The sequence below is a fragment of the Thalassobacillus sp. B23F22_16 genome, from assembly GCF_043496955.1.
Classification (GTDB): Bacteria; Bacillota; Bacilli; order Bacillales; family Halobacillaceae; genus Thalassobacillus; species Thalassobacillus devorans_A.
In genome coordinates this window covers 56931-114601 of record NZ_JBIEKD010000012.1, presented here as the reverse complement: position 1 = coordinate 114601, position 57671 = coordinate 56931, and the positions used below count along the sequence as shown (strand labels likewise).

Below are 57671 nucleotides of genomic sequence, written 5' to 3'. Positions count from 1 at the left end.
ATGGGAGATTATGTGGAAACCGGAATCAATATCGAAGGCCGGTTGACGAGCGAGTTGCTGACAAATATCTTCATTCCCAATACCCCTTTACACGATGGCGCAGTAATCATACGTGGCGATGAAATTGTCGCTGCTGCATGCTACCTGCCATTGTCGGAAAGTCCATTCATCTCCAAGGAATTGGGTACACGGCATCGGGCAGCTATGGGAATCAGTGAAGTAACTGATGCGCTGACGATCATTGTATCTGAAGAAACAGGAAACATATCATGCACTAAAAATGGAGAGTTACATCGAGAATTGAGTCAGGAAAAGCTGAGTGAAATCCTTCATAAAGAATTGAATGTACCGACCAAAGCTCCTGTGAAGACATGGAACTGGAGGGGGAAGAAAGATGGATAAATGGTTTAACAGCCCCTGGTTTATTCGTGTCATTTCGTTATTGCTTGCTGTCTTGTTGTGGACGACTGTCAACCTGGATGATAACTCTCAAAGCGATGCATTATTGATTAATGATGGGTCGAGTGAATTTGAAGTGTTGAATAACATTCCATTGGACTTGGTCTATGATGATGATAAGTATACAGTCAGTGGAGCGCCTCAAAATGTTTCGATGACATTGGAGGGCCCGAACAGCGTAATGACACCACTAGTTAGACAGAAAAATTTTGAAGTCTATGTAAACTTAGAAGGTTATGGTCCAGGAGTTCATACGGTGAATGTCCAGCATAGTGGTATTTCCAATCGACTTCACGTCAATATTGAACCTAGAACCGTTCAGGTCACCATTGAGGAAAAAGTGGAGCGTGAGTTTGATGTTGGGGTGGACCTGATCAATGACCAGGAACTGGTGGAAAATTATGAAATCGGTGATGCCAAAATTACTCCTGGGAAAGTGACCATTACCGGCGGAAAAGAACTTGTGGATAGTGTAGCGCTTGTGAAGGCGATGGTCGATGTGCGGGACACTACGGAGACGATAGAAAACGCCCAGGCTCCTGTAAAAGTATATGATATGCAAGGAAATGAATTGGACGTGCTGGTAGAACCGAATGTGGTGGACGTTACTGTGCCTATAGATGTACCAAGTAAACAGGTACCGATAGAGGTTCAAGCGGAAGGAGAGCCGGCAGAAGGCTATGCCATCCAATCCGTTACCCCGGAGGTGGAGGAGGTAACAATCTACGGGCCATTGGAGGCAATCAGTCAAATTGGCCGAATCGCTAACATCAATGTAGACACCACGGATTTATCTGAATCGGGAACCCAGGAAGTGGAGGTACCAGTACCTGATGGTATCCGAAAAGTAGAACCTGAAACAATAGAAGTGGACATTGAAGTGATGGAATCTGAAGATCAGTCTGAACAAGTAATCGACTCAATAGAAATTGGGGTAGCAAACCCTCCTGAAGAAGGGTCCGTAAGTTTTCTGGATCCGGAAGATCAACAAATATCATTGACTGTTCTTGGTAAAGAAGAAGACATTGAAAATTTACAAGCGGAAGATTTTCAGGCAGAAATTGATGTGTCCGGTTTAGAGGCTGGGGAGCACGAAGTGCCTATTGAAATAACCGGGCCGGATAATGCAGCATATGAGCTGAACGACCCCAATGCAATGATACGAATCGGATAAAAATAGAATGTTTGTAACGAATGAAGGAGAGATTAGACATCATGGGAAAATATTTTGGTACAGATGGAGTCAGAGGAGTAGCAAATAAAGATTTGACTCCGGAACTTGCTTTTAAATTAGGACGATTCGGCGGTTATGCAGTAACAAAAGGAGTAGAAAGACCAAAAGTTCTGATAGGTCGGGATACGAGGATTTCCTGCCATATGCTGGAGGGAGCTTTAACAGCTGGTCTGCTCTCAATCGGAGCCGAGGTCATGAGGGTCGGTGTCATTTCTACACCAGGAGTAGCCTATTTGACGAAAGCGCTTGGTGCTGAAGCAGGTGTCATGATTTCTGCTTCCCACAACCCGGTGGAAGATAACGGAATTAAATTCTTTGGACCGGATGGTTTCAAACTTTCCGATGAGCAGGAAGAAGAAATTGAGGGATTACTCGATAAAGATAGCGATGACCTTCCTCGTCCGACGGGAGGAGACCTGGGTCAGGTAAACGATTATTTCGAAGGAGCTCAACGCTATATGCAATATCTGAAACAGACGGTCGATCATGACTTCGATGGTCTTCATCTTGCATTAGATTGTGCTCACGGCGCCACTTCCGCACTTGCATCCCATATGTTTGCTGATCTGGAAGCGGATATTTCTTCTATCGGTTCATCTCCGGATGGATTGAACATCAACGATGGCGTAGGGTCCACGCATCCTGAGGCAGTCAGGAAGCTTGTTCTTGATAAAGGAGCCGATATCGGACTTGCATTTGATGGTGATGGAGATCGACTGATTGCTGTGGACGAAAAAGGTAATATTGTTGACGGAGACCATATCATGTACATATGCGGGAAGCATATGAACAATTCCGGCATGTTGAATCATTCTACCGTCGTCTCTACGGTTATGAGCAACCTTGGTTTCTATAAAGCGATAGAAGCTAATGGGATGAAGAGCGATAAAACAGCGGTAGGCGACCGATATGTAATGGAAGAAATGAGACAGGGCGGCTACAACCTGGGCGGAGAGCAATCCGGTCATATCATCTTCTTAGATTACAATACGACAGGGGATGGAATGCTTAGTGCATTGCAGCTCATCAATGTCATGAAAGATACAGGCAAGCCGTTATCGGAACTTGCTGCTGAAATGAAGAAATTCCCACAGGTCTTGAAAAATGTGAAAGTAACCGATAAAGCTGCGGTTCAGACCCACCCTCGTATTCAGGATACAATTAAAGCAGTAGAAGAAGAGATGGGAACGCAAGGACGTGTTCTTGTACGTCCTTCCGGTACGGAACCACTTGTACGCATCATGGTAGAAGCACCAACAGAAGAAGATTGCGAGAATTATGTTGATCAAGTAGTGGAAGTTGTACAAGAAGAATTGGGTATGACGGAGTAATGTTTCAGAATGCGCAGCCGGCACATCACAGCTGGCTGCGCATATTTTGTTATAGTCGAGTTTATAAGATTGTTACAATGGGAAGTCATTTGTGTAAAGGTGAAAAAATAATGATTGACCTTTAAAATCTTTCTCGAGTAAAATGGTTAGTAGCCTTGCTTTTTTGCCTGCAGGTTTAAAGATGGCTTACTAAGGTAATGGAGTAGGGGTGCATTCAAGGAAGATAAGGAGGATAGTTTTTCAAGAACAATCATTTAAAGCGCCAGGACTATTTTCGTTCGGCATGAAAATAGTTGACGAGGAGGAGGTTCATCGAGCTTTCGGCGGATGCCTCCCGGTTGTTGCACTTCAACCGTCTGTTCAGCTTTTAAAACAAAGAGGCGACTCTTTCGGACAACAAAGCTGAATAAAGTGCAGACCAATCATAGTAAACACGAGAAAGGGGCAGAACGCTGCCCCTCACGGGTGCCGGTCTCTGCCCCTTCTGAGGAGATTTAAGGAGGAAATACCGACATGTGTGGAATTGTAGGATATATTGGATATGATGATTCGAAAGAGATTTTATTAAAAGGGCTGGAAAAGCTGGAATACCGTGGTTATGACTCAGCAGGTATCGCAACGTTGAATGATGAAGATGCGTACATTGCAAAAGTTAAGGGAAGGATTGCACAGCTTCGTGAGGCCGTTGACGATAACGTAAAGGCAACGCTTGGAATCGGCCATACGCGCTGGGCGACACATGGACCGCCAAGCCAGGAAAATGCTCATCCGCATCAAAGTACATCCGGGCGTTTTACCATCGTTCATAATGGTGTCATTGAAAACTATCTGGAAGTACGCAAGGAATACCTTGGGGATATGGAATTAAAGAGTCAGACCGATACAGAAATTATCGTACAGTTGATTGAAGTACTGTATAATGAAATGAAGGACGTAGCGGCTGCATTCCGTAAAGCTGTAGAACTGTTGAAAGGCTCTTATGCGATTGCTTTAATTGATGCAGAAGATGAGGATACGATTTATATCGCAAAAAACAAGAGTCCGCTTCTTGTAGGATTGGGAGACGGCTTCAATGTCGTTGCCAGTGACTCCATGGCAATGCTTCAAGTGACAGATCAATTTCTTGAATTGATGGATAAAGAAACTGTCCTGTTGCGCCGTGACTCTGTCGAAATCCTGAAGCTTGATGGTTCTAAGGTTGAAGAGCGTGAGCCTTTTACAGCTGAACTGAATGAGTCAGATATTGAAAAGGGGACCTACCCTCACTTTATGCTGAAAGAAATTGACGAACAGCCGTTAGTGCTCCGTCGAATCATCCAGGAATATCAAAATGAAGACAATGAAATCAAACTGGACCCGGATGTACGCCAGGCGATGAAGGATTGTGACCGTATTTATATCATCGCTGCAGGTACTAGTTACCATGCAGGATTGATCGGGAAGCAATTCATCGAAAAGTTTGCCAAAATCCCTGTAGAAGTACACGTAGCAAGTGAATTCTCCTACAACATGCCATTGTTGTCAGAGAAGCCGCTCTTCGTCTATATTTCTCAAAGTGGGGAAACGGCAGACAGCCGTGCCGTACTGGTCCAGACAAAGCAATTAGGACATCCGGCATTGACGATTACGAATGTGCCAGGGTCCACCCTTTCTCGTGAAGCAGATTACACCTTGCATTTGCATGCAGGACCAGAAATCGCAGTAGCTTCTACCAAAGCCTACACAGCTCAAATGGCTGTTTTGGCTATCTTAGCTGTAGATACAGCAAAAGCGAAAGGCATCGAGCTTGAATTCGATCCAATGCAGGAACTCGCCATCGTAGCGAATGCTATGGAAGCCTTAGCTGACCAGAAAGAAGTATTTGAGGACTTGGCTCGTGACTTCTTAGCAACTACACGCAACTGCTTCTTTATCGGCCGCAGCATCGATTACTATGTTGGTGTGGAAGGGGCCTTGAAGCTGAAAGAGATTTCTTACATCCAGGCAGAAGGTTTTGCCGGCGGTGAGTTGAAGCATGGTACCATTGCATTGATCGAAGAAGGAACACCAGTCATCGCCCTTGCTACTCAGGAAAGCGTCAATGACTCGATCCGCGGCAATGTACAGGAAGTCATTGCTCGTGGAGCAAATGCTTGCGTAATCAGTATGAAAGGTCTGGAAAAAGACGGCGACAGCTTCGTACTGCCGAAAGTACATGAGCTGCTGACACCGATTGTTTCTGTCCTTCCATTACAGTTGATTTCTTATTACGCAGCGCTTCACCGTGATTGTGACGTAGATAAGCCACGTAACCTTGCCAAAAGTGTTACAGTGGAATAAATAACTCTCAAAAGGAGTGTACACATGCTAAAGGAATCGGATTTTCCGACAGAGGAACTAAGGGATCAATGGATCAAAGTCCGCAATAGGAAATTGGAAGAAATGGCGCAGTACATCCAGCGTTACTTCCACCTCACAAAAGTTAGAGAAAATGAAGGAAGCTATGAGGTTCAAGGTTATGTTTATCAGCCAGGATACGGTGAGATCAGGATGGCCTTTGAGTTCACATACGAACACGTAGCTAAAATGACAGATCTATTTGATGAGTCTATTGAAAAATAAAATGTGTGCTATCAAAATGCCCCCAGTTACAATTAGTAACTGGGGGCATTTTCATTGGTGATTAGTAGGAACGATCAGTTCCCCTATTCTGCTTATATCTACATTGCCGCCTGAAACGACGGTCACTACTTTTTTGTTTTCCAATGGCAGTATGCTGTTGGTCAGTGCGGCGATTGCAACAGCGCTCGAGGGTTCAATCAGCTGCTTCATCCGTTCCATCACAAAGCTGAAAGCGAAACGGATTTCGTCTTCTGAAACTAAAACAAGGTCATCGAGGTACTTTTGCAGTACCGGAAAGGTTAAATCACCAGGCTGTGAAGTACGCAGACCGTCAGCAATCGTGCTGGTGGCTGGAATGGCTGTAATTTTATTATTGTTTAGCGACAGGTACGTGTCATTAGCGATTTTCGGCTCTGCTCCGTAGACTTTGATGCCTGGGTTGGTTTCTTTGATAGCCGTTAAAATTCCTGATATGAGGCCTCCGCCGCCCACTGGTACCACTATGGCGTCTGCATCTTTTACTTGCTCTAAAATCTCCAGTCCGACAGTCCCCTGACCCGCCATGGTATAAGGGTCGTCGTAAGGAGGGATATAAACACCTGTCTGCTCTTCGGCGAGCTGTTTTGCTCTGGGAATCCGTTCGGCTGACGTGGTTCCGCATGTTTCAATTTTTCCTTTATAAGCCTGGATGGCTTCCACTTTGCATTGACTGGCATCTGTCGGCACGACGATGGTAGCAGGAACACCGAGTTGATTGGCGATGTAAGCAACTGCCTGTCCGTGGTTTCCGGAAGAAGCGGCTGTGATAGTTTTTGCCCCTTCCTGCACGGCATGCTTTACTTTATTAGTAGCGCCCCGGATTTTAAAAGAACCTGTTTTTTGTAGATGTTCGGACTTTAGAAAAATCTGGTTATTACACAGTCTGGATAGTTGTTCGGATTGCAGAATGGGAGTTGTATGGATGATCTCGGAAATAGCTGCCTTAGCTGCATGAATATCTTGAACAGTAATCATCAGGATGCTCCTTTCTGATTCAATTACTATCATTCTAGCAGAAAGAGGGCATCTATTCAGACTTTTACCCTTGTGACATAGTGGTGGGCGTCGATCACTTCCTTCAGGCAACCTCCCAAGGCTGTTACATCGTCAGCGGTGGTATGTTTACCAAATGAAATACGGATAAATGTTTTCGCCTCTTCCTCTGAATACCCCATGGCTAGTAAAGTTTTCGAAGGAGTTTGCTGATGAATTGAGCAGGCGCTTCCTGTGGAGATGGCACAGCCCCTGCGGTTGGCTTCAAGCATGGTCCATTGCCCCTCCATTCCCGGTACCAGCATTCCTATGATCGTCGATTCGGCTGCCGTTTTCCCGACGATTTTAATTCGGTCCTGTACAGGCAATAGAGTGTGTCTGAATAGGTTTCTCAAATGTCGGAAGTGTTCCTGGTGTTTACATAACTGATGGATATTTTCCTGCGAAGCGGCTGTAAAGGCGGCAACTCCCGGGAGGTTTACAGTACCTGACCGTATTCCCTTTTCGTGGGACCCGTACCTTACCTCAGATGGTAGTGGTACAGAAGGGGAAAGGTAAACAGCTCCGGCACCCTTAGGACCATAGATCTTATGGCTTGATAGGGAAAAACTATCGAGGAGGGGGGTGTAGGCTTTCATATCGAGTTTTCCCAATGCCTGGACACAATCGCTATGAAAATAAATCCCATTTTTCCGGCAAATAGAAGAGATTTCTTCTATTGGCTGAAATGTACCGATTTCCCCGTTCATCATTTGGACAGTTACGAGCACCGTATCTTTTCGGATAGCTTTTTCTAAGTCATCCATATCGACAAAACCATCTTTGGTAAATGGGATTTTCGTAACCTCAAAACCCTCTTTCTCGATCATTTCCAACGCGTGGTGAACGGAGGAGTGTTCGGCTTGCGACGAAATAATATGCTTTCCTCTCCCAGCTTTTGCTAACGAGTGTATTCCCAAATGGTTACTTTCTGTTCCACCGCTTGTAAAATATAATCCTTCACTTTCAACCCCTATGGCATCAGCCAGAATTTCCCTACAGTGCTCCAGCAGTGTGCCAGCTTTTGTTCCTTCATCATGGAGGCTTTCTGTATTACCAAAGTAGTCCCTGGAAACATCGTGGTATATGTTCAAGGCTGTATCGTCGATGGGGCAGGTTGCTGCATAATCAAAGTATCTCATAGGTATCACTCCCTCTTTTTCGTACCAGAAAAAAGCACTTGCCATAAGTTTAATTCTATGTAAATATAAGTGTCAAGACACATGTAAAACCAAAGGGGTGCCCAACATGATGGAACAGTCAGAAGTAATTATTGTGGGAAGTGGCATAGCGGCCTTACAACTGCTGGCAAACTTACGCAGGGATATGAATGTGATTGTACTCACAAAGTCAGAAGTAAAGACGAGTAATTCTTTTCATGCCCAAGGAGGTGTGGCAGCAGCATTAGCGCCCGAAGATAATCCGTATGCGCATTACATAGATACGATAGAAGCAGGCAGAGGACTCAATGATCCAGAAGCAGTCAGCCAATTGACCAGACAGGCTCCTTCTGTCATCCGCGAATTGTTAGAAGCAGGCTGTGCGTTTGATCGAGATGAGCGAGGAGAAATAGTTTTGGGGAGAGAAGGATCCCATCGTTGGAATCGAATTGTCCATGGGGGTGGGGACCAGACCGGAAAACGCCTTGTCGACTGCCTTTTGGGAAAGATTGGAGCCAATGTGTCCGTTAAAGAGCATGAATTTGTCTTTCAATTGCTCACTGATGAACAAGGTAAATGTTATGGGGTGAAAAGCAAGGGACGAGATGGAACCATCAGTACTTATGTGGCTCCCCATATCGTATTAGCGACTGGAGGATGCGGACAGCTTTACGCTGCCACTTCCAATGCCGAAACCGTGACTGGAGATGGGCATGCACTTGCCTATCTTGCGGGCGCAGAGCTTGTCGATATGGAATTTGTCCAATTCCATCCTACGATGCTTTCTATCAACGGAGATATCAAAGGGTTGGTTACGGAAGCGGTACGGGGAGAAGGGGCAGTACTCGTCGATGAAAGCGGGAGAAGGATCATGAAAGGGGTGCACCCGCAGGAGGACTTAGCTGCACGTCATATTGTTGCCCAGACAATCTTTGACTGCATCAGCCAGGGAAGAAGTGTTTTTTTAAATATGACAAACATCGCTCATTTCTCAAAGAAATTCCCTACGGTCGCACAGCTTTGTAAAGCAAACGGGGTGGATTTGGAAAAAGGAAAAATACCTGTCGCACCAGGTGCTCATTTTCTAATGGGGGGAGTCAAAACAGATGAAGCAGGCAGAACAACGGTTGAAGGACTTTATGCGATTGGCGAAGCAGCTTGTACGGGGGTTCATGGAGCAAACCGCCTGGCCAGTAATTCGCTATTAGAAGGGCTGGTCTATGGAAAACGACTGGCAGCCCATCTCAACCAACAGGCTTGGGAGGTTCCCCGATACCACGCGTTATCAGGAAACCTGGAACAGCGAGAAATAATGCTTCCTGCCGTTATGGAAATTCAGCAATCGATGATAGAGCGTGTCGGTATTATGCGGACAGGGAACGAACTACGGAAGCAAAAAGAATGGTTAGAATCCTTTTCCATACCAGAAAACCTGGATGCACTATCTACCAGCCAGATAAGCCGTGTGTTTATGCTCATCACTTCCTGGCTGGTCACTACATCCGCGCTTGCCCGGACAGAAAGCAGGGGTGGTCACTTCCGAGAAGATTTTCCGAACGAAAACAGCGAATGGCAGCAAAGACATATCCAGTTACAAAAAAATAGAAAGCAGGGTGAAATCTATGAATCTACTGAAACTCCGGCGTTCACTTGAGGAATTCTTCACGGAGGATATCGGCGATCAGGACCTTACCAGTGATGTGTTATTTGACCGGGATACGAAAGGGGAAATTCGCTTCCTGGCCAAACAGGAAGGAATATTATGTGGCACGGATGTTATTGCTACTGGATACGGCATACTCGATCCTGAGGTGGAAATAGAGGTGTGGCAACAGGATGGACATCCATTGCAGGCAGGTGATGAGATTGCAAGAGCCTATGGAAATATGGCCAGCCTGCTGAAAGGAGAGCGTGTCATTCTCAACCTTCTCCAGCGAATGAGCGGTATAGCGACGCTGACCAGGCAGGCTGTGCAGAATCTTGCCAGTGACCATACTAGAATCTGTGATACGCGAAAGACGACTCCAGGCCTCCGAATGTTAGAAAAATATGCCGTCCGTACTGGCGGCGGGTACAACCACCGGAATGGACTCTATGATGCTGTCATGCTTAAAGATAATCATATCGCTTTTGCCGGGTCATTGGATGAGGCGGTGCGTAAATTGCGGGACAGACTGGGTCATATGGTGAAAATAGAAGTAGAAACAGAAAACGAAGAACAAGTTGCAGCAGCTGTGAAAGCAGAAGTAGATTGCATCATGTTTGATAACCGTAGTCCCGAAGAAATCAAAGGACTCGTCCAACTGGTCCCTGGTTCGATAAAGACAGAGGCGTCAGGAGGAATAGCGGTTGATCAGCTGGCAAGCTTTCGTGATTGCGGTGTCAATTATATATCTCTTGGCTGCCTGACTCATTCAGCGCCTGCTCTTGATATCAGTGCGAAAGTTCCCATCCTAGAAAGGAGTCTTTCATAATGAATCTATTAGAAGCTTTAGAGAAAAAAAGTCCGGTGTTGCCTGACCATTATAGGCAAATGAGCAAAGGTGAATTAGAAGCGCGGGTACGGGGTGTGAAAGAACGGATGGGGAAGCGGCTTTTCCTTCCCGGCCATCATTATCAGAAGGATGAAGTAATCCAGTTCGCTGATGCACGAGGTGACTCTTTAAAACTTGCCCAATTATCAGCGGAAAACCAGGAGGCTGAAGCAATCGTTTTTTGTGGAGTACATTTTATGGCAGAAACCGCTGATATTTTAACGGAGGAGGGTCAAACCGTTTATCTTCCGGATATGCGTGCGGGGTGTTCCATGGCGGACATGGCAGACTTGGAGCAGACGGAGAGGGCATGGGAAGCTTTAATGGATAGGTTCGATGATACGATATTACCGCTTACGTATGTCAATTCGACGGCGGCTATTAAAGCATTCGTGGGAAAACATTCCGGTGCTACCGTCACGTCCTCTAATGCTGAGAAGATGGTACGCTGGGCTTTTACACAAAAAGAACGGATATTATTTTTGCCTGATCAGCATTTAGGCAGAAATACTGCATTTAATTTAGGAATACCCTTGGAATACATGGCGGTGTGGGATCCGCTGACGGAGGAATTGGTCCATGAATGTCCGCTGGAAGAAGTCAAAGTGATCCTATGGAAAGGGCATTGTTCCGTACATGAAAACTTTACGACAGCTAATGTGAGACAGGTTCGTGACCAATATCCGGACATGAAGGTCATCGTTCATCCTGAGTGCCGGAGGGAAGTGGTAGCACTTGCTGATGAGGCTGGGTCGACCAATTATATTATCCAGAAGATTCAGGCAGCTCCTGCGGGCAGTGCCTGGGCAATCGGTACAGAAATGAACCTTGTCAACCGTATCATTACAGACCATCCCGATAAGCATATCATTTCTTTAAACCCGAATATGTGTCCTTGCCTGACGATGAACCGAATAGACCTTCCTCATCTGGCCTGGTGTCTCGAAACAATAGAAAAAGGTGAACCCCATAATAAAATTGAAGTGCCGGAAGCTATTGCTGGTAACGCAAAGAAAGCTTTAGCACATATGCTGGAAAGAGCATAAGGAAAGTTCAAATCCTATTCAACAAAGCAAATAAAAAAGGCTGCCCAAGTAAGTCGGTTATAGACTTATGGGCAGCCTTTTTGAATGCCTGGGAAATTATAAAATTTTCTTTTTTGTGAATAATTTTACGCGGTGGGTCACATCCAGCTCCAGCGCCTACCCCCTCGAGGTCTTAAGACAATCCTCTCTGTGACACAGAACGTCACGGCGAGGATTGTCTTAAGCTTGTCGGGGGTAAGCAAGGCGCTTGCGCTTTTGTGCTTTGGTTAATGCCGTTTGTTCAACCATAAAACACCGGATTTAGCCAGACGTGGAAGCAATCCGGTCACTGGTTTTTGGAGCATGTTTCCAAAACCATCGGATTTTCCAAGCGAGCCTAGTGCACCTTTCAATTTGATTTCTCCCGGTTTTTCCGGTTCTTTTTCTCTCAATACAGCGGATAAGACCTCGGCAATTTGTTCGCCTTGCTGTCCTGCCAACTGAGCACTTGGAGAATATTCAGAAGCGGCACAGTCACCGACTACGTATACATTCGGTTTCTCCGGTACTTGATAGAAATCATTCAAGATGATTTTTTCCTGCGAATCTTTTTCGAATGGCAGTTCCCGGACCAGGAAGTTTGGTCGTACACCAGCAGTCCAAATGGTTACATCATTGACGTAACAGATGCCATTATTACATACGCCGTCTTTTTCTACGTATTCAACATTAGCATTATGGATCACTTCTACGTCATTTTTTTCGAACCATTCTTCTACATAGTCTTGAATTTTTTTGTCGAAAGCTCTTAAAACAGTTTCGCCACGATCTAACAGTCGGATATTCAAGTCTGGTCTGCTTTCCCTTATTTCAGAAGCGACCTCGATCCCGCTCAAGCCGGCTCCGACAACGGAAACCATGCCATAAGCTTTAAGATTATTGATAACATAGCCGGTATGTCTTGCTTTAGGAAATGTTTGGACACTTTCGGTGAACTCTTTGGCACCTGTTATGCCATGGTAGTTATCTTCACAACCAAGACCGATGACTAAATAATCATACTCCACAGGTTCTCGATTATCACGAACAATAATCTGCTCTTGATCCGTATCGATTTTTTCTATTTCCCCGTATACATAATCGACGCGATCATGTTCAGGAAACTCAATACGGACATTTTTATCTGATTCCGTTCCGGCGGCAATTGCATAAAATTCTGTTTTCAAGGAGTGGTACGGGTTTCTGTCTATCATAGTGATATGGGTGTCTTTCGGCAGCTCTTTATCAAGCAGGTTCAATAGTATTTTGACGCCGCCATAGCCGCCTCCTAAAATGACTAATCTCTTCATATTTATACCCCTTTTAAGATTGTACTGATTATTAGATGGAAGAACGTGACCTTCTATGTTAAAACGCTTTCTTACTGTCCATCCTAAAGATTATCAAAAAACATGTCGAAAGACTAGAAAAATCCCATAAAAATAATACAAATAGTGTTAAATCATTTTCCCTGGGAGCTACGTTTTGAAACTTTAGCGCAGGAATCAGTAAATACCCGGTAAGTAACCCTTAAGAGTTCCCCCGCAGTGGGGGAGGGGCGCATATTTTCTTTTTCGACAGAAGCTTTTATCTGCACAGGTGGTAATCGACAAAAAAGCTTCCCTTGTTCAAACGTTTGATTAAATAAAGCCAGGGGATTCCCCTGGCTTTTTTGTTATTCTATAATCTCCTTATTCAATTCGCTATCTTTAATGTGTGCATGTGGGAGGAGAGTATTCTCAAAATCGAAGTCCTTTAATCCTATACCGTGTTTGACTCGATTAGGAAAATCAGGGTTAGCGAGAGCACTGGTCCCAAGGGAAATGATGTCCGCTTCTTCTTTCTTAATCATTTTGGCAGCTTTCTCGGGATTCCCGAGATTACCATTAGCTATTACGGGGAGGATCCCAAAATCCCTGGCAGCTTTTGCTAATGTTCTAGATCCCTCGCCAAAGGCTGGGGCAGTCGCATCGGAATCTGTCACATGAATATAATCGAGGGAAGTTTTGCTTAACTCCGAGAAAATAAACGAGGCATCGTCTTCACCGCCAGCCCACTTATGCTCGGGATCGGCTACTTTAATTTGGGAAATTCGGATTCCGATAATGAATTCCTCCCCAACTTCTTTACGAACTTCTTCAATGATCTCCGGCATGATCCGAAGACGGTTTTCGAGAGAACCGCCATATTGGTCTTCCCGTTGATTCAAATAATCTGTTAAAAATTGATCGAGCAGATAACCATTAGCCCCGTGAATTTCAACCCCATCAAAGCCGGCTTTCTTTGCGTTGAGAGCCCCATCTACAAAAGCTTGTTTGGCAGATGTGATATCCTGCTCTGTCATCTGTCTAGGTTTTGGAAATGGACCTGACCCTCCATAAAACTCGAGCTGCTCGCCCTTTGGCGGCACCTCAGATGGAGCGATTGACTTCGTTACATATGCATTTCCTTGTCCCTGTCCGCCTGCATGCATTAATTGGGCAATGAAAACAGCATCATAATTGTGAACGGAGTCAACAACGGGCTTCCAGCTTTGGACATGCTTGTCATTGGCAAGCCCAGGCTGATTAATATACCCTTGGCTATAGCTTTCATCCAGATAGATCCCCTCAGATATTACTGTCCCGAAGCCGCCTTTTGCAAAGCGAGAGTAATAATTCTTCATCCGGTTGGAAGCCCTGCCGTCATCTTCTGCGCTGACACGTGTCATCGGAGCGACCGCCAAACGGTTTTTCAGGAATTGTTTTTTGATGTTTATATGAGAAAAGAGTTCTTTGTTCATGTATACTACTCCCTTTCCTAGAAGTTTTGAAAACAATCTTAAATCCAGGTTTCGTAAATGGCAAATGAAGCGCTCATTCTCTCGATTAAAATGTAAGAAAAAGGGTTGAATCTAACGAACGTAGGGTAAAAATAAATCATTAAGGAGCCAGTGTAATCAATTACCATTTGATGTAATCGCTTCATCTGTGGCCTCCTTTTTGTTATTATGAATATTGTGTGAAATTTTCTCAAAATTTTTAAAGGAGCGATTTTATGGAAAAATGGCTGACAATGGATACGTGGCTCGGTGATCTTGTCAATGCCGGAAACAACCTGCTTTGGACTTATATTCTTATTGGTTTATTGCTCGCATTAGGTATCTGGTTCACTGTCCGGTCACGTTTTGTCCAGTTTCGGATGCTAAAAGAAATGGTCCTCCTCTTAATCAAAGGAACAGACCATACAGGTTTCAAAGAGAGAAAAGGTACGACACCGTTTCAGGCGTTTGCAATTAGTACTGCTGCCCGTGTCGGAACAGGAAACCTTGCAGGTGTCGCCATCGCAATCTCTGTCGGAGGTCCGGGAGCAGTATTCTGGATGTGGATGATTGCCTTAGTCGGAGCTGCGACAGGGTTTGTTGAGAGTACACTTGCCCAAATGTATAAAGTGAAAGATAAAGACGGTTTCCGCGGCGGTCCCGCCTACTATATGGAAAGGGCGCTTGGAAAACGGTGGATGGGTGTTTTATTCGCTATCCTGATTACTCTTTGTTTTGGGCTGATTTTTAACGCGGTGCAAGCCAATACGATTTCTCAGGCATTTACAGGCGCTTATAATATTCACCCGCTTATTATCGGCTTTATTATAGCGGCAATGATCGGAATTGTTGTTTATGGAGGGATCAGACGTATTGCCGTAGTTGCTGAGGTAATCGTCCCTGTGTTTGCGGTAGCTTATATTATCGTAGCCTTCATTATTATGATGATCAATATTGATCAGTTACCAGGCATCATTTCTCTTATCGTAAGTAATGCATTAGGTATCAGGGAAATTGCCGGCGGTGGTATCGGCGCAGCTCTGATGAATGGGATTCAGCGTGGGTTATTCTCGAACGAAGCAGGTATGGGTAGCGCGCCGAACGCGGCTGCTACTTCCTATGTAAAACACCCGGTCGAACAAGGGCTTGTCCAGACGCTTGGAGTATTTACAGATACATTAATCATCTGTAGTTCTACGGCATTTATCATTCTATTAGCAGATGTTCATACCGTTGGTGAGATGGATGGTATCCAATTGACACAGCTGGCGTTGAACACTCACCTTGGCAGCTGGGCGGATGCGCTTGTAGCTATCACGATTTTCTTTTTCGCCTTCAGTTCTCTGTTGGGCAACTACTATTATGGTGAGACAAATCTTCAGTTCATCTCAGAAAATAAAATGTATATCCATGTTTTCCGAATTGCATTTTTGATCATGGTACTGGTCGGCTCTATGAGTGAAATTGAAATCATCTGGGGACTGGCAGATCTATTCATGGGCTCCATGGCGCTAGTCAACTTGATCGCTATTGCTCTGTTGACGAAGATTGCAGTCGCTGCCCTTGATGATTATCAAAGACAACGTAAACTCGGGCAAACGCCTGTCTTCTATAAAAATAGCATTCCAGGGGTCAAGAATTTAGAAGCCTGGGAGAGAAAACCGAACACGTATAAAGAAAAATAAGTACTGAAGAGAGAAGTTCCATTGTCGGGACTTCTCTTTTTTTGCAGAAAAATCAGTTGTACTGGAGAAAATTGTATCTTTAGCACTAACAAAATAGGTCTTAACGTAGTAGTATTTAGTTCAGAATTTTCAGTAAAATGAAAGATAGTCTAGAAAGGAGGAAAGTAAAGTGAATCAAAAGATTACTCGCTTTTTATCCATTTTTGTCATGTTAGCATTAGTGTTCTCGATGTCTTTTCCCTCTAATTTGTTTGCCAAAGCTCCGGACCGAACCGGTGACAAGGTGGCCTATGGAGAAGAAGGTATGGTGGCTACTGCCCATCCTGATGCATCAAAAATCGGGGCAGATGTGCTGAAAAAAGGTGGAACGGCAATGGATGCAGCTATTGCCATCCAGTTTGCACTCAATGTAACCGAGCCGATGATGTCAGGGATTGGCGGCGGTGGGTTTATGATGGTCTACGATGCAGAAGCAGATGATGTATCCATCATTGATAGCCGCGAACGGGCCCCTGCTGATGCAACGCCTGATATGTTTCTAGACGAAGACGACAATGTCATCCCTTTTTCCGAACGTCATATCAGCGGTGACGCGGTTGGTGTCCCAGGTACATTAAAAGGTTTGATGGAAGCCCATGAACGATGGGGAACAAAGCCGTTCAACCAGCTGATTAACCCTGCGATTAAGCTTGCTCACAGTGGTGTAGAAGTAAATGGCGTACTTGCCGCTGCGATTGCCGACAACCAGGATAAACTGGCCAGGAGTGCCGCTGCGGAAGTGTTCATGCCAGATGGAGAACCGCTTCAGGAAGGTGATATTTTAGTACAAAGGGATTTAGCTGATACATTTAAGAAGATACGTAAAGATGGTTTAGATGCCTTCTACGGAGGAGAAATTGGCCAGGCTCTGGCAGATACGGTCCAGGATTTTGAAGGCAGTATGACAAGTCAGGACCTTGAAAATTATGAGGTTACTATTGATGAGCCTGTCACTGGAACATACAGGGGTTATGACATAGCTTCTATGTCACCACCAAGCTCTGGAGGGTTAACCATCCTGCAAATGTTGAAAATGCTGGAAGGGTTCGATCTTTCCAGTTATGATGTGAAATCACCTGAGAAATACCACCTGCTTGCGGAAGCTATGCACCTTGCTTATGCGGACCGTAATACGTATATCGGCGATACACAGTTTGTCGATGTGCCGATGGATGGAATGCTGAACGACGACTACCTGGCTGAAAGAAGGTCATTGATTGAACTTTGGAAAGCGAATGACGATGTCGAGCCAGGGGATCCATGGGCTTATCAGGATGGAGAGCCTGAAGGCGCTGCAGCTCAGCCAGATGATCGTGAAATTGGAGAAACGACTCATTTTACTGTAGCGGATAAATGGGGAAATCTTGTTTCTTACACGACTACGATTGAACAGGTTTTCGGAACTGGCATCATGGTGCCGGGATATGGTTTTATGTTGAACAATGAACTGACTGACTTTGATGCTGTGCCTGGGGGACCAAACCAGGTAGAGCCAAATAAACGTCCGATGAGCAGTATGAGCCCGACGATTGTTTTTAAAGATGGTGAACCGTTCATGACGGTAGGTTCACCAGGTGGGCCGACAATCATCACATCGGTATTGCAGACAATTATCAATGTCATTGACTACGACATGGAATTGCAGGACGCTATTGAAGAACCGAGAATTTACAGCGCTTCCTATCCACAAGTCAGGTGGGAAGAAGGTATTCCAGCTGATACAAGAGAAACCATGGAAGCATGGGGTCATGAATGGCAGCGCTCGCCTGTGAACATTGGGAACGTCCAGGCTATAAAAATACTGGAGGATGGCAGCTTCATTGGAGCAGCAGATTCTACCAGGGAAGGGACAGCTATTGGACTAGATAGAACTGCTGGAAAGAAATAATAATAGGGGGCAGCCATGGGGCTGTCCTCTTTTGCATACGAAAAGCTGACTCTTACTAGAAATAAAGTTTCCATACTAGACCCCACCATGTGGTTACTAGACAATTATGGAGACTAACTAGACACTTGGAAGTTTTTATTCGACAGAATGGGAATATTACTAGACATTATTTGGTTTTTACTCGACGGATTCGTCATTTACTAGACACTCATTCGTGATGCCTTATGGATAACCATGGGAAACAGCGTTAGAATGGAAGTATCAAAAGTGAGGGGTGTTAACGTGAAGATTGGAATGATAGGAATTGGGGGGATATTGCGAAAAAGGCGTATCTGCCGGTGTTGACCCAGGTCCCGGGGATTGAACTTCATGTGTGTACAAGAAATGAGAAAGTTCTGGAGGAAGTCGCGGCTAAGTATCATCTCGACCATACATATCTCAGCATGGATGACTGGCTGGCTAGTGGCATGGAGGCAGCTTTTGTCCATTCTTCCACGGACTCCCATGAAAGGATAGTAGACCAATTGCTTGATCATGGCATTCATGTGTATATCGATAAGCCAATCAGTTATCATGGAGAAGTTTCTTCGCGATTAGTGGAAAAGGCGAAGAATATAGGTTTGATATTGATGACAGGCTTTAACCGAAGGTATGCGCGGCCATATCAAAAGCTTAAAGAGTTGGCGGACCCGAATATGATTGTCATGCAGAAAAATCGTGGCCACCAGGCGACTGATGTCCGTACATTCGTCTTTGATGATTTCATTCATGTGATCGATACGCTGCTTTACCTTTTTCCACATGCCATCGATGATATCAACATACAAGGAAAAAAGCAGGATGGAAAGCTTCACCATGTCGTCATTCAGCTGTTGGCGAAAGAAGGCATAGCCATCGGAATTATGAACCGGGAAGCAGGGACCACCGAGGAAGAAGTAGAGGTGATGAGTGCCAGTGAGACACGTACCGTCATGAATGTAAGTGATATTACCACCCATAAGGATAAAAGTGTTTTTAACCATGGAAGCGATGACTGGGAGCCGACCCTGTTGAAGCGAGGGTTCCACAGTGTGACAGCAGCATTTTTAGAAGCTGTTGAGAAGGGGTCAACAGCTCCTGAAAACTATGACCGCGATTTGCAGCCTCACTTGATTGCGGAGAAGATTGTCCGGACGATCGGGGAGTAATTATGGCTTTTGCATTTTCTTTCAAAAAACAAGCCTCCTTGTACGCAAGGAGGCTTGTGATTTTTCAAATTATCTTAAAACAGCGCCGTAAGAATCGATACGACCATGCTCAAAATAATAGCCGGTTCCGCTGATAGAATCTGCGGATTGTTCAATGTCCTGACGGATCTGCCAGTTGCTTTTTCCTTGAGATGCTAACAGTCCAGCCAGACCGGCTACGTGCGGGGAAGCCATGGATGTACCGGACATATACGCATAACCGCCGCCAGGTACGGTGGAGGCAATGTCCACACCAGGAGCTGTCACATCTACCCACGTGCCATAATTAGAGAAGGAAGCTTTATTGTCATATTGATCGACCGCGCCTACCGCAATGACATTAGCGTAGGAAGCTGGCTCAAATGTAGTCGATACACCATCATTACCAGCGGCAGCAATAATAACGGAACCTTTATTCCAGGCATAGTTCACCGCATTTTCTAATGTAGTGGTATCACAGTTACAGCCAAGGGACAGGTTGATTACTTCTGCTCCCTGGTCAGCAGAATAAGTAATGGCATCAGCTATGTTAGCGAGGGATCCGCCACCATTGGCATCGAGTGCACGTACCGCCAGGATTCGGGTGTTTGGTGCCATTCCGGCAACACCTTGGGAGTTATTTGTTTCAGCGGCAGCAGTACCGGCGACATGGGTGCCGTGGTCGTTTTCATCCATCGGATAATAATCGTTATCAACAAAATCATAGCCACGAATAGTTTTTCCGTCTAAGTCAGGATGGTTATAGTCGACTCCGGAATCAATGATGGCAATTTCCTGGCTGCTGCTTCCACGGGTGACGTTCCAGGCTTGTTCCGTATTTGTATTTTGCGGGCCATACTGATAGCCGCTATAGTAAGTATCATTTGGTGTCCAGGAAACGTTGAATTTATAGTTTGGTTCTGCATATTCCACGTTAGGATTATTGTTCAATGCTTTCACTACAGCTTCAACATTCCCTACTTCTAAAACATCGAATTCCGATTCCACCGCATCCACATCAGGCTTCACCTTGGCATTCGCCTGAGCGAGCGCTTCTTTTTTGGCTGACTGCTTCACATTATCCTTAAATTTTACGACCACTTCATCTTTTACATAATCTGCTGTGCCTTTTTCAACCTGTTTCATTGGAGAGGCATCGGATTCTGTAAGGTCCACCTTAGGTGATGCTTCTCCTACGGCAGGTAATACAGCAAGCGACAGTGCAAGTGACAGGGACAAACCAGCAACTTTCTTTAATTTCATACTACTTCCTCCTTTGTTTGGGTTACTATACAACTTCACGCAGAACGAAGGAGAATCCTGCTGATTCTTGTTGAGAAAAACCGGCAGAATCATGGGCCTCAAAAGGGGAAATGAAGCCGATTTTCGAAAGTAATTTAATTCATTAATAGTCATATATACCTACATACATAAGTCTACCTTCTGATTTTTTATCTTCGGGGTTCCGGTACAATGATAGTAAGGAAAAATCGACATTTTTCTACGAATTGAATAATCGGAGGGGTATCGTGGAGTTAACAGATAAATATCAAAAAGTAGATTATGGAAAGCTTATTTATCTGGAGCGTGTGAAACAACGATTGACCCAAAACGAGCTTTCTCTCGGGGTATGTTCCGTACCATATTTGAGCAAGTTGGAGAATCAGCGGATTTCTGATCCCAATCCTGAGACAGTTTCACTTCTCCTTGAAAAACTGGAGGTTGATTATCGTTCCCAGGTATCACGGGTCCAGGAAGTTTTGGAAGATATGGAACATTGGTACAGCTGTATAACAAGTAAAAATGACAGCCAAATGGATAGTTATTATCAGAAACTGAAAGCTCTTCCTTTGCACTATTATCCTGATTTGACGATCTGGTTCCAACTGATTGCTATTCGTTATTTCATACGTAAACACGACACATTACAGGCTGAAATGTCCCTCCAAAAGCTTGCTGCAAAAGAAAATAAGCTGGATCGTTACCAGACTTTCTACTATCTTTACTTTTCAGGATTAATAGATTGCTTGAAGCAGCATTACAAGGATGGACTGCTGAAACTTCATGAGGCTGAAGAATTCGCTAAAGAACAAGGTATCCATGAGTCGGAGCTGCTCTATCACCTGGCGCTTACCTATAGTCACATCAGCCATTCCTCACTTGCTATCTACTACAGTCAATCTGCCAAACGATATTTTGATCAGACGATGAACATCCACCGGGGAGTAGACTGTCAGGTTATCCTGGGAATCAACTTTTTGAGAATCAAAAGGTATGACAGTGCGGAGAAAGTTTTCAAAGATATTCTCCGTATCAGTCAATCGATCAACGATACACAGCTGGTCGGAAAGACATATCATAATCTCGGTTTTCTATATGCGGAAAAAGGGGAACTGGAGGCAGCGCTGCGTTACTATTATAAAGCGCTGGAAATTAAGAAGGAATACAGCAAAGGGTACTATAGCACCGTACTACGCGTCATCCATGCCCATCAACAGTGCGGGGAAACCGGACAGGCCATGGCATGGGTCGACGAAGTGCTTGAAAACGATGATCATGAGCCCGATACGACCATCCAATTTAAGCTCAAGAAACTGGAGTTGGCGGGAGAAGGCGATGACTACTATCAATATATCAACGACATCGCACTTCCTTACTTTTTGAAAGTAAATGATAAAAAAAGTATTAGTCGCTATGGCCAAAAAGCAGCGCTATATTACGAAGAAAATTTTCATTATAAAAAAGCGAATGAGTTTTACAAACTGATATTAAATCAAGGAGGTGAAATCAGTTGAAAAAAGGACTATTGAAAGTGTTATTACTCCTAATCGTCAGCACAGCAGCAGTTTATGGTACCCCAATGACTGACAGCGCAGCCTATACCCCTGAGACTCCTAACTTCTCCGATGAAGATCATCCAGAGTATTGATACTTAGGGGAAAAAGGACTCCATTCCTATAAACGTGGGGGGAGTCCTTTTTCAATTTTAGATATATACCTCGATATTAGCCATAACAAAAGCCCCTGGCAACAATGCCAGGGGCTTTGCAATTAATCTCTTGGTACCACGTTTTCTATTTCTGTCCAGTCAAATGTGCCGGCACGGATTTGCTCGCGGCGCTCCTGAGTAATGATGTCCGGTGGACCATCGCCATTTGGCCAGTCATTTTCGTGATCATCCCAGACAGGGCGGTCATGGGACAGGACATAGGCAGCCAAGTCTGCTGCTTCCTGTTTCGTCAGTGTATTTTCGTCTCCTTTAGGCATGTTGGCCTGGATATAGCCGGCTGCTTTGCTGAGGCGGCCCATACCGGCGCCATCATTAAAGGAACCATCTCCCCATAACGCAGGTCCTGAGTTAGGGCTTCTTCCAGCTCCATCAGCCCCATGACAGGTGATGCAGCCTTTCGTTTCATATAACTCTTCTCCGCGGGCTACATCAGGCTCTGGTGTTTTATCGAAAGTCGGTGTTTGAAGGCCTTCCATATCGTCTCCATGCTGTTCTGCCCCTTTAGATAAGTATGTCATATAGGCGACCATAGCACGCATTTCCCTGCTCTCATGATCCAGTTTTTTACCATTCATGCTTCGTTGCATACATCCGTTCACACGATCTTCGAGGGTGAAAATGGTGTCTGAGCGGGGACGATAAACTGGGAATTGTCCAGCCACTCCCATAAATGAATTCGTATTAGAGATACCGCCATTTGCGTGACAGCTTGTACAGGATAGTTCATTGCCAACCTCGTCAGCAAGCATCGTGTTCGTATTATACATTAACTTCTCGCCATAACGGATTTCTTCCGTCATTGGATCATCTGGATCCAGCTCGCCTAGTGTACTTTCATAATGGTTTGGTGTGTCAAACTCGGATTCAGAATTATTAGAGCAAGCTGCAAATGCTGCAATAATTAAAAGTAATAGAGCGATCAGCCATTTGTTTTTCCACATGCAACTGCCTCCTTTTCTTGTTAACTTCGTACATTAGTCTGCCGGGACAACATTTTCAATTTCTGTCCAGTCAAACTCTTCATTTTGAATTTGTTCGCGACGTTCCTGATCGATGATATCAGACGGGCGACCACCATTTGGCCAATCATCCTCATGTCCTCCCCATTCGGGGCGATCCTGTGAAAGGATATAGGCAGCCAGGTCGGCAGCTTCCTGGTCAGTCAATTCCTCATCATCACTAGGTGGCATATTTCGTTTGAGGAAACCTGCCATTTTAGTCAATCGAGACATACCGGCACCGTCGTTAAAAGAATTGTCTCCCCATAGAGGCGGGCCAGAGTTTGCTCCTGTACCAGAACCATCCTGGGCGTGGCAGGACATGCAGTTCTTGGTTTCGTACAACTCCTCACCACTGGCAACATCTGGTTCCGGTACTTCTTCCATCGTGTTTTGCATACGCCAAGGAATATCTGCGCCATGATCGATACCTTCAGATATGTAGGTTAAGTAAGCGACCATTCCTCGCAATTCGTCACTTTCACGGTCGAGTTTTTCCCCATTCATGCTTCGGATCATACAGCCATTAATGCGATCACTTAACGTAAAAACCTCTCCTTCCCTCGGACGGTATTGTGGGAATTGTGTAGAAACACCGACCATGGATGAACCTTGGCCCACACCACCATCAGCATGGCAGCTTTGACAGGAAAGCTCATTACCTACCTCATCAGATAAGACAGTATTTGTCTCATTAAAGGCTTTTTCTCCTAACTTGATGTATTCGGTCATTGGGTCATCCGGATCCAAATCATCCGTAGAAGGAGGATCATATTCTGGTTCTTCTGGTGTCTGATCAAAAGGTGCGGATGGAGTAGATGTATCATTGTTTGAACAAGCTGCAATGCTGACAATGATCAAAAGCAGCATCCAAAATAACCATTTGTTTTTGAACATTATTACTAACCTCCTCATCTGGTTGTTACAGCTACTATTACCCCCATTTTAAAAGCTATTTAGCTTAGAAATGGAGGAAATGGGAATTCTACATATAATCTTCATAAAATTCTGTTAAACAAATAAGAGTGGAAGGGAGCAATGGACTTGGCCGGTCACATCATCAGTACCTTTACCCCAACGGTTATATTTGGAACATATTGGAAATAAGAAAATATAAAAAAACAGGAGACCCAATAATAAGAAAGGTCACCTGTTTAAGGGGTTATCTATATTGTTCCGGAAAACTAGTGATATCAATGCCCCAGACTAATGGCATCAGCAAATAGATGAATATCGCAATGATGAATATTGCCAGTATATTTAAAAAGAAACCGGCTTTTGCCATGTCAGGAATCCTTAGATAACCGGACCCGAAGACAACTGCGTTCGGTGGGGTGGCAACAGGAAGCATAAAGGCACATGAAGCAGCCAGTCCAGCACCAATCATTAAACTGTACGGGTGGACATTGATGGCTGCGGCGAGAGAAGCCATAATCGGGAACATCATGGTTCCGGTAGCTGTGTTGGATGTGATCTCAGTCAGGAAAATGACGAGACCGATAACAGCGATCAGAATGATAAAGAAATTTACGTTAGCAAGTACAGTTAATTGTTCCCCAAACCATTCGGCTAGACCAGACTGACTAAATCCGGCAGCGATTGCGAGTCCTCCTCCGAATAGCAAAAGGATCCCCCATGGCAATTGTTTGGCAGTATCCCAATCTATTAACGCTTCCCCTCGGTAGCGTTTGGAAGGAATAACAAAAAGAATTAAGGAAGCAGAAATGGCAATAATGGCGTCATCGATGCCCGGGATAAATTCGGCCAATAGGAATGAACGGGTGATCCACGCTAGTGCTGCAAATGTAAAGACAGTCATTACTGCCTTTTCTTCTGGCACCATCTTACCTAAGGCTGACTGTTCATCACGAATGACTTTTTGTCCTCCAGGCAGCTGGTCGAACTTCATTTTATAAGCGACCTTCACCAGGTAGATCCAGGCGATAATTAAGAATACCGCGGAGATTGGCACTCCAAATAACATCCAGCGGGCAAAGGAAATTTCAACCCCATATAATTCCGATACTACCCCGGCGAATATTGTATTCGGCGGGGTCCCAATTAATGTTCCCAGCCCCCCGATGGAAGCGGAGTAGGCGATGCCCAGCATCAACGCTTTACCGAAATTGAAATTTTCGGGGCTTGTATCAATGGAGTCGTCATCCTTTAACAAATCAGAAACTTGATAAATGATTGCAAGACCGATTGGCACCATCATCATGGCTGTGGCTGTGTTTGAAATCCACATGGATAACCCGCCAGTTGCGACCATGAATCCGAGTATGATTTTTTCTGTATTGGTACCGATCAATGAAATGATCCACAGCGCTATTCGTTTATGTAAATTCCAGCGCTGCATTGCTAATGCGATGATGAAACCACCCATGAACAGGAAGATTGTATCTGATCCATAGGAAGAAGCTGTTGCATCCATGTCGAGTCCGCCAGTCAATGGAAACAAGACAATGGGAAGCAGGGATGTGGCGGGAATAGGAATCGCTTCTGTGATCCACCAGGTGGCAATCCAAAGGGTAGAGGCTAAAATAGCCACCCCTTCTGCAGATAGGGATTCTGGTTTCACGAATAGTAAAGTTAATAAAAATAAGAGGGGCCCCAGCCATAGACCGATTTTTTGTCTGGTATCGAATCCGGAAGGGGGTTCATCCCCTTCCTGCTTATGGCGTGTGCTTTCAGCAGATTCTGTATCCCACTGCGAGTTGTTTCCGCTTACAGAAAACTTCATCAGGTTTTTTGCTTCATGGTGCAAAACCCACATCCGCTTCCACACAGCAGTTGCGCTATTCATCAGATTCATTTCTTTACCTCCTTGGTGAGTATAATTGGTATTTACCACCATAACATAAATCATCAGCTGATTATTTAAATACATATAAGATTTCGACAATTTACCTAGAGACCAGTCTTTAATTAAGGAAAAAAAGACCACCGGGGATAGGTCGATGGTCTTTACTGAGATTTTAAAACAGCTTTCCTTGTCTGTATAGGATGGTCGATAGTTTAGTTACAGCATGGATATAGCAATTCTGCCGTAATGGGAATGGATCTTTAAAAAATTGCGGAAAGATCGTGTCTAACGTATGCTGCATTTTATCGTATAACAACTCAAAAATCTGATCTTCTGTATAGAATTGTGTTTCCCTTCCTTGCATCCATTCAAAGTAAGAAACGATGACACCACCGGCATTAGCGAGTATATCAGGAACGATAAGCACTCCATCTTCACTTAAATACTCATCTGCATCTTCTGTAACCGGGGCATTGGCGCCTTCCACAATCAAACGGGCTTTTATATTTTTCATATTACCCGGGTGAATCTGATCTTCTAAGGCTGCCAGAAACAGAGCATCTACCTCCTGTTCGAGTAAATCATCACGATCGTGGACAGTAGCTTTAATAGCATGTTCGGCCAACGCTTCTTCATCGGCAGGGAGGTCCCCTTCATGGTCCATGGTATACTCAATCAAAGCTGGAATGTCTAAGCCATCTGAATTATACAACATGACGTTGTGGTCGCTGACGGCAACAACTTTATTTTGCAGGTAATCACATTGATAAGCTTGAAGAGCTGCGACAGAGCCGACATTTCCAAATCCCTGGATGGCTATTGTCAGCGGACGGCCATAATGTTGCATGGCTGTTCTGGCAAACAGGTTGTCACTGTCTTCCATCCAGGTTTCGTTATTTTTGATAAAGTTGTGCATCATATATCGGAAAGTAAAATATACCCCTTTACCAGTAGCTTCCCGTCTTCCTAAAGAACCACCGTTGATGACACTTTTCCCCGTAAAGCTGCCGCGGTATGTCTGGCCTGGGTGGATGGTTTTGTATTCGGCCATCATCCAATCCATTTCCCGTTCGCTTGTCCCGACGTCAGGGGCTGGTATATCCTTTTCCGTACCTAAAATATCACTGAAATATTGCACATACTTTTTACAAATCAAATTTAGTTCTTTAGGCGAATATTCCCGCGGGTTGATGATGACTCCGCCTTTTCCCCCACCGAAAGGTACTTCATGAAGTGCGTTCTTTAAAGTCATCAGTTTAGCGAGGTTGGAAACCTCATCTTCATTTACAGATTCGTGAAAACGGATGCCTCCTTTGTAAGGTCCTAATGTATTGTTATGCTGAACCCGGAAAGCGGGGATGCGGACGACGGTTCCATTTTCTAAGGCAATTCGAAGAAAGGATTTATTGATATGGTTTGGAGTCGATAGTATGGATACTAAGGATTTGAATGCCTGGCGTCTGGGATTACCTTGTAAGTCCGGTAAAAACGTTTCGTCTTCCAGTAGTGCGTTCAATGACCTCCCGATAATGTCTTCTGTCTTTTTTTCCATAAAAGTACATAACCTCCTACAAAAGAATGAGTGCTATTAGTTATACCTTCCCCTTTATTACAAAATAGTAATCGTAAAGTTACACAGGGATAACAAACCATGACCTGCGAAGGAAGTTTGTGATAAACTAGAAAGCTAGCAAGCCTATTTATTGGAGGTTTCAGTAGACGTGATGAAGAGAAATTCAGGAGCAGGTGTCCGCTCAAAGCTGTATGGCTTAGTTCACCATCCTTACTTTACTAACACCGTACTATTCTTAATTTTTATCAATTCAATCACCATTGGTTTGGAAACTTATCCGGGGATTTTTAAGGAATATCAAAACTGGTTTGTTTTAATAGAAGGGTTTTTTCTTTGGTTTTTCACTATCGAAATTATTTTAAGAATTATTGCCCACCGACCTATGCTGCATTTCTTTAAAAATGGCTGGAATATCTTCGACTTTATTATTATCGGCGGGGTGCTGATTTTCAGTGGTACTCATTATATTTCTGCTTTACGGATTCTTCGTGTTTTGCGAGTCATGCGCACCGTTTCCGTCAGCCCGTCACTGCAGCGTCTGACCACTGCATTGTTACGAACCGTGCCTGCGATGGCGAACATCCTTCTGCTACTAGCGATTGTGTTTTATGTGTTCGCTGTGATTGGTGTTATTTTATACCGTGATTTGGCACCTGAGTACTTCGGTTCCCTTCATTTATCCATGGTGACATTGTTCCAGGTAGTTACACTGGAATCCTGGGCGAGTGGTGTGTTCCGGCCAATATTTGAAGAGGATCCATGGTCGTGGATTTATTTTATATCTTTCATCTTGATCGGCACCTTCATCGTTCTTAATTTGTTTGTCGGTGAAATTGTCAATAATGTCCAGAAGGTTAATGAGATGTATGAAGCGAAGAAGAAAGAAAAAGAAGGAAAAAAAGAAGTGGATCACGAGATGCTATTAAAAGAAATTGCCGAACTGAAAGCGATGATAAAAGAAAATCAGGACAACAAATAAAGGCGGCCCAAACGGCCGCCTTTTTAAATTATTCACTTTCAGTCGGAGCATCATTATCAGGTGTCTTTTGTAATACTTTCAAACCTTGGCCCATATCAGAAGCGAGGACGTAGTTACGGTCTACATAAACACCCCAGATATTAGAACGACTAGGTATATAAGCTCCCGTTTCAACTGGATTTGCCGGATCGGTGATATCCACTGCCCGTACACCCCCGGAATAGTGGGATAAGTAAAGCGTATTGCCTCTTACTTTCGGATCGTGGACGGTAGCACCACCTTCTATATTTTCAGTGAAGTCCGTTTTAAAAGAACTTAGCAAGGTAGGGTTTGTCTTATCTTTTATGTCATAAATCATTGTGTAACCATAGGCTGACTCAAAGCCTTCACGAACAGGTCCGAATACTTCTCTCGTCTCAATCAGAACATTTCCGCCTTTAGCAAGTGTGGAAGAGTGCGCTGCTCCCTGAACAGTCGGAGCGAAGTCTGTTCTTCCCATATATACAGGGTTTTCAGGATCTTTGATATCCAAGATGATCGTGCCTAAATCCCAATAGGAAAGGTAAGCTGTGTCCCCGTTATTATCAGTAATGACACTATGAGCGAAAGCGGCACGGCTGATTCCGTCTTCATCCGTCCAGTTGTAGCCATCATAGTTGTCATCACTGACTTCATCGATGTGATCCCTTGGATCGAATTGATAGATGGATTCAGGGTTCGCCGGGTCACTGACGTCGACTAAATGAACGTCCATCTGCTCGCCATGGGAATAGTAGTCTGCATAGTTATTGGCTGTCATCACATATGGCTTGCCATTCTGGACGAATAAGTATAGTTCGTGTGTGCCGCGTGCTCCGGATGTATCTTCCCAAAATCCTAGTTTCTCGGGATTTTCAGGGTCGGTTACATCATATAACAGGAAACCACCGGTAGCGTCCGAACCAGTGTCAAGTTTTTGCACACTGACAGCAGCCAAGTCGCCTTTGAAATTTGGCGTGTTCACGGATTTAACAATCACTTTTTCCTGCCAGGTGCCTTCATGGTGAGCGAAAGAACTTACTTCTTTCGGATTAGCAGGATCCTTCATATCAAAAACCCGAACACCACCTTCACCGCCATTAGCAGCATGGGTTCCCAGGTAAGCATAGCCGTTGTAACTGTATACGTCAGCGGTAGAATTTTTCACTCCATCCTTCACTTCCTGAAGTTCTACGGCGGCAACTTCTTTCCAGTGGCCGATATTCTTAGTTCCTTCTAAAAGTGGCACCGATAGTTCCGCACCTTCCAGGTTTTCACCTTTCTCAGCTCCTCCGCCCAGTTCATCATGGGCGAATGCTGTGGCGGGAACCAGGGAAAATGTTAATGCTCCAGCTAAGGTCATATTTAATAATCGTTTCTTTTTCAAAATGGAAACCTCCTGAATGATCTGTATTATTCTCCATTCCCGGGTTGGAGGGTTTTTCCAAATTCAGTATATCCTAGCCGGATGTTATTAACAATAAATTATGAATTTTCAGTAAAATAAGCCTGCATAAATAAGCACAAGTTCCTAACCTAGGTATTATTTTCTCTATTGTTTTTACAGAAAAGCTCCCTTTTACTGAAGACTCAGTTTCGAGACTTTTGATTGCGGTTATGGTGGCCGGGAAAACGGATCGCTTTCCGTGGGCATGTGGTGAGCTTCCTCAGGCTTCGCCTTGCGGGATCTCACCGCTCATTTTCATCCCACAGGACTTTGAAATACTTCTTCGAAACGACACCGAACGAAGGAAATGCGTAGCATTCGCTCCTCCAACCAATATATCGAAATCAAGTCTTCGACTTTTCAGTCCTTTAATTGAATAATGAAAAACCAACCCAGAACTGCCCTTTAAGGAGAACTGTGAGAGGAGATGTTTTGGTTTAGAAAGGATTCATAGTGGAAAACTTACATGGAGCAAGTACTATCATATAGAGAAGGTGAATGTGTTGATCATTCGTTTCGGTTATGTCGCTCATGCTTTGAACCTGTGGGATGCTTCTCCGCAGAAAACAATGACATTTTCCCGCTGGAAGCAGTTAGGGGAAGAGGAAAGAACTAATAAATTACATGAAATTACGAGGAAAAACCTCCAACATACGTTACGAGCACTCCATTATAATATTGCTCATGAAATCAAGCTGTATCGATTATCATCCTCCATTGTTCCATTAGCCACACATGAGGATGTGGACTGGGATTACATAACACCATTCCGAGAGCTTTATGAGGAAATTGGAGAGTTGGTAAAAAAACATGAAATCCGGACGAGCTTCCATCCTAATCAATTTACGTTATTTACAAGTGACAAACCGCATGTGACGCGTAATGCCGTGCGGGATATGGAATATCATTATAGTGTAGCTGAAGCAATTGGGCTGGCAAAAGAATTATCCATTAATATTCATGTAGGCGGTGCCTATGGAAATAAAAAAGAAGCCGTCGGCAGGTTTCATGACAACCTGCTTCAGCTTCCAGGCCACATAAAAAAACAGATGACTTTAGAAAACGATGATAAAACCTATACCGCTGGCGAAACTTTGGATATATGTGAACAAGAATCGATTCCGTTGATGTTTGATTATCATCATTATATAGCTAATCATGACGAGGGGGAGAGCCTGGAGACTATTCTTCCAAGATTTATGAAGACGTGGGATCATACTCCCCATCGGCCGAAAATTCATGTTTCCTCTCCTAAATCTGAACAGGCGTTCCGAAGCCATGCGGATTATGTGAGTATGGACTTTTTACAGCCGTTGATCACAGGCTTGAAACGTATCGGCCGATCTGTTGACGTGATGGTCGAAGCAAAAGCAAAGGATCGCGCACTGCTTAAGCTGGTCGAGGAAATGGCAGCCAAGCGTGGCGTGAAGCGAATCGGAGGAGCTACTTTAGAATTATAAGCAGCTTATTCACGATTATGTACTTCAAAAGCCGCGCGAATGCCAGATTCAATCGCTCCTTCGATCCACCCATGAAAAGAAGAGGTATGTTCACCAGCGAAGTGCAGTCGCTGTTCAGGTAGAGGGATGATATCCGCATAGTTTACTTCCTGATTAGGGGTGAATAGGGTAAAGCATCCAGACGAAAATGGATTTTGACTCCAATTAAAAGTGACTCCCTGAATAAATTCGTTGTACACTTGCGGACCGTAAACTTCCGCAAGCCCATCTAATGCCAGCTGGATATGCTCTTCTTTGGGACGGCTGTTCCACAAGAGAGCATTATGTCCCCAACTATAGCTGGCGAGAAGGACGGCGGGCCCGGGACTTCCAATATCCCAGCTTGGTACATAAGAAAACCGGATCGGAGTATCGGAGATAATATTCCCGAGCTGTTGTTGCTCCCAAAAACGGCTCTTGAACTCAAGGGCTATTTTTACAGAGGGGATATTGGGCAACTCTTTAATGACCGACCATTTTTCAAAAGAAATAGAATCATTGGGCTCTACCTTGATAAACTGGAAAGCTGTAAATGGAATGGTAGTGATTCCGAAGTCGCCGTGAAAACGATGGGACTCTCCTGTCATCCTGTCTTTGGTTTGAAAAATTATCTCATTCTCTTTCTGAATAATTTTAGTTACTTCCTGGTTCAGGTAGATACGATCACCCAGTTCAGGCAAAAAAGCCCTTGGAAGCTGGTCGTTCCCCCCTGGGATTTGATAAAATTCAATAGCCTCACTGAAAATAGGGTAGATGATGTCTGTCAGAATATCCACGAATGAGAATTCTGGAAAGCCTTCTATGCCTAATAGAACGCTGATTTTTCTAATAGCGTTTACCGACATGGATTGACCGAGCGGGTTATTCTTTAGAAAGTCTCCCATAGAGTAACGGGCAAATGTTTCACGCAGTTCTTCTTGTTGTTCTTCATTACTTCTACTGTATAATTCAAGGAATGGTTGGACAGCAGATAAAAGCAGTTCTGTTGCTGTCTTTCCTTTTTCCCAATCTTCAACAGGAAAATTTAATAAATCCGGATTCTCTTCATATTCTTTACGTGTAACGATACGACCATTAGCAAAAAGCAGGTCGTGGGGAGAGGTATTAACAAATTTAGCTGCAGGCAGTCTGAACCGGCGTATGTACTCGAAAACGAGGGCATGGTTATTTGGAATACGCATGGCTCCTAAATCGATATAGTTGCCTTGGTGAAAGGGCTGCCTGAGTGTAAAAACCCTTCCTCCGATACGGTCATTTCCCTCCAGTATGGTGACCTCATGTCCAGCTTTTCTTAATAGAAGAGCGGCGGTTAAACCAGCCATTCCCGCACCGGCTATCACTACTTTTTTCGGCCGTGACTTAGGCTGAAGCCCTTCTCTTAATAGTTTAATCATATCTTCTGGATAGTTAAGTTCCTGATATGCTCGTTTTTTCATTCGTCCACCTCCCATTTTTCATCATATGCTAAGGGGAGGTCTTGTATGAGAAGAAGAAGGGAGGATGTATCATAGAAAAAGACGAGCACTTCGCCGGTGCCCGTCTTTACATTCTAGTTCAATAGTTTTTGAATATCCTTCTCTATATCTTCTGGTTTTGTCTGGGGTGCGTAGCGATCGACGACATTGCCGTTTTGGTCGACGAGGAATTTTGTGAAATTCCACTTGACCTGATCGGAAATCATTCCGGGGGCTTCTTTTACCAGATGCTGAAAAAGTGGATGGGCATCTTTGCCTTTTACATCAACCTTGCTGAACATCGGAAAGGTAACACCGTAATTGACCTTACAAAACTCCTGAATATCTTGTTCCGTTCCAGGTTCCTGATTCATGAACTGATTGCTCGGAAATCCTAGCACTTCAAATCCTTGCTCGTTATACTTGTCGTATAGCTCTTGCAGGCCTTCGTACTGGGGTGTGAACCCGCACTTGCTGGCTGTGTTGACAACTAGCAGCACTTTTCCTTTGAAATCAGCCAGGGACTTTTCTTCTCCCGTAATCATTATTGCTGAAAAATCATGCACATTACTCATGATAACGCCTCCCTTTTAATTCAAAACCTATCAGCATTCAACAGGCAAGTCAAAAGATAAAGCAGCTTACATAAAAAATACAGCCAGCGAAGGATCATTCTCCTTAACGCTGGCTGTATGTTATTTTGCTGCCGAGCATTTATAGCTATCGACGGTGACTCCTGTTTCAGCGGGAAGTAATAGCTCCACCACTGCTTCTCCTGGAAAGGAAGAAGCGAGTGTGCGTTTCACTGTTTCTCCTTTTCCAGGTGGGGTGAAGCAGAGAAGAATCGGGCCGGCACCGCTGATAGCTACTCCGTAGATTGGTAATGATTCTTTTAATGTCATGACTGTGTCCCATTCCGGAATCGACTGGACCCGATAGGGTTGATGGAATAAGTCTTCGGTCATCATTTTTCCGGCAAGCTCCCAGTCATGCTGCAGAAGGGAAGCGACCAGTACATTGCTGATGCTGCTGGCTTCCACAGCTTTAGCGTAAGGAAAGCTTTCTGGCAAAAGTCCTCGTGAAGCATCTGTTTTCATTTCATAGGACGGGATGACAGCTACTATATCAACTTCCGGACGTCCGCCTAAAACAATATGTGTGTCTTTTTCCTGGTGACATCCAATCACCAGCCCGCCGAAAAGGGAAGCGGCGACATTGTCAGGGTGGCCCTCATAAAGACTTGCATATCGTGCTTTCTCTTTCAATGAAAGGTTGAGGTCCAGCAGATAGTCCGCAAGTTCGATGCCGGCTACAATGGCAGCGGCGCTGCTTCCGAACCCCTTAGACATGGGAAAGTCGCTGCTTAACTTAACGGTGACAGGAGGGAGGGAGCCTTTTCTATAGTTCTCGGCCACAAATGTTGCGACCTGATAAATCAGGTTATCCTTCCCAGCTGGCAGTCCTTTTAAATTCTCGGTTTCAGGTTCGAAAGACCATTGGCTGTCCGGCGCCACATCCAGTGTCAAATATCGGTTGACGGCTAGACCGACAGAGTCGAATCCCGGGCCTAAATTAGCAGTGCTGGCCGGGACTTTGATCGTGAACATCCCGCTGGCACTCATGGTTTGACACGTCCTAAAATATGATCGAACACCACTTCTTCTTCGTTTGGAAGAACTACCGGTTTCAACGTGGAGTTCTTAATGGCACAGTCTGGATCCTTTAGTCCATTCCCGGTCAGGACAGCGACAACTTTAGAACCTTTTTTGATATGGCCGTTTTCGATGTCTTTCTTTAAACCTGCTATTGACGCACAGGAAGCCGGTTCCGCAAAAACTCCTTCAGACTGCGCGAGAAGGTGATAAGCTTCCAGAATCTCTTCATCCGTGACCGAATCGATTTTCCCTTTAGACTCATCAGTAGCTACCAGTGCCTTATCCCAGCTGGCCGGATTTCCTATCCGGATGGCGGTAGCCAATGTTTCCGGGTTTTCGACGACTTCGTTTCGTACGATAGCAGCTGAACCTTCTGCTTCAAATCCGTGCATGCTTGGCAGCCCAGTGTTATTTTGCTGATGATATTCCTTGAACCCTTTCCAGTACGCCGTAATATTACCGGCATTTCCGACTGGTATGGAAAGATAGTCAGGAGCGGTGCCCAATTGTTGACATACTTCAAAGGCCGCTGTCTTCTGCCCTTCGATCCGGTATGGATTGACAGAGTTGACGAGGGTGATTGGCGCTTCCTCGCTCAGGTTGCGTACCATTTGCATGGCATTATCAAAATTTCCTTTAATGGCGTAAATTTCCGCGCCATACATGACGGCTTGTGCCATTTTACCCATCGCAATTTTGCCATCTGGTATGACAACGATACAGCGCATATTGGCTCTGGCGGCATAGGCGGCTGCAGCGGCTGAGGTATTCCCTGTCGATGCACACATGACCGCTTCACTGCCTTCTTCCTTCGCTTTGGCAACTGCCATCACCATTCCACGGTCTTTAAACGATCCGGTGGGGTTAAGACCTTCATATTTCACGTGCAGTTCCACGCCAAGTTTTTCTGATAAATTATCGAGAGCAATCAATGGCGTATTGCCTTCCCACAAGGATAGTTTCGGTGTTTTTTCATTGATTGGTAAATATTCTTCGTATTGATGAAGCAGGCCTTTCCAGTTCATCAGCGTTCATCTCCTTCGACACGGTAACTGCTTTTGATTTCAGAAACGACATCCAGATCATGCAGCTGCTGTAGAATAGATTGATAGTTCTTCTTTGATACGGTATGAGTCGTCATAACAATATCTGCTATGTCTTCTTCTTTGGCAGGCAACTGCAGAATTTTCTCTAAACTTACACCATAGCTCGAAAAGAGGTTTGTTAAAGCAGAAAATGTCCCAGGCTGATCTTTGGCATGCAATCTTAAGAAATACTTTGCCTGGATTTCATCTTCATCCTTCAGGTTCTTTTCAAACTGGGGCAAGACAGCACTGTTACCTGTGACACCGAGCCGGATATTTTTCATGACATCAACTAAATCGGAGACTACGGCCGTTGCGGTTGGCAGCTTTCCCGCCCCCGGACCATAGAACATTGTTTCACCAACTGCTTCCCCGTGCACATATACAGCGTTGAATTCATCATTTACTGCAGCTAGTGGGTGATTTTCGGGGAACAAAGCAGGCTGTACACTTACTTCTACTTTATCACCGGAACGATCAGCGATCCCGATCAGTTTCATTGTATAACCCAGCTGTTTACTGTATTCAAGGTCTTCCTGGGAAACATTGGATATTCCTTCGATCGATACGTCATCCAATTCCAGGTGCATCGAGAAACCCAGGGTGCCGAGGATAGCTATTTTTCTGGCTGCGTCGATTCCTTCCACGTCTGCAGTGGGGTCTGCTTCGGCATATCCCAGTGCTTGCGCTTCTTTCAAGACATCGTCGTAGGCAGCACCATCCTGAGTCATTTTTGTCAAAATATAGTTAGTCGTACCATTTAAAATTCCCATCATTTTTGTGATGCGGTCTGACGACAATCCTTCCACAAGGCTGCGGAGGATTGGTATGCCGCCAGCAACGGAAGCTTCATAAAATAAATCGCAGCTGTTCTCTGATGCTGTTGCCAGCAATTCGCTCCCGTATACAGCCATGAGGTCTTTATTGGCTGTCACCACGTGTTTTTTATTTTGGAGGGCTTGGACAATATAGTCTTTCGTCGTCTCGACTCCGCCCATTACTTCAATGATGACATCAAGCTCTGGATCATTCAGTACGTCATCAGGATTGGTGGTCAATCTCGCACCGTTTAAAACGACATCGCGCTTTTTGTCCGGGTTGTTGACCAGGATGTGTTTGACTTCTACATTACATCCGACCTGGTGTTTTAGTTTATCCTGATGCTGGTCAATAATATGCACGACCCCGCTTCCTACGGTGCCTAATCCGAGCAGGCCTATCGAGATTGTTTGTGTCATGTCCTTTGTCCTCCTTTTGTATTTTTAGAAAGTACATTCGTTTACGTATAAAGGACATTATAGTAATGAACAGGCTGTTTTACAACCCTTTTTCAGAAAGTTTTTTAAAAAGATCTTCCTATAGGAATTGGTTTATTTTTCCATTGATATAAAAAGGTTTAACTTATCCATAAATAAGGGAAGCTATTAGTAGAAAGTGATCAGAAGAAAGGATGAATATGAATGATCCGTACAATTTTAATGATTATCGGTGCAATCGTGGTAATCGGTGCAATTTTATCTATGATTTAATAAGATTAATTAATGAAAGCAGGAGCCAGGCGAACAGCCCGGCTCCTGCTTTTTTTATGGTCATTTTACAGTTAAGCTCCCAATTGCTGAAGACTCAGTTTCAGGATAAATTGTTTCCGTTACGGTAGTAACGGTTGGGAGGTACGGGAAATCACTCGCTTTCCATGGGCATGTGGTGAGCTTCCTCAGGCTTCGCCTTGCGGGATCTCACCGCTCATGTTCATCCCATGGGAGTCTCGCAATTTCCCGTACCCCCTTGCGTGTATGAGAGAAACGGAAACATGGGTATATCGTTCTTCAAAAAGAGTGAGGTAGGCATGAAAGGTGAGCTTAAAACCGCGTCACTGTTCAATTACCCATTAAAAGTAGAGGAAATCTACAAGATAACAGGGGTTCTTTTCTCCCATCCTTCGGATGGGGTGGTTGGGAAACTGCGAGACTCCCGCGGGAGAAGGATCCAGGCGAGACCCCGCAGGGAGTGAAACGACTGAGGAGGCTTGCCGGTTCCCCTGCAGGAAAGCGAGTAGTTTCCCAACCGCCCCTGACACTTTTATGGTAAAGTACCCTAGATATCTTGAAATCAAGTCTTAGACTTTTTGGGTTTTTAATTGAATAACCCTTCTTCATAACTAAACAACGATTATCTGGGCAGTTTTCACAAATAAAAAATAAATAGGGGGATTTCCCGGAGAGGATGGGGGGGTTCCCCGATTACGAAAAACTCCTTCGCTTTCTATAATTAAATTAACAAGTTACAGGGATCACACAAACACATAAAAAAGTTAAGCGAAGGGGAATTAAAAATGGCTGAAACAGTGTTAAGAAAACCAATGAAAGCAACTCATTCCATTAATGATGCATTTGCTTCGAAATTTGCAAAGTCCATGTTCCTTACTGTCAGTGCAATCATTGTGCTGATGTTCATCGGAACGAGAATGTTCACACATGTTGATTTGAACTTGTACGGATATATGGTAGGTACTTTCGTATTCATCGCAGGCTTCTTCTACCGCTTCATTGCCTGGGGAGAAAGACCGCCAACAAAGATCATCATCAAAAAAGGGATCAAGCTGTTGTTCCGTAAGTCTACACCGAAAACTTCCGTCAACCATCTTGGTACGTACGAATTCATCTGGAATAGGGGAATTTACCGATGGACCCAGCACTTGCTGATTGGATGGGGTGTTATTCTTTCTTGCCTGGTTACATTCCCGCTCGTTTTCGGATGGATGTATTTCACGATGGAGGAGAGCGGCTACTATACCATCGTAGCCATGGGAATGGATCTTATTACGGTTCCGGCTGATGGCGTTATCGCTTTTCTTTCTTATAATGCTCTGAATATCACAGCCATCATGGTAATTATCGGGGTATGCATGGCGCTGTACCGCCGCTTAAAGAATATGCAGGCGAGAGCAGAACAGAAATTTTTGTATGATTTTCTACCACTATACTTATTGCTATTCATTAGTATCACCGGTTTGATTTTAACTTTTATGAACGTATTTTTACATGGAGCAGGGCATTACGCAATGTCACTTATCCACCAGTATTCCGTCATTGTGACACTCATTTATCTGCCATTCGGAAAGCTTGCTCATATTCCATTCCGTCCGCTTAGTGTTTTTGCAAGAAATTACCGTGAACATTATGGCGAACAATCGATGAAAGAATGCAAGGTTTGCGGAGATGAATTTGTATCAACGGAACAGTCACAGGATGTTGTCAATGTCCTGGGTACGAACGAGATAGATTTTACGATGGAGAAGGACGGATTCAATTTAGCAGAATTGTGTCTCCCATGCCGCCGTAAGTACCGCATCTCCAGATTCGCAGGATTTCCGACCCATGAGGTGAAAACCAAGGAGGCCAACCAAAATGCAAAGGGATAAATTTTTTAAAGAGATAGAGAATGTGGAACACCCGAATGAGAAACTGATCAAGACACACTGCAGCTATTGCGGAATGCAATGCGGCATGAACCTTCGGGTGAATACAGCCACCAATAAAATCATCGGAGTAGAACCTCGTTACGATTGGCCGGTAACGGTCGGGAAAATGTGTCCGAAAGGGGTTACGGCTTACCAGCAGACGAACCATAAGGACCGTATCCTCCGTCCACTGATTCGTGATGATGCTTCCTTGAAAGGGACACAAGAAGGGTTCCGGGAAGCAAGCTGGGAAGAAGCTTACGACTTGATTGCTGAGAAATTCGGTGAACTGCAGCAAAATTACGGAAAAGACAGCTTGTCTGTATTCAGCGGAGTGTCCATGACCAATGAAAAGTGTTATCTGACTGGTAAATTTGCACGTGTTGCCTTAGGTACCCGCTACATCGACTACAATGGCCGGTTCTGTATGTCCAGTGCAGCCGGCGGGTTCCTTCGCTCTTTCGGTGTCGACCGCGGCTCAACACTTCCTTGGACAGATATTCATGAAACAGACTGCCTGTTCATCGCGGGAAGCAACACAGCAGAGTGCCATCCGACTTCCATGTTCCGTATCTGGAATGTACAGGAACGGGGAGGCTACATCATCGTCGTTGACCCACGGGAAACTCCGATTGCCAGAAGAGCTGACCTTCACCTTGATTTGAAACCAGGGACAGACCTTGCTTTAGCAAACGGAATTGTCCACCTGTTAATAGAAAAAGGGTATGCCGATGAAGCGTTTGTTAATCAGCATACGAACGGTTTTGAAGAAACGAAAGAACTGGTAAAACAATTTACGCCGGAATATACGAGTTACCTGACTGGGGTAGCACCAGAGAAGATTGAAAGAGCTGCAGAGATCTATGGGAAAGCACCAAATGCAGTCGTTATGTTTGCCCGAGGGATCGAGCAGCAGCATAAAGGCGTCGACAACGTATCTGGCTACACCAACATGGCGCTTGTCACTGGCAAGGTCGGTCGTCCAAAATCAGGAGTCGCGACTTTCACAGGTCAGGGCAATGGTCAGGGTGGCCGGGAACATGGCCAGAAATCAGATTTGCTGCCAGGTTACCGGAAAATTACCAATCCACAGCACGTACAGGAAGTCTGTAACGTATGGGGGATAACACCGGAAGAAATGCCAAAAGCAGGTGTATCTGCATATGAAATGTTTGAACTGATGGATCAGAAAGAAATCCGGGGGTTGTACCTATTATGTTCCAACCCGGCTGTATCCGCACCGAACTTGAATTTTGTCCGTAATGCCATGAAGAATCTCGATTTCATGGTCTGTGCTGACTTTTACTTATCAGAAAGCGCCGAATTCGCTGATGTCATCCTTCCTTCCGTTACCTGGTCAGAGGACGAAGGCACGGTAACCAACATCGAAGGACGTATTATCAAAATTAATAAAGCACAGGAACCGCTGGGTGAATCAAAGCCTGACTGGCAGATGCAAGTAGAACTGGCAGAACGGCTTGGCAAGGGTGAAAACTTCGCTCACTTGAAGACAGCAAAAGATGTGGCGGAAGAATTCCGATTAGCTTCCAAGGGAGGAAGCGCGGATTACTACGGTGCTACCTGGGATAAGATCGAAAAGCAGGATGGCGTGTTCTGGCCGTGTAAAGATGAGGGAGATGAAGGAACACCACACATGTTCCTCGATAAGAAATTCTATCATCCGGACGGAAAAGCACAAATTTGTGCGTTACCTTACCGTCCTCCGGCAGAAGAACCTTGCGAGGAATACCCGCTTCGCTTAACGACTGGCCGTGTAGTCTACCACTATTTGTCCGGCAACCAGACAAGAAGGATTCAATTCCTGAAAGACATGTGCCCGGAACCGTATGTAGAGGTGCACCCAGAGACAGCTAGTAAATACTATATGGAGCACGACGAAAGAATACGGCTGTATACCCGGAGAGGGGAAGCGGTGTACAAAGTGAAAGTGACAGAAGCCATCCGGAAAGATACCGTGTTTGTTCCCTATCATTTCGGTCACGAAGAATCTATCAACTTATTGACGATACCGGCACTCGATCCAAAATCAAGAATGCCAGAGTTCAAGGCATGTGCCGCTCAAATGGAAAAACTCGAACCTAAGAAGGTGCTATAAATGAAGAAACGGTTATATATCGAATTAGAAAACTGTATCGGATGCCGTTCCTGCCTCGCCGCATGTACCCAGTGCGGCGGGCATGAAGAACGGAACAGGAATTATGTCTATGATGTCAATCCTCATGTGAACCGACAGACGATGCCGCTGATGTGCCTGCATTGCGAAAATCCTGCCTGCGCCAGGAGCTGTCCGGCCCAGGCCATCCAAATTCATGAAACAGGAGCTGTTCTGTCAGCACTTGTTGAAAAATGTATCGGCTGTCAAAACTGTACGATCGCATGCCCGTATGGCATACCGAAGTTTGATGAAGAACAAAACCTGATGTACAAATGCGACCTTTGTATCGACCGCACGAAAGATGGTATCCCGCCAATGTGCGCCAGTGTCTGTCCTTCCAATACGTTGCAATGGCTGACAGAAGAAGAGATAGAACAGAAGCAGCGCCGTCATGACCTGGATAATGACAAATGGGTGACCAGCATGCCATACCTGGAAGGTGCGACCAATGTCAAAGTGAATCTCCCGGGAATTTTGCAAGGGACAGAAAAACTCTTTTAAGGAGGAAGTATCATGAGTGATCGCAATAACAAGATACCGTTTGAAGAAGATAACTATACGCATAATATCAACCGGAATAATGAACGGATGCTCGACCGCAGAGGGTTCATGAAAACATTAGCAGGTGCTGCCGGTGTCTTCGCTGTCTCTACCTTGCCGTGGGGGGCCGTCGCTGCCAAGGAATTGATGGGACTTGGGGATAAAGAATACCCGCATCAGAAAATCGCGGATGTTAAAGATGTAAAGGTAGGGGATTCTGTTAAATTCCATTTTCCGAGTGAACATGATAGCGCCATTCTAATCCGTCTTAGTGAAAATAAATACGTCGCTTACCAGAATGCCTGTACCCATCTCAGATGCCCGGTGTACTGGGTCAAGGACGAACAGGAAATGATCTGTCCATGTCACCATGGGAAATTTGATGCATCTACCGGTGCACCAACAGCAGGTCCGCCGCGCCGGCCGCTTCCGGGAATCGAAGTGGAAGTGAAGGATGACGCTATTTACGCAGTGAGGGTGAAGCGTTATGAAGCGTAGTTACGTCGGGGTTATCCTGTTGGCAGCCATTTTAATGATGAATATTGTGTTTACTCAGTTAGTCGTCCATCAATATTATTACGAAAACTATGGGGTTACGTTACTGTATGCCGGATTGAATGTTCTATTGTTTCCGGTAGCGTTGTTTATATATAAGAAGGAAAAAAACAAAGGGGGCAGCAAGGGATATGAAGAGCGAAACCTATCTTGATTTCTGTTTTATCAGAGAAAATTCCGGGACACTTGCTGCCGAGGTACAAAACAATTTCGAAAGAATATTTAAAGGACAGCGGCTCCACTGGTACTTGGATGATAAAACAGTTTTAGATGCTGAAGTTGTGGTTGCTGAAGTAAAAGGAATGAGCAGCTGGGAATCCGAACAGGAAGTCATCGATCATCTGGAAGAATCAGCGGGAGATACATTCTGGACAGCTCTCCAAGGTTACCAGTTCTATGTCTATCCTCCGGAGAAAAAGGGGTGTGGCAGTTGTGGCGTCAGTTGAAAATAGTGATTTAAAAAGGTTTATAGGTGCTCCTGTGAAAGTTTGTATTCATGGAGAAGCTGGTGAAGATATGGCGCCGTGGCTGGATAAAAAGGTGAAAAAGCTGGCCAATTGTCCGGATAACACTCATCTCAGAATTTTTTTTGATGATCATTACTTTTTTGCCGTTCCATTGACCAGTGAGGTGGAACAAACAGAAACCGAATGGTCCGCTTATGATCCAGAGGCTGGCCTTCACTATGTAATTAAAAGCGAGGGGAAACCGCTATGAAAACGAAAATTCAGCTTCCATTACAAACAATGAACCTTGTGACAGGTTTTATGGTTTGGGTATTGATCTCATCCTTACTTCCTTTTATTACCGAAGACATCGCTATTGCACCGGAGCATATCGCCTGGGTAACTGCTATCCCGGTTATTTTAGGGTCCGTCTTAAGAATTCCACTAGGATACTTAGCTAATTTACTAGGTGCACGGATGATTTTCATGATAAGTTTCATCATGTTATTATTCCCGGTCTATTACATCAGTGTGGCTGACTCTTTGGTCGACCTTATGATTGGCGGGCTGTTCCTCGGAATTGGTGGAGCCATCTTTTCTGTCGGGGTTACTTCTTTGCCGAAATATTATGATAAAAGTCGTCATGGCTTCGTTAACGGTATCTACGGAGCGGGTAACATCGGTACTGCCATCACAGCATTTGCCGCACCGGTAGTTGCTGCAAACTTCGGATGGTCGTTCACGGTCCAGCTTTACCTTGTACTTTTAGGGATCTTCATCTTGTTGAACTTCTTTTTAGGAGATAAAAAGGAAACGAGAGTGAAAATGCCATTAATGAAGCAAATCAAAGGGGTCTATAAAAATGAAAAGCTATGGCTATTCTGTTTATTCTATTTCATTACCTTTGGTTCTTTTGTGGCGTTCACTGTCTATCTTCCGAACTTTCTAGTCGCAAACTTTGGATTGGATAAAGTAGATGCCGGGATGAGAACGGCTGGATTTATTGCTGTTGCCACTTTCCTGCGTCCACTTGGAGGCTGGCTCGCAGACCGCTTCCATTCCCTGATTTTATTGATGTATGTGTTTGGCGGATTCACCGTAGCTGCCTTGCTGTTATCCTTCGCTCCATCGATCGGCCTATATACAGTTGGCAGTTTGACCATTGCCGTAGCTGCCGGGGTTGGGAATGGAGTCATTTTCAAGCTGGTACCAATGTATTTCAACAAACAGGCTGGAATTGCTAACGGTATTGTATCTGCGATGGGAGGTTTGGGAGGTTTCTTCCCGCCGTTGATGCTGTCCCTTCTTTACAGCTTGACAGGACACTATGCCATCGGCTTCATGGCACTTTCTCAAATCGCTTTAGCAAGTTTGGTTCTGGTCATATGGATGTACTATCATGATAAGCTTGCTGTATCTCATCAGATTATGGAAACGACGCCGCTCGGCATGATGGTCACAGACAAAAATGGTAAAATTGTTACGGTAAACCCTGCTTTCACCAAGGTTACCGGTTTTGAATCTGACGAAGCAGCCGGGGAAAATCCAAGTATCCTGAAGTCTGGCAGACAGTCTGCGGCATTTTATAAGCGTATGTGGGAATCATTAGAAAAGCACGGCTACTGGCAGGGAGAAATCTGGAATAAACGGAAAGACGGAGAAGACTATCTAGAATGGCTGACCATCAATGCCATCAAGGATGATTCGGGGGAAATCATCCAATATGCCGGTGTGTTTAGCGATATTACCGAAAATCAATCTAGAAAAAGTATGTAAATCATAGAGGAGGATGGAGATGGAGCTTGAATCTGGCAACCAGGCGTGCAGTTATATCATTCAGTCTCAGGAAGAAGAAATTAAACGGGTAGCCCTTGAGCTCCATGAAAGCATCAATCAGAATCTGTATACATTGCAGACGGGCTTGAATTTCATCGAATCCGGCATCGAACAGCCGGAGTTGAAAAACTATGCGAAGGAAATGTCCGGCCTGATGGAGCGGACGATCCGTGAAGTCAGACTGCTGTCAGTCGAGTTATATCCAAATACATTATCAACTCTAGGATTGACGGCAGCCGTGAAAAGCTACGCTAAGTTATTCACGAATACATTCGGTATATTGATTGATGTGGATTCCCAGGGGGAAGAAAAACTGGTCTCCGATCCAGAAAGTCTGGCCGCTTTTCGGGTCTGTCAGGAAGCTTTAATCAACATCGCTAAGTATGCAGATACAGATAAAGCAAAAATAGCGTTTACATGGGGAGAGTTTTCCGTGAAAATAGAAATTAAAGATACTGGAAAAGGGTTCGATACAAACGAAGTGATGGAAAGCGGTCGTTCCATGGGAATCGCCGCCATGGGGGAAAGGATGCGTCTTGTCGGGGGGCAATGCAACCTTACCTCTGAGTTGGATAAAGGGACAACAGTTTCCATCGTTTTGCCAATCCAGTCATAGGAGGGGCTATGGGATGATTAAGGTCCTGTTGGTGGACGACCACGCAGTGGTAAGGATGGGGTTGAAGATGTTACTGAATTCCTTACCGGATATGGAAGTGGTAGGGGAAGCCTCTGAAGGAAACGAAGGAATCGAGAAAGCTCTGGAAGAAAAGCCGGATGCTATTTTGATGGATTTGAGTATGCCTCATGGAAAAGATGGTTTATCTGCTACAGGGGAATTGAAAAAACAGCTTCCCGATACCGCCATCCTTATTCTCACCATGCATGATGATGAAGAATATTTGTTCCGTGCCATTCAGGCGGGAGCTTCCGGTTGTGTGTTGAAAAGTGCGCCACATGACGAATTGGTTAATGCGATTCGTTCCGTATGTCAAGGGGATGCCTACCTTCATCCCTCCGCTCAGAAACGCTTAATGGAAGAATACCTGGGGAACTTGAAAGAAGATGGTGCCGATACGTATCAGCTGCTATCGGATCGGGAAAAAGAAGTCCTGACATTGATAGCCAAGGGTTATTCGAATAAAGAGATTGCAGAAAAGCTGGTCATCAGTGTCAAAACCGTCGAGACCCACAAAGGGAATCTGATGGAGAAGCTGCAAATGAAAACACGGCCGGAACTGGTGTCCTTTGCCTTGAAAAAAGGATTACTTGGTTATGGGATCCAGTGAGGACGTGATGGCATGGAATCTTTAAAAGAGTTGATACTCACCGAATGTGACCGTCTGAAGCAAGGCGTACCCTGTGATTTTGTCGGTGTTGCCTTGCAGAATCGAAACGATCCGGATATTACCTGGCCTTACGCAATGGGAAATCGAAATGAGAAATATAAATATATTACTGTCCGATATGGAAAAGGGATTGCCGGTAAAGTGATTTCCAGTGGAACACCAATGCAAATCACTGATTTTCCCGATAATATTTTAGGGAAAATAACCGATTACCCGATTATGTTAGCCGAAAAGCTGGTTGCCGCTTATTCGGTTCCTTTAGTTTGGAATGGTCTCCCTAAAGGCGCCCTTTTGATTGGTTACCGGAACGCCCGCCAGTTTGATAAACACGAAAAACAGAAGCTCAGGGAAGTTGCACAGCATTTGGAATCATTTTTATCTTCCCATTTTACCGATGAATAGGGGGGAAGCTTGGTGACCACAAGAACGCAACACAGTAAACAACAGGATACTGCAGAAGATGCCACAATTGTCATAGATCAAGCAGGTTATATTGAGTCCATGAATGATAAAGCGCTGAAACTTTTTGATGCAGACACGGAAAGTGGCACTGGCAGCCATATTAAAAAATGGATACCTGAGACAAATGTTGACGTGTTAGAGCCGGGGACGTTTACGCAACAATTTGGTTTGACGACAGAAGGACAGCGCTTTCCATTATTCATACGTAAAAACACTTTTTCTATGGGGGGAGACAACTACGCGCTGCTAGTTTTGCATGCCGATAATGACAGCTCTATCTCCAACTTAGAACCACAAAAGGTTTTGAATGAACTGCTTGATATGAAATTTGCACTTGACGAATCCACGATTGTAGCGATCACCGACCAAAAAGGGACGATCAAATATGTGAATGACAAGTTTTGCGAGATATCCAAGTATTCAGAGGAAGAGTTGATCGGACAAGATCACCGGATCATCAATTCTGGTTATCATTCTAAGGACTTTATGCGTGATTTATGGCGGACAATTGCCAATGGGCAAGTGTGGCGCGGGGAAATCAAAAACAGGGCGAAGGATGGCTCTCCTTATTGGGTAGACACGACCATTGTGCCTTTTCTGAATAATAAGGGGAAGCCCTATCAATACCTGGCGATCCGGAAAGAAATTACAGAATTCAAACGTGTCGTTGATGAATTGGAAAAGTCGATGCAAGAGCTGGTGGATTTAAAGTTTGCTCTTGATGAGTCATCTATTGTTGCTATTACCGATGAAAAGGGAGTCATAACGTACGTCAATGATCAATTCTGCCATATTTCAAAATATAAGCGGGAAGAATTGATTGGACGCACGCATTCGATCATCAATTCGGACTATCATTCGAAAGAATTTTTTAAAGAGTTGTGGCGAACGATCGGCAGTGGAGAGGTATGGAAAGGTGAAATAAGGAATCAGGCTAAAGACGGCAGCTATTACTGGGTGGATACGACGATTGTACCGTTTTTGAATGAGAAAGGAAAACCTTATCAGTACTTGGCGATCCGCTCCGAGATTACGGAAAGAAAGCGCGTAGAAGCAGAGTTGCAGCGAGCAATGACGCGAATCATAGAGGTGCAGGAAGAAGAGCGGCTGCGGCTATCGCGAGACCTCCATGACGGGCTTGGACAAAATCTTTACAGTCATTTGATTACGATCAGCAGGCTGAGCGCAGAAATGGAACACCCGTTGATTGACCAGATGCGGGATGAAGCGACGGAACTGATCGAAGAAGTACGTGACATTTCCTGGGAGCTCCGTCCATCCGTCCTGGATGACCTCGGGCTGGTGCCGGCGATTCGATCCTTTCTGAACCGCTACTCTGATCACTATGATATCGATGTTATGTTTGAATGCGTGCTTGATCAAAGGCTGGGCCCTCATGAGGAAATAACCATCTACCGCATCATTCAGGAAGCCCTGACGAATATATGGAAGTACGCAAAGGTCGATCGAGCCTGGGTGACCATTCGTGAACTGGACGATGTCGTCCGGGTGATGATTGAAGATCAGGGGGCAGGTTTTGATAAGAACCAGTTATCCTCCGGTGTCGGCCTGTTCAGTATGGAAGAGCGCACGCGTTCGGTCGGAGGGGAGCTGGAGATTATCTCCGCTCCGGATGAAGGAACGAAAATTATAGCTGAAATCCCTTATAAGAGGGATGAGTCGGACTAATTATAGTCCGGCTTTGTTTTTTTGCTCAAACCTGGTAAGTCGCAAATAAAGCCTCCCCTAAAAATCATAGCTCGTCTATGTTTCACATAAAATGGTGGTATCTGGAGATGAGGGGATGATCTCTATTCGTTTATTCCATGAATTCCGTCAATTTGCTATGAGAGGCAGTGCAGCAGAACTGGGGGTGGCACTGGTATTGGGCGCTGCTTTCAGTGGGTTCATCGATTCTCTTGTTACGGATATCCTGCTTCCTCCAATTGGTCTGATTTTAGCTAAAATGAACTTTTCGGATTTATTCATCAGCTTGAGCGGCGGTTCTTATCCGTCACTGGCAGCAGCTAAAGAAGCTGGCGCTGCTACCATCAACTATGGGTTGTTTTTATCATCCTTTATTCGTTTTATTATCATTCTGTTTGCTGTTTTTATGGTAGTGAGGCAGCTGAATCGATGGAAGAAACCAAACCAGGATCTTGTTGCTTCCATGACGAAAAAGGAATGTCCTTATTGCTGTACATCGATTCCGGCAAAAGCAAGTATCTGCCCTAACTGTGGAACAACATTAAAACAAAACACAGATTCCAGCACCAGCCAGGAAGTACAAAGTCGTTTCCGGCTGGGCATTAAATAAAAAGCATATCAAGGGTATGCTATTTTACTTTTTTTGGATATTGGAGCGGAGTATGAAAAATAACGAACAGCGAATCATAAGTACACATACGTAGTTGTTTCCATACAAAAATTTTAAAATAGAACATCAGTCAGATAAACGACCCCCATATATACATTTCGATTGAGTGCACATCGGTCGTGTGCACTTTTTTAATATTCAAAAAGCAGATAGATGGAGGAGCAGAAATGGAACAGAAAAAGTGGGATCTTATTGCCTTAGCATCCATCCCCCTCGTGATGACGTTAGGTAATTCCATGTTAATACCTGTGTTGCCAATCATTGAGAAGGAAATTAACATCTCACCTTTTCAGTCGAGTCTGATCATAACCGTTTATTCCGTAGTTGCTATCGTACTGATTCCTATTGCAGGTTATTTATCGGATAAATTAGGAAGAAAAAAAGTAATCATTCCAAGCTTGATTATTGTTGGGGTGGGAGGCATCATTTCGGCATTCGCTGCCTGGAAGATGGCAGAACCTTACCTGTTGATACTCGCCGGGAGATTTCTGCAGGGGATTGGGGCAGCGGGTGCTTTTCCTGTAGTCATCCCTACAGTTGGAGATATGTATAAAGAGGAAGAACAAGTAAGCGCTGGACTGGGTCTCATTGAAACTTCCAATACATTTGGAAAGGTATTGAGCCCTGTATTAGGTGCATTGCTTGCCGTAATTCTTTGGTTTATTCCATTTGCTGCAATACCATTGCTTTCCTTGATAGCCATTTTGCTGGTATGGAAGTTCGTGAAAGTTCCTAAGGAAAAACAAGAGGATGAAGAAAAAAGCTTTTCTCAATTCAAAGCGTCCATCAAAGAAGTATTTCATCATAATGGCAAGTGGCTGATGGCGATATTTTTCATTGGATGTATCAATATGTTTGTATTATTCGGTTTTCTTTTTCATTTATCTGCTTTATTAGAGTCTAAATACGCAATTGAAGGGGCTAATAAAGGTTTGGTGCTGGCCATTCCTCTGTTATTCTTATGCGCTGCTTCTTATTTTAGCGGGAAGAAAATTGGAGAAAATAAAATGCTGATGAAATGGGCAGTGATTATCGGGAATGGAGGGGCGGCTTCTACCCTGGTTTTTATAAAGAATGAGACAGGCCTGGTCATGCTGCTTCTATTATTGTCGGTTGCCGGACTTGGAATTGGGTTATCATTGCCCAGTCTGGATGCATTAATTACCGAAGGGATTGAGAAGGACGTACGAGGAACTGTCACCTCACTGTATAGCAGTATGCGTTTTGTAGGGGTGGCGGCAGGACCGCCTATTATCGCCATTTTAATGGAACGCTATCCTGCAGGGTTATATTTGGGTCTCGCACTATTAAGTGGGAGTGCTGTGATTGTTACCTTATTTATGATCAAGCCTTCCAACGAAAAGCCGGAAGTTCAGCTGGAGCATTAAAATGTGAGGGCCAAGGGTATTTTATCAAAAAGGGCTGCCCGTATAAGTCTATTAAAGACTATGGGACAGCCCTTTTTTTATTTTGACTAGGAAATAATACAATTTTCTTTTTGTGGTTAACTTTACGTGGTTGGTCCCATCCAGCTCCAGCGCCTACCCCCTCGAGGTCTTAAGTCAATCCTCTCTGTGACAAAAAACGTCACGGCGAGGCTTGTCTTAAGCTTGTCGGGGGTGAGCAAGGCGCTTGCGCTTTTGTTCTTTAATTAATTAGCTTTTTAGACAGCGGGGAAACCCCAAGGCTCTGGACGATAAGGGAAATTAGTACTGCAGCAAAAGAAAGGGAAACAATCATATCGATGTCACCCGAGCTTTTTGATTGTAAACTTAAAATTAGAAAGATAGACATAGTCCCTTTTAAACCAGACCAGGATATAAGACTGGCCTCACGCCAGGAGATGCGCTGTCTCCAATGAGGGAACAATTGTGTGGTCCCTGTAATGATAACAAATCTAATGACCAGGGATAATACGAAGATGATAGCCGCAAATCCCCAGGCATTGAAAAAAAGTGATTCGGCTGCCTGGATACCGATTAATAAAAAGATCAATGACAATATGGTCAACTCCGCAATTCCCCAAAATCCATCCAATGTATCTTTAAAATGATCTTCCCGGATTGTTCTTCCATATTCAAACGACAGCATGATGCCGGCAAATACAGTTGCCAGGACACCAGAAACGCCGATATGTTCGGCGATATTGAAAATGCCATAAGCTAATATGATGCTCAGCATCACTTGGTATTGCCGGTTATGAGTGAAGTGAACAGCTTTACTCATCAGCCAGCCGAATAATATTCCCAAAGCTGCACCACCGAGAGAAACGAGCAGGAACTCACCCAGGAAAGATACTATGCTGAATGTTTTGCTCTGTGTAAGCATTCCAGATAATACGGTAAAGATGACAATGCTCGTCCCATCATTAATTAATGATTCCCCTTCTACTACATCAGCGATTTTTTCGTCACCTGCCGATTTTTTCAAAATCGACACAACAGAAACAGGGTCCGTTGGTGTAAGGATAGACGCTATGATTAAAGCTCCCAAAAACGACAGGGAAACGAAAGGACCGCTTAATGCATAAATGGCAGCTCCAAGCAGCGTAACCGTTAGCATAATACCTATGGTAGCTAAGAAACTGATGATTCCTGCATTTTTTTTCAATTCATCAGGCGAAAAGCGATATGCAGAAGTAAACAACAGGGCTGGCAGGAAAACGTGATAAATCATATCCTTTGTAACTTCAATAGATGAAAAATAAGGAATGAACGAAAGGCCGATACCTATGATGACAAGGATGGTAGGTACCGGGAAGTTTTCCTGCTTTTTGTCAACTGTGAATATAATATAGCCAATGAATAACAGTAAGATAATGTGTGAAGTAGACAAGTGCATCACTCCCGGAAATACATGCTAATTCCCGATTCCCGTCATCAGCCGCCATAAACGTATGAAGCGCGACTCAGACAAGGGCAGGCATATTTCCTGACCGATCAATAAGGCATTCGGGTTGATGTCAGGGTTAGCGGTCATTAAGTCTTTGACACTCAAATTGTTGTCCATGGCTATGTTATAGAAGGTATCACCAGGTTTGATGGTATAAATTTGTGGACAGTCTTCGGTCGGTGATTCAAGTGGTATGGATATCACCTGTCCTGGCATCAGGAAAAATGGGTGAATCCCGGGATTGTTAGTAATCAATTTTTCTATAGAGACATTAAAAAAGTGAGCGAGGTTATAGATGCTGTCGCCAGGTTGGATAATGTAAAAATTCTTTTTGCGAGGAGATGAACAGAGTGCTGATGGGAGTTCATGCTGATTCATATGACAAGGTACAGGATGAGGTGGAAAAGCCGGGTAATAGTAATGATTCATAGGCAATTTTTCTCCTTTCAATCCTATATCATAGTGATATTCAAAAACAGACTCCCTGTGATAAGAAATTGTAAAGGGGCATAAGGTTACAGCTGAATGGGAGGGGGTATAAAAAGAAGAAGGATGGAGGGATGCATGTGAGTCATAGAAAACAAGACCGAAAAAATCTCGATAAACAAATGAAAGAGGCTGAAAAGCAGCCAAATGACGATACAGAAAGTCCGAATAGACAATTTTATATCCCTTCACAGATAGTGAAGGAATTTGGTGAAAAAGGCCGGGATCACCTTGCAAAACCGTTCCGCGCTCAGATGCTGCTGGCGTTTACTGCCGGATCATTTATGAGTTTTGGAGCTGCTTTTTCCATACTTTTAGGAATCGGCATCGAAGCAGAAGGACTCTATTATCTATTAACTGGGATTGGCTTTGCCGCTGGTTATGCAATGGTGTTTATATCAGGTGCTGTATTGTTCACAGAAATCAATGTCATGCTGCCGACATATAAATTTCATATCGCAGGATTAATGCACAAGGATATGGTCAAGTTTTGGCTTTCCTCTTATTTAGGCAACATTGTAGGCGCATTATTTGTAGCCGTGCTCATCCAATCTTCCGGTTCGTTATCCCAGCCGTTTTATACGGAGTTGCAATTTATGCTTGATAAGAAGATGAAGTTTATGGACTTGGGAGCAGCCGGATGGTTTGAAATCATCGTATCAGGTATTTTGGCAAACTGGCTGATTGGAATGGCTGCATTCTTAACAACAGCTGCTCGGGATATTACAGGAAAGCTGCTTGGCACTACACTGCCTGTCATTTTATTCGTAGCAGGAAACTTCCAGCATAGTGCAGCTAACATGGGTTATTTCAGTCTCGGTGTGTTGTCTGAATCATCTTATACGTGGTACGAATTTGTATTCTTTAATTTAATTCCTGCAAGTATCGGTAATATTATCGGTGGAGCTTTGCTCGTAGCACTTCTTTTCAGCTATGCATACAAAGAGGATTTGGATAAACAGAAAGAAAATGGAAAATAATCTTTAAGAACTGACTTCTATACTAAAAGGAAATCACCAATCCCAAACGAGGATTGGTGATTTTTTATTTTTCTTGAAGAATCAGCTTCAAGTAGTATTCGAAAATCAGATCGGCCAGCATCACCAGGGTCGAACGTGCTGAGACATCGTAGCCCTCGTAAGATGCTTTCTTCACAGGAGCGCTGATGCTCTCATTGGTTAATGCAGGAAGGGGACTATCCGGATTATTGGTGACCGCAACAGAAGGGATATTCAAGTGGGATAACTTCTCTGCTGCTTTTAATAACGTTTCTGTCTCTCCGCTGGAAGAGATGAAAATCACCAGGTCGTCACGCCCAATCCAGTTACTGATAAGGTCGATCATATGGGATTCATAGATGTACGTGGACGACTGATTCATCTGCATCAGTCGTTTACTTAAGTATTCTCCGATCGTTTTGGTCAATCCTACAGATAAAATCACAATCCGTTCTGCCTGCTGCATGGAAGCAGCTATACTTACCATGGTTTCAGGTGTTAGTTTTTTTAATGTTTCTGGTATATCCCGGAGGTAGCGTTGTATAGGGTCTTCTTCATCATTTGGCAGGTTGTTGGCTTCGATTCCTTTCAAATGGTACTTCAACTCTGCATAACCTTCTAACCCTAGCTTATGACAGAGACGGATAATGGTAGTGGTGCTTACATTGTTAGCATCAGCCATTTTCGTCAAAGGCATCGTTTTGGACTGTTCCAGGTTATCCTCGATGTAATAAAGGACATGCTTCTCCGAATGTGTCAGCTCTGGTAAATAGTTAGAGTAAGTCTCCAGCAGTTTGCCCATCATCATACTCCTTCGCGAACCTCTTATCGCCGTCATCCTTGGTTTCCTTAAGTATATCATACCGAGTGCAGCTTCTAATATGTACAAATGTACATCACCTGTATAACCATTGGCACTTTCCCCATGTTATAAATGAGTTACAGAGATAATGAAAACACTTACAAAAAACGAGGCGGGTGAGCAAAAATGGAATTAAATCACATGACGGAAAAATCACTGATTCGTTATGACGTGAAAGAGACGACAAAGGAAAAAGTAATTTGGGCTTTAGTAGAATCCCTGTATGAACAAGGGTATATCACCTCTAAAGATGAATATTTTGAAACCGTTTTAGCACGGGAGAAGGTGTCAGCCACAGGGATGGAGGCAGGGCTTGCAATTCCGCACGGAAAGTCATCAGCTGTTAAAAAAGCAGGCTTTGCGGTCGCAAGGCTTTCCAATCCTATAGATGATTGGGAAAGCATTGACCCGAACAACAAGGTTGAACTGGTGTTCCTTTTGGCTATCCCAGAGGGTGAGGCGGGTTCCACGCACTTGAACCTCTTGGCCGAACTTAGCACACGTTTAATGGATAAGGAATATTATGGGCGTTTGATGGCTGCCGAGAATTCCGAGCAATTTATAGCTGCTCTGGATCAGGTTTCCGTAAAAGAGAAGGAAGATAAAGCCACTTATGAAAAGACGATTCTTGCGGTAACTGCCTGTGCGGCAGGCATCGCTCATACGTATATGGCGGCTGAAGCATTAGAGCAGGCTGGAAAAGAAAAAGGCATCCGTGTTCTTACAGAGAAACAGGGAGCGAATGGGCTGGAGGATGAGCACACTGCTGCTATGATCCAGGAAGCTGATGCAGTCATCTTTGCAACAGACATCTCCCCAAAAGGGAAAGAGCGATTCCAAGGACTTCCATACATCCAGGTTCGAGTTGCTGAACCATTAGGCAAGGGCGATGAGTTGATCGATCGTGTTCTGAACAATCCTGATGGTATCGTTTCAGTTGAAAATGCTACAGAAAGTGCTGATGGAAGCGAGAACCAGCCAGCCAACAAAAAGACAGGTGTGCTTGCTGAAATGGGTCAGGCCATCCTGACTGGGATTTCCTACATGATCCCGGTAATTGTGGCCGCAGGTCTGATGATGGGTATTGCCAAGCTTGGCGCTGTACCATTCGGATTAGTCAATGAAATCAATGATATTTCCTATGCAACCCATGACAATGAGCTGTTTGTGATCCTTCATCATCTCGATAAATTTGGGTTTATGATTTTCCAATTTATGTACCCGATTTTTGCTGCCTTCACGGCGTATGCACTTGCTGATCGAGTTGGTATTGTATCTGGTTTTATCGGTGGTCTATTTGCTGCTGGTATCCATTATCGCTTCTGGGGAATTGAAGAAGGTATTCCTTCCGGTTTCTTCGGGGCCTTAATCCTTGGGCTGTCTGCAGGTTATATCGCCCGATTCTTGAATCGGAAAATCAAGCTTAATAAAAACTTCCAGGCGATGAAGCCAATGCTGATTATCCCTGCCATCAGTGTTTTGTCGATCTTTTTACTGAACTTTTATATAGTTGATCCCGTTTTTGGCGGATTAAATGTACTTTTACGTAATACAATCGAAGCTTCTCAAGAATCTGGAGAGATTGTCCTCTCCACGATTATTGCAGCAGCTACTGCTTTTGACTTGGGTGGTCCTATCAACAAAGCGGCTGGTGCTATTGCCATCGGCTTAGCAGCAGATGAAATCTTCCCGCTTACTGCCCGTGTACTGGCCATCGTAATCCCGCCAATTGGGCTTGGGCTTGCTACGGTGCTTGATAAATATGTAGTAGGACGTCGAGTCTTTGATGCGAACTTGCGTGTTACCGGGAACACTTCTATCCTGCTTGGCTTTATTGCCATCAGTGAGGGTGCTATTCCGTTCATGCTCCGTAATCCGATTATCACCATTCCAATCAATATTATCGGTGCGATTCTTGGTGCAGTCACAGCTGTCCTGTTAGGCGCCGTCCAGTGGCTGCCACTTCCGGCATTCTGGGGTTGGCCGCTCGTCGAAAATATTTGGGCCTACCTGATCGGACTGCTTGTCGGTACGTTGTTTATTGCTCTTGCCAACATTTTTATTCGTCATATGTTGATTAAACGAGGACGAATGACAATAACATCATAAAAAAAGACATGTTCGCGGAATCTTTGTTAAGAAGATCCGCGAACATACTGTTATATTGGAGGATTCGTTATGTCTAAGAAACGTGTCTATGTCGTTCCTCATTCCCACTGGGACAGGGAATGGTATTTCACCATAGAAGATTCAAATATCCTATTAGCTGAAAACCTTGATCATCTGCTTGAATTACTCGAGCAACATGAAGAATACCACGGCTATGTCTTTGACGCGCAAATGTCTATTGTTGATGAGTACTTGAAAGTAAGACCGGATAACAAAGAACGTCTCAAGCGACTGATCGAACAAAAGCGAATTTTTGTCGGTCCATGGTATACACAGGCGGATTCCCTGCTAGTCCATAAGGAATCACTGGTGAGGAACCTGCTTTATGGCGTGAAGGGGACAGAAACGATGGGACATAGTATGAATGTCGGCTATCTGCCTGATATCTTTGGTCAAAATACCTACCTCCCAGCGTTATTTCATGATTTCGACATCGATTATGCTATTTTGCAACGTGGCATCTATTCTGACCAATTAGACGGAAATACTAATTTTCTTTGGGAATCTCCAGATGGGAAATCGGTGAAAGCAAACCTTATCCCGCTTGGCTACGGCCCTGGTAAGTTTTTGAATGCGGAGAAAGAATTCCATCAGGAACGGCTGCAGCCGATGCTCGAAAAGTTAGCGAAAATGAACAAGGATACAGATAACCTGCTTCTTCCTGCTGGCGGGGACCAGGTTCTGGTACGTGAACATTTCCCGAAGACAATACAACAGTTGAATGCACAGGATGAGCAGTATGACTACGTGCTTTCCGATTATGAAACCTTCATGGAGGATACCTGGGAGGAAGGTGATTTTGACCATACTATTACCGGTGAACTGATTGGCACGGAGAATTCCCGTATTCATAATACGATTCGGTCTCAACGTTATGATATCAAGCAATGGAACAGTTTCGTCGAGCATAAAATGATTAACCAATTAGAACCATTAGCCGTTATCGGAAAACAGTTAGGGCTTCGTTACCCTCAGGAATGGCTGGATATCATGTGGAAAAACCTCTTCGATGTGCATGCTCACGATAGTATCGGCGGGTGCAACTCTGATGATACGAATAAGGACATCATGCACCGTCTGGAAAAAATAAACCGTCAGGCAGACGGACTGTTGAACCTGATTAAGAAGCAGCTGACCCATGCAATCGCCAGTAAACTGAAAGAAGACGATATTGTGGTGTTGTTTAATACGAACCTGAAACCTTATCATGGGGCTGTGGAAACCACTGTTTTTACAAAAGAAAAAGATTTCACATTACAGACAATGGAGGGACAAGAACTGCCAGTAACGGTCACGGAGCAAGAGTATCTGAGTGGTGGAAAGAAAATCGTTGTTACAGCTGAAGGGGATAAGGAAGTGGAAATCCCGGGCTACTACCGTTCTCAATTACTTGTTGACCAGGCTGAAATCCCTGGACTTGGCTATACCACCTTGCAAGTGAAAAAGGGGACTGAGATCGCACGGATGCAGC

Annotated in this window: 51 protein-coding genes (2 of these 51 cut by a window edge); 32 read left to right on the top strand and 19 right to left on the bottom strand. The window is 44.5% G+C overall.

The genetic code is table 11. The annotated features are described in order from the left end of the window. From cdaA to ACGTNI_RS11285, 5 genes are all read left to right on the top strand, one after another. Positions 1–402, top strand: partial view of a diadenylate cyclase CdaA gene (cdaA, locus tag ACGTNI_RS11305; RefSeq protein WP_394462447.1) — the 3' end only. It extends 414 nt beyond the left edge of the window; the window shows 402 of its 816 coding nt (coding positions 415–816); its start codon lies off the left edge, out of view; it ends in the stop codon at positions 400–402. Further along, positions 395–1633 (top strand): CdaR family protein, encoded by a 1239-nt coding sequence (locus ACGTNI_RS11300; RefSeq protein ID WP_394462445.1) that lies wholly within the window; start codon positions 395–397, stop codon positions 1631–1633. Before cdaA ends, ACGTNI_RS11300 begins: the two co-directional genes overlap by 8 nt. Positions 1634–1674: 41 nt before the next feature. Beyond that, entirely contained in the window at positions 1675–3024 is a 1350-nt protein-coding gene (gene glmM, locus ACGTNI_RS11295) for a phosphoglucosamine mutase (protein ID WP_394462443.1), read from the top strand. A 513-nt stretch (positions 3025–3537) separates the two neighbouring features. After that, positions 3538–5343 carry a glutamine--fructose-6-phosphate transaminase (isomerizing) gene (gene glmS, locus ACGTNI_RS11290; RefSeq protein WP_394462441.1) on the top strand — a complete coding sequence of 602 codons (1806 nt, stop codon included), beginning with the start codon at positions 3538–3540 and terminating at the stop codon, positions 5341–5343. Between the two features lie 24 nt (positions 5344–5367). Continuing rightward, positions 5368–5625 carry a hypothetical protein gene (locus ACGTNI_RS11285; RefSeq protein ID WP_062438563.1) on the top strand — a complete coding sequence of 86 codons (258 nt, stop codon included), beginning with the start codon at positions 5368–5370 and terminating at the stop codon, positions 5623–5625. Positions 5626–5676: 51 nt separating this feature from the next. Here the strand turns inward: ACGTNI_RS11285 and ACGTNI_RS11280 are convergent, their stop codons facing one another. Together ACGTNI_RS11280 and ACGTNI_RS11275 are read right to left on the bottom strand one after the other, a co-directional pair. Continuing rightward, positions 5677–6639 carry a threonine ammonia-lyase gene (locus ACGTNI_RS11280; RefSeq protein ID WP_394462439.1) on the bottom strand — a complete coding sequence of 321 codons (963 nt, stop codon included), beginning with the start codon at positions 6637–6639 and terminating at the stop codon, positions 5677–5679. Between the two features lie 56 nt (positions 6640–6695). Then, positions 6696–7838: an IscS subfamily cysteine desulfurase gene (locus ACGTNI_RS11275; protein WP_394462437.1), complete on the bottom strand. Its 1143-nt coding sequence runs from the start codon at positions 7836–7838 to the stop codon at positions 6696–6698. 106 nt (positions 7839–7944) lie between these two features. Between ACGTNI_RS11275 and nadB the strand changes: the two genes are divergently transcribed. The 3 genes from nadB to nadA are packed head-to-tail and all read left to right on the top strand — an operon-like array spanning position 7945 to position 11436. Continuing rightward, the gene (gene nadB, locus ACGTNI_RS11270) at positions 7945–9510 is read left to right on the top strand and encodes an L-aspartate oxidase (protein ID WP_394462435.1); all 1566 of its coding nucleotides are present in this window, start codon (positions 7945–7947) and stop codon (positions 9508–9510) included. Further along, complete coding sequence (gene nadC / locus ACGTNI_RS11265) at positions 9479–10330, top strand: carboxylating nicotinate-nucleotide diphosphorylase (RefSeq protein WP_394462433.1); 852 nt, start codon at positions 9479–9481, stop codon at positions 10328–10330. Before nadB ends, nadC begins: the two co-directional genes overlap by 32 nt. Then, positions 10330–11436 carry a quinolinate synthase NadA gene (nadA, locus tag ACGTNI_RS11260; protein WP_394462431.1) on the top strand — a complete coding sequence of 369 codons (1107 nt, stop codon included), beginning with the start codon at positions 10330–10332 and terminating at the stop codon, positions 11434–11436. Before nadC ends, nadA begins: the two co-directional genes overlap by 1 nt. Positions 11437–11702: 266 nt before the next feature. Here nadA and ACGTNI_RS11255 read toward each other — a convergent pair whose 3' ends face one another. From ACGTNI_RS11255 to ACGTNI_RS11245, 3 genes are all read right to left on the bottom strand, one after another. Continuing rightward, positions 11703–12764, bottom strand: a complete 1062-nt coding sequence (locus ACGTNI_RS11255; RefSeq protein WP_394462429.1) for an NAD(P)/FAD-dependent oxidoreductase — start codon at positions 12762–12764, stop codon at positions 11703–11705. A 365-nt stretch (positions 12765–13129) separates the two neighbouring features. Continuing rightward, positions 13130–14236 (bottom strand): oxidoreductase, encoded by a 1107-nt coding sequence (locus ACGTNI_RS11250; RefSeq protein ID WP_394462427.1) that lies wholly within the window; start codon positions 14234–14236, stop codon positions 13130–13132. Positions 14237–14274: 38 nt separating this feature from the next. After that, entirely contained in the window at positions 14275–14421 is a 147-nt protein-coding gene (locus tag ACGTNI_RS11245; RefSeq protein ID WP_394462425.1) for a hypothetical protein, read from the bottom strand. A 69-nt stretch (positions 14422–14490) separates the two neighbouring features. Between ACGTNI_RS11245 and ACGTNI_RS11240 the strand changes: the two genes are divergently transcribed. The 3 genes from ACGTNI_RS11240 to ACGTNI_RS11230 all read left to right on the top strand — a co-directional run bounded on the left by ACGTNI_RS11240 (position 14491) and on the right by ACGTNI_RS11230 (position 19053). Further along, positions 14491–15939 (top strand): alanine/glycine:cation symporter family protein, encoded by a 1449-nt coding sequence (locus ACGTNI_RS11240; protein WP_394462424.1) that lies wholly within the window; start codon positions 14491–14493, stop codon positions 15937–15939. Positions 15940–16168: 229 nt separating this feature from the next. Beyond that, the gene (gene ggt / locus ACGTNI_RS11235) at positions 16169–17866 is read left to right on the top strand and encodes a gamma-glutamyltransferase (RefSeq protein ID WP_394462467.1); all 1698 of its coding nucleotides are present in this window, start codon (positions 16169–16171) and stop codon (positions 17864–17866) included. A 338-nt stretch (positions 17867–18204) separates the two neighbouring features. After that, positions 18205–19053, top strand: coding sequence for a Gfo/Idh/MocA family protein (locus ACGTNI_RS11230; RefSeq protein ID WP_394462421.1), 849 nt, complete (start codon positions 18205–18207; stop codon positions 19051–19053). A gap of 69 nt (positions 19054–19122) precedes the next feature. Here the strand turns inward: ACGTNI_RS11230 and ACGTNI_RS11225 are convergent, their stop codons facing one another. Then, a complete protein-coding gene (locus tag ACGTNI_RS11225) occupies positions 19123–20334 on the bottom strand; it encodes a S8 family peptidase (RefSeq protein WP_394462419.1) in 1212 nt (403 codons plus the stop codon). Positions 20335–20600: 266 nt separating this feature from the next. Between ACGTNI_RS11225 and ACGTNI_RS11220 the strand changes: the two genes are divergently transcribed. Together ACGTNI_RS11220 and ACGTNI_RS11215 are read left to right on the top strand one after the other, a co-directional pair. Next, a complete protein-coding gene (locus ACGTNI_RS11220) occupies positions 20601–21866 on the top strand; it encodes a tetratricopeptide repeat protein (protein WP_394462417.1) in 1266 nt (421 codons plus the stop codon). Then, positions 21863–22000, top strand: a complete 138-nt coding sequence (locus ACGTNI_RS11215) for a hypothetical protein (RefSeq protein ID WP_157620101.1) — start codon at positions 21863–21865, stop codon at positions 21998–22000. Before ACGTNI_RS11220 ends, ACGTNI_RS11215 begins: the two co-directional genes overlap by 4 nt. A gap of 122 nt (positions 22001–22122) precedes the next feature. On the opposite strand, the gene ACGTNI_RS11210 is transcribed toward ACGTNI_RS11215, so the two are convergent. The 4 genes from ACGTNI_RS11210 to ACGTNI_RS11195 all read right to left on the bottom strand — a co-directional run bounded on the left by ACGTNI_RS11210 (position 22123) and on the right by ACGTNI_RS11195 (position 27437). Beyond that, positions 22123–23022 carry a c-type cytochrome gene (locus tag ACGTNI_RS11210; RefSeq protein WP_394462415.1) on the bottom strand — a complete coding sequence of 300 codons (900 nt, stop codon included), beginning with the start codon at positions 23020–23022 and terminating at the stop codon, positions 22123–22125. 33 nt (positions 23023–23055) lie between these two features. Continuing rightward, entirely contained in the window at positions 23056–23976 is a 921-nt protein-coding gene (locus tag ACGTNI_RS11205; protein WP_394462413.1) for a c-type cytochrome, read from the bottom strand. 265 nt (positions 23977–24241) lie between these two features. After that, on the bottom strand, positions 24242–25894 hold the full coding sequence (locus tag ACGTNI_RS11200) for an SLC13 family permease (RefSeq protein WP_394462411.1): 1653 nt from the start codon (positions 25892–25894) through the stop codon (positions 24242–24244). 163 nt (positions 25895–26057) lie between these two features. After that, on the bottom strand, positions 26058–27437 hold the full coding sequence (locus ACGTNI_RS11195; protein ID WP_394462409.1) for a Glu/Leu/Phe/Val family dehydrogenase: 1380 nt from the start codon (positions 27435–27437) through the stop codon (positions 26058–26060). Positions 27438–27609: 172 nt separating this feature from the next. On the opposite strand from ACGTNI_RS11195, the gene ACGTNI_RS11190 reads away from it, so the two are divergent. After that, positions 27610–28437 carry an ion transporter gene (locus tag ACGTNI_RS11190; protein WP_394462465.1) on the top strand — a complete coding sequence of 276 codons (828 nt, stop codon included), beginning with the start codon at positions 27610–27612 and terminating at the stop codon, positions 28435–28437. Between the two features lie 28 nt (positions 28438–28465). Here the strand turns inward: ACGTNI_RS11190 and ACGTNI_RS11185 are convergent, their stop codons facing one another. Further along, entirely contained in the window at positions 28466–29842 is a 1377-nt protein-coding gene (locus ACGTNI_RS11185) for an LVIVD repeat-containing protein (RefSeq protein ID WP_394462407.1), read from the bottom strand. Positions 29843–30405: 563 nt separating this feature from the next. Between ACGTNI_RS11185 and uvsE the strand changes: the two genes are divergently transcribed. After that, entirely contained in the window at positions 30406–31362 is a 957-nt protein-coding gene (uvsE, locus tag ACGTNI_RS11180) for a UV DNA damage repair endonuclease UvsE (protein WP_394462463.1), read from the top strand. A 5-nt stretch (positions 31363–31367) separates the two neighbouring features. Here uvsE and ACGTNI_RS11175 read toward each other — a convergent pair whose 3' ends face one another. The 5 genes from ACGTNI_RS11175 to ACGTNI_RS11155 form a co-directional block, all read right to left on the bottom strand. Then, positions 31368–32837, bottom strand: coding sequence for a flavin monoamine oxidase family protein (locus tag ACGTNI_RS11175; protein WP_394462405.1), 1470 nt, complete (start codon positions 32835–32837; stop codon positions 31368–31370). 113 nt (positions 32838–32950) lie between these two features. Continuing rightward, on the bottom strand, positions 32951–33430 hold the full coding sequence (locus ACGTNI_RS11170) for a glutathione peroxidase (RefSeq protein WP_394462403.1): 480 nt from the start codon (positions 33428–33430) through the stop codon (positions 32951–32953). Positions 33431–33550: 120 nt separating this feature from the next. After that, positions 33551–34477 carry a homoserine kinase gene (gene thrB / locus ACGTNI_RS11165; RefSeq protein ID WP_394462401.1) on the bottom strand — a complete coding sequence of 309 codons (927 nt, stop codon included), beginning with the start codon at positions 34475–34477 and terminating at the stop codon, positions 33551–33553. Further along, positions 34474–35535, bottom strand: a complete 1062-nt coding sequence (thrC, locus tag ACGTNI_RS11160; RefSeq protein ID WP_394462399.1) for a threonine synthase — start codon at positions 35533–35535, stop codon at positions 34474–34476. The genes thrB and thrC overlap by 4 nt, the downstream gene beginning before the upstream one ends. After that, on the bottom strand, positions 35535–36833 hold the full coding sequence (locus tag ACGTNI_RS11155) for a homoserine dehydrogenase (RefSeq protein WP_394462397.1): 1299 nt from the start codon (positions 36831–36833) through the stop codon (positions 35535–35537). The genes thrC and ACGTNI_RS11155 overlap by 1 nt, the downstream gene beginning before the upstream one ends. A 1139-nt stretch (positions 36834–37972) precedes the next feature. Here ACGTNI_RS11155 and ACGTNI_RS11150 point away from each other — a divergent pair. From ACGTNI_RS11150 to bcbE, 14 genes are all read left to right on the top strand, one after another. Then, positions 37973–39016 carry a hypothetical protein gene (locus tag ACGTNI_RS11150; protein WP_394462461.1) on the top strand — a complete coding sequence of 348 codons (1044 nt, stop codon included), beginning with the start codon at positions 37973–37975 and terminating at the stop codon, positions 39014–39016. Then, the gene (locus ACGTNI_RS11145; RefSeq protein ID WP_394462395.1) at positions 39003–41171 is read left to right on the top strand and encodes a molybdopterin oxidoreductase family protein; all 2169 of its coding nucleotides are present in this window, start codon (positions 39003–39005) and stop codon (positions 41169–41171) included. Before ACGTNI_RS11150 ends, ACGTNI_RS11145 begins: the two co-directional genes overlap by 14 nt. Beyond that, positions 41172–41732, top strand: a complete 561-nt coding sequence (locus tag ACGTNI_RS11140; RefSeq protein WP_062438659.1) for a 4Fe-4S dicluster domain-containing protein — start codon at positions 41172–41174, stop codon at positions 41730–41732. Positions 41733–41744: 12 nt separating this feature from the next. Then, positions 41745–42269, top strand: coding sequence for a QcrA and Rieske domain-containing protein (locus ACGTNI_RS11135; RefSeq protein ID WP_394462393.1), 525 nt, complete (start codon positions 41745–41747; stop codon positions 42267–42269). Further along, entirely contained in the window at positions 42259–42480 is a 222-nt protein-coding gene (locus ACGTNI_RS11130) for a hypothetical protein (RefSeq protein WP_062438665.1), read from the top strand. The genes ACGTNI_RS11135 and ACGTNI_RS11130 overlap by 11 nt, the downstream gene beginning before the upstream one ends. Further along, positions 42458–42772, top strand: a complete 315-nt coding sequence (locus ACGTNI_RS11125) for a hypothetical protein (RefSeq protein ID WP_394462391.1) — start codon at positions 42458–42460, stop codon at positions 42770–42772. The genes ACGTNI_RS11130 and ACGTNI_RS11125 overlap by 23 nt, the downstream gene beginning before the upstream one ends. Then, a complete protein-coding gene (locus tag ACGTNI_RS11120) occupies positions 42759–43043 on the top strand; it encodes a hypothetical protein (RefSeq protein WP_394462389.1) in 285 nt (94 codons plus the stop codon). The genes ACGTNI_RS11125 and ACGTNI_RS11120 overlap by 14 nt, the downstream gene beginning before the upstream one ends. Beyond that, on the top strand, positions 43040–44548 hold the full coding sequence (locus tag ACGTNI_RS11115) for a nitrate/nitrite transporter (RefSeq protein WP_394462387.1): 1509 nt from the start codon (positions 43040–43042) through the stop codon (positions 44546–44548). Before ACGTNI_RS11120 ends, ACGTNI_RS11115 begins: the two co-directional genes overlap by 4 nt. A 19-nt stretch (positions 44549–44567) precedes the next feature. Continuing rightward, positions 44568–45224, top strand: a complete 657-nt coding sequence (locus ACGTNI_RS11110; protein ID WP_394462385.1) for a sensor histidine kinase — start codon at positions 44568–44570, stop codon at positions 45222–45224. Positions 45225–45237: 13 nt separating this feature from the next. Then, a complete protein-coding gene (locus tag ACGTNI_RS11105) occupies positions 45238–45894 on the top strand; it encodes a response regulator (protein ID WP_394462383.1) in 657 nt (218 codons plus the stop codon). A 12-nt stretch (positions 45895–45906) separates the two neighbouring features. After that, complete coding sequence (locus tag ACGTNI_RS11100; protein ID WP_394462381.1) at positions 45907–46356, top strand: GAF domain-containing protein; 450 nt, start codon at positions 45907–45909, stop codon at positions 46354–46356. 99 nt (positions 46357–46455) lie between these two features. Continuing rightward, positions 46456–48105 (top strand): PAS domain-containing sensor histidine kinase, encoded by a 1650-nt coding sequence (locus ACGTNI_RS11095; protein WP_394462459.1) that lies wholly within the window; start codon positions 46456–46458, stop codon positions 48103–48105. 115 nt (positions 48106–48220) lie between these two features. Beyond that, complete coding sequence (mscL, locus tag ACGTNI_RS11090; RefSeq protein ID WP_394462379.1) at positions 48221–48733, top strand: large conductance mechanosensitive channel protein MscL; 513 nt, start codon at positions 48221–48223, stop codon at positions 48731–48733. Between the two features lie 227 nt (positions 48734–48960). Further along, positions 48961–50181 carry a bacillibactin exporter BcbE gene (gene bcbE / locus ACGTNI_RS11085; RefSeq protein ID WP_394462377.1) on the top strand — a complete coding sequence of 407 codons (1221 nt, stop codon included), beginning with the start codon at positions 48961–48963 and terminating at the stop codon, positions 50179–50181. 259 nt (positions 50182–50440) lie between these two features. On the opposite strand, the gene ACGTNI_RS11080 is transcribed toward bcbE, so the two are convergent. Next, positions 50441–51628, bottom strand: coding sequence for a cation:proton antiporter (locus tag ACGTNI_RS11080; RefSeq protein ID WP_394462375.1), 1188 nt, complete (start codon positions 51626–51628; stop codon positions 50441–50443). 24 nt (positions 51629–51652) lie between these two features. Continuing rightward, complete coding sequence (locus tag ACGTNI_RS11075) at positions 51653–52114, bottom strand: LysM peptidoglycan-binding domain-containing protein (protein WP_394462373.1); 462 nt, start codon at positions 52112–52114, stop codon at positions 51653–51655. A 137-nt stretch (positions 52115–52251) separates the two neighbouring features. Here ACGTNI_RS11075 and ACGTNI_RS11070 point away from each other — a divergent pair, with 137 nt between their 5' ends. Beyond that, positions 52252–53151 (top strand): formate/nitrite transporter family protein, encoded by a 900-nt coding sequence (locus ACGTNI_RS11070; protein WP_394462371.1) that lies wholly within the window; start codon positions 52252–52254, stop codon positions 53149–53151. Between the two features lie 64 nt (positions 53152–53215). Here the strand turns inward: ACGTNI_RS11070 and ACGTNI_RS11065 are convergent, their stop codons facing one another. After that, positions 53216–53971, bottom strand: coding sequence for a MurR/RpiR family transcriptional regulator (locus ACGTNI_RS11065; RefSeq protein WP_394462370.1), 756 nt, complete (start codon positions 53969–53971; stop codon positions 53216–53218). 186 nt (positions 53972–54157) lie between these two features. On the opposite strand from ACGTNI_RS11065, the gene ACGTNI_RS11060 reads away from it, so the two are divergent. Together ACGTNI_RS11060 and ACGTNI_RS11055 are read left to right on the top strand one after the other, a co-directional pair. Further along, the gene (locus ACGTNI_RS11060; RefSeq protein WP_394462368.1) at positions 54158–56140 is read left to right on the top strand and encodes a fructose-specific PTS transporter subunit EIIC; all 1983 of its coding nucleotides are present in this window, start codon (positions 54158–54160) and stop codon (positions 56138–56140) included. 69 nt (positions 56141–56209) lie between these two features. Beyond that, positions 56210–57671, top strand: partial view of a glycoside hydrolase family 38 N-terminal domain-containing protein gene (locus ACGTNI_RS11055; RefSeq protein WP_394462366.1) — the 5' portion only. 1190 nt of this gene lie beyond the right edge of the window; the window shows 1462 of its 2652 coding nt (coding positions 1–1462); it begins with the start codon at positions 56210–56212; its stop codon lies off the right edge, out of view.

Coding starts and splice junctions, on each gene's coding strand:
- thrB (WP_394462401.1), bottom strand. CDS start 34,477: ATGAGTGCCAGCGGGATGTTCACGATCAAAGTCCCGGCCAGCACTGCT.
- glmS (WP_394462441.1), top strand. CDS start 3,538: ATGTGTGGAATTGTAGGATATATTGGATATGATGATTCGAAAGAGATT.
- ACGTNI_RS11175 (WP_394462405.1), bottom strand. CDS start 32,837: ATGAAAAAACGAGCATATCAGGAACTTAACTATCCAGAAGATATGATT.
- bcbE (WP_394462377.1), top strand. CDS start 48,961: ATGGAACAGAAAAAGTGGGATCTTATTGCCTTAGCATCCATCCCCCTC.
- ACGTNI_RS11130 (WP_062438665.1), top strand. CDS start 42,259: ATGAAGCGTAGTTACGTCGGGGTTATCCTGTTGGCAGCCATTTTAATG.
- ACGTNI_RS11210 (WP_394462415.1), bottom strand. CDS start 23,022: ATGTGGAAAAACAAATGGCTGATCGCTCTATTACTTTTAATTATTGCA.
- mscL (WP_394462379.1), top strand. CDS start 48,221: ATGATCTCTATTCGTTTATTCCATGAATTCCGTCAATTTGCTATGAGA.
- ACGTNI_RS11155 (WP_394462397.1), bottom strand. CDS start 36,833: ATGACACAAACAATCTCGATAGGCCTGCTCGGATTAGGCACCGTAGGA.
- ACGTNI_RS11170 (WP_394462403.1), bottom strand. CDS start 33,430: ATGAGTAATGTGCATGATTTTTCAGCAATAATGATTACGGGAGAAGAA.
- ACGTNI_RS11110 (WP_394462385.1), top strand. CDS start 44,568: ATGGAGCTTGAATCTGGCAACCAGGCGTGCAGTTATATCATTCAGTCT.
- glmM (WP_394462443.1), top strand. CDS start 1,675: ATGGGAAAATATTTTGGTACAGATGGAGTCAGAGGAGTAGCAAATAAA.
- ACGTNI_RS11280 (WP_394462439.1), bottom strand. CDS start 6,639: ATGATTACTGTTCAAGATATTCATGCAGCTAAGGCAGCTATTTCCGAG.
- nadC (WP_394462433.1), top strand. CDS start 9,479: ATGAATCTACTGAAACTCCGGCGTTCACTTGAGGAATTCTTCACGGAG.
- ggt (WP_394462467.1), top strand. CDS start 16,169: ATGTCTTTTCCCTCTAATTTGTTTGCCAAAGCTCCGGACCGAACCGGT.
- ACGTNI_RS11255 (WP_394462429.1), bottom strand. CDS start 12,764: ATGAAGAGATTAGTCATTTTAGGAGGCGGCTATGGCGGCGTCAAAATA.
- ACGTNI_RS11200 (WP_394462411.1), bottom strand. CDS start 25,894: ATGAATCTGATGAATAGCGCAACTGCTGTGTGGAAGCGGATGTGGGTT.
- ACGTNI_RS11140 (WP_062438659.1), top strand. CDS start 41,172: ATGAAGAAACGGTTATATATCGAATTAGAAAACTGTATCGGATGCCGT.
- ACGTNI_RS11285 (WP_062438563.1), top strand. CDS start 5,368: ATGCTAAAGGAATCGGATTTTCCGACAGAGGAACTAAGGGATCAATGG.
- ACGTNI_RS11095 (WP_394462459.1), top strand. CDS start 46,456: ATGAATGATAAAGCGCTGAAACTTTTTGATGCAGACACGGAAAGTGGC.
- ACGTNI_RS11245 (WP_394462425.1), bottom strand. CDS start 14,421: ATGAAGCGATTACATCAAATGGTAATTGATTACACTGGCTCCTTAATG.
- ACGTNI_RS11195 (WP_394462409.1), bottom strand. CDS start 27,437: ATGGAAAAAAAGACAGAAGACATTATCGGGAGGTCATTGAACGCACTA.
- ACGTNI_RS11205 (WP_394462413.1), bottom strand. CDS start 23,976: ATGTTCAAAAACAAATGGTTATTTTGGATGCTGCTTTTGATCATTGTC.
- ACGTNI_RS11100 (WP_394462381.1), top strand. CDS start 45,907: ATGGAATCTTTAAAAGAGTTGATACTCACCGAATGTGACCGTCTGAAG.
- nadB (WP_394462435.1), top strand. CDS start 7,945: ATGATGGAACAGTCAGAAGTAATTATTGTGGGAAGTGGCATAGCGGCC.
- thrC (WP_394462399.1), bottom strand. CDS start 35,535: ATGAACTGGAAAGGCCTGCTTCATCAATACGAAGAATATTTACCAATC.
- ACGTNI_RS11115 (WP_394462387.1), top strand. CDS start 43,040: ATGAAAACGAAAATTCAGCTTCCATTACAAACAATGAACCTTGTGACA.
- ACGTNI_RS11190 (WP_394462465.1), top strand. CDS start 27,610: ATGAAGAGAAATTCAGGAGCAGGTGTCCGCTCAAAGCTGTATGGCTTA.
- ACGTNI_RS11300 (WP_394462445.1), top strand. CDS start 395: ATGGATAAATGGTTTAACAGCCCCTGGTTTATTCGTGTCATTTCGTTA.
- ACGTNI_RS11250 (WP_394462427.1), bottom strand. CDS start 14,236: ATGAACAAAGAACTCTTTTCTCATATAAACATCAAAAAACAATTCCTG.
- ACGTNI_RS11060 (WP_394462368.1), top strand. CDS start 54,158: ATGGAATTAAATCACATGACGGAAAAATCACTGATTCGTTATGACGTG.
- ACGTNI_RS11145 (WP_394462395.1), top strand. CDS start 39,003: ATGCAAAGGGATAAATTTTTTAAAGAGATAGAGAATGTGGAACACCCG.
- ACGTNI_RS11225 (WP_394462419.1), bottom strand. CDS start 20,334: ATGAAATTAAAGAAAGTTGCTGGTTTGTCCCTGTCACTTGCACTGTCG.
- ACGTNI_RS11075 (WP_394462373.1), bottom strand. CDS start 52,114: ATGAATCATTACTATTACCCGGCTTTTCCACCTCATCCTGTACCTTGT.
- ACGTNI_RS11240 (WP_394462424.1), top strand. CDS start 14,491: ATGGAAAAATGGCTGACAATGGATACGTGGCTCGGTGATCTTGTCAAT.
- ACGTNI_RS11135 (WP_394462393.1), top strand. CDS start 41,745: ATGAGTGATCGCAATAACAAGATACCGTTTGAAGAAGATAACTATACG.
- ACGTNI_RS11125 (WP_394462391.1), top strand. CDS start 42,458: ATGAAGAGCGAAACCTATCTTGATTTCTGTTTTATCAGAGAAAATTCC.
- nadA (WP_394462431.1), top strand. CDS start 10,330: ATGAATCTATTAGAAGCTTTAGAGAAAAAAAGTCCGGTGTTGCCTGAC.
- ACGTNI_RS11275 (WP_394462437.1), bottom strand. CDS start 7,838: ATGAGATACTTTGATTATGCAGCAACCTGCCCCATCGACGATACAGCC.
- ACGTNI_RS11065 (WP_394462370.1), bottom strand. CDS start 53,971: ATGGGCAAACTGCTGGAGACTTACTCTAACTATTTACCAGAGCTGACA.
- ACGTNI_RS11105 (WP_394462383.1), top strand. CDS start 45,238: ATGATTAAGGTCCTGTTGGTGGACGACCACGCAGTGGTAAGGATGGGG.